This is a genomic window from Neisseria sp. P0021.S007 (genome assembly GCF_051956855.1).
On record NZ_JBQCXA010000005.1, the window covers coordinates 1 to 56,931 of the forward strand.

Here is a 56,931-nt window from a genome sequence, read left to right on the forward strand (position 1 = left end):
TGAAACGACTCAGCGCCGATGATAGTGTGGTTCTTCCATGTGAAAGTAGGTCACCGCCAAACACTCATTCCGAAGCCCCCGACTGATGTCGGGGGCTTTTTACATGCCTGTCGGTTCTGTCGGTTTGGCGGCAGAATTGGGGTAACAGGTGTTGGGGTCAAACATTGGGATAGTGATGTGCCGGTGTTTATGGAGTATTCGTGCATCTTAGTATTGGAATCGGAAATATTTACCCTGTTGTTATTCTTGCACAAAAGTACCGAAAGTTACGGTTAACCGTTTGGAATGTTTGAAATCGAACGGTATTTGCGTTAATATGTCGTATGCATTTATATGGAATAGGGCCGTGTTCTACTGTCGTGTGCAGTGTCGGCGGGGTAGGGAAAACCGTCCTGCAGACGGCCCGGTTGATTCAATCTGACACGTTATAGGAAAACCCTGATGAAGAAATTTTTATTTGGTGTAGTTGCCGCCGTGTGTACGGCATTCTCTTTGGCCGCCGTGAACGTCAATACGGCCTCTTCTGCGGAACTGGAGGCATTGCCGGGTATCGGTCCGGCTAAGGCGAAGGCGATTGTGGAATACCGTCAGAAGAACGGTGCGTTCAAATCGGTGGAGGAGCTGAAAAACGTGAAGGGCATCGGTGATGCGGTGCTGAACAAGTTGAAGGCGGAGGCGACGGTTTCTTCTGCCGCGCCTAAGGCCGCCCAGCCTGCCGTGAAAAAATAAGCCGGACTCTGTCTGTATGCCGCCCTGCGGCCGAACCGTTTGCCGGTTGGGCCCGGGGCGGCTTTGTTTGGGGATGGGGATGAAGCTTGAACCAATGGGAGGATTCCATTGGGTAAAGGGATAACGGCTAAGGTGTTTCCTGTCGGATAGAGATATAACAGATAAAGGGAATAAGGATATGTATTTAAAGGCATTTGACGGAAAACGGAATGGGGCAACTGTGCAGAGGGGGTATTCTTTGGTACAGCTGTTGGTGGTGATGCTGCTGGTTTCGATCTTGGCGGCGGCGGCCTTTACAGCCTATCGGGAATCGGTCCGTTCGGCCAACCTGCGTGCGGCGCATGCCGCGCTGCTGGAAAATGCGCGCTTTATGGAGCAGTTCTATGCGAAAAAGGGCAGCTTTAAGCTGACGTCGACGAAGTGGCCGGAATTGCCGGTGAAGGAGGCGGGAGGTTTCTGTATCAGGATGAGCGGTCAGGCTAAAGGTATCCTGGAGGGTAAGTTTACCTTGAAGGCGGTGGCGCTGGACAGGGAGGCGGAGCCGAGGGTGCTGCGCTTGAACGAGTCGCTGACGGCGGTGGTGTGCGGGAAGATGAAGGGGAAGGGCAGCTGTACGGACGGTGAGGAGATATTTAGGGGCAATGATGCGGAGTGTCGGCCTTTTACGGGGTAGAAACCTGATCTAAAGGGAGGAAGCGAATAAAGAAAAAGGACGTGGGGTACACGTCCTGGGAGAGGGTAGTTTAATTGTTCCAGCTAACACAACCAACCTCAGTTAGTTAAGGAAGGAGATGAAATATTTAGTCTTATCAGATTGGCACACTATCAATTTTCAGACGGCCCTTTGTTATAATTCTCTCTTTACCTGAACATAAAACAGGCCGTCTTATGGAAGTCATCCAATATCCCAATTCTCCGTTTAAACTCCATCAGCCGTTTCCTCCTGCCGGTGACCAGCCCACCGCCATTGCCGGCCTGCTCGAAGGGCTTTCAGACGGCCTTGCCTATCAAACCCTGCTCGGTGTAACCGGTTCGGGCAAAACCTATACAATGGCGAACGTCATCGCCCAAAGCGGCCGCCCCGCCATCATCATGGCGCACAACAAGACCCTTGCCGCCCAGCTCTACGCCGAAATGCGCGAGTTTTTCCCCGAAAACGCGGTGGAATATTTCGTCTCCTACTACGACTATTACCAACCCGAAGCCTATGTACCCAGCCGCGATTTGTTCATCGAAAAAGACAGCGCGATCAATGAACACATCGAGCAAATGCGCCTTTCCGCCACCAAAAATCTAATGACGCGCGACGATGTGATTATCGTCGCCACCGTGTCTGCCATTTACGGTATCGGCGATCCGACCGAATATCAACAAATGGTGTTGTCCGTCAAAGAAGGCGACACCATCGAGCAGCGCGACATCATCGCCACGCTCGTTTCCATGCAATACGAACGCGGCGATTTGGACTTCAAACGCGGCAGCTTCCGCGTACGCGGCGACGTGATTGACGTGTACCCCGCCGAAAGCTCCGAAAACGCCTTGCGCATCAGCCTGTTCGACGACGAAATCGACCGCCTCGATATGTTCGACCCGCTTTCAGGCAGCCTTATCCAACGAGTCGGCCGCTACACCGTCTTCCCGTCCAGCCACTACGTTACCCCGCGCGACACCGTCTTGCGCGCCTGCGAGTCCATCAAAGAAGAACTGCGCGAACGCATCGAATTTTTCGCCCGCGAACAACGCCCCGTCGAGCAACAACGCATCGAGCAGCGCACCCGCTTCGACCTCGAAATGCTCTACGAAATGGGCTTCTGCAAAGGCATCGAAAACTACTCCCGCCACTTCTCCGGCAAAAAAGAAGGTGAACCGCCGCCCACGCTGATGGACTATCTGCCCGACAACGCCATCATGTTCATCGACGAAAGCCACGTTACCGTTACCCAAATCGGCGGCATGTACAAAGGCGACGCATCGCGCAAACAAAATCTCGTGGACTACGGCTTCCGCCTGCCTTCCGCTCGCGACAACCGCCCGCTCAAATTCCACGAATTTGAAAAAGTCATGCCGCAAACCGTCTTCGTTTCCGCCACTCCCGCCAAATACGAAGAAGAACATGCCGGACAGGTGGTCGAACAAGTTGTCCGCCCCACAGGGCTGGTCGACCCCCAAATCATCATCCGCCCCGTCGCCACCCAAGTCGACGATTTAATGAGTGAAATCAACGACCGCATCCAAAAAGGCGAGCGCGTGCTCGTTACCACCCTCACCAAACGCATGGCGGAGCAACTCACCGACTATTACAGCGAACTCGGCATCAAAGTGCGCTACCTGCACAGCGACATCGACACCGTCGAGCGCGTTGAAATCATTAGAGATTTGCGGCTCGGACTGTTTGACGTACTCGTCGGCATCAACCTCTTGCGCGAAGGCTTGGACATTCCCGAAGTCTCCCTCGTCGCCATCCTCGACGCCGACAAAGAAGGCTTCCTGCGCTCCCACCGCAGCCTGATTCAAACTATAGGCCGCGCCGCGCGCAACGTGAACGGCGTCGCCATCCTGTACGCCGACAAAATCACCGACTCCATGAAAGCCGCCATCGACGAAACCGAACGCCGCCGCGAAAAACAAATTAAATTCAACGAAGAACACGGCATCGTGCCGCAGCAGATTAAAAAACAGGTCAAAGACATCATCGACGGCGTGTACCACGAAGAAGACAGCGGCAAAGGTCGTCTGAAAGGCAAAAACAAGGTTAAAGTTGGCGAGATTCACAATGAAGAAGACGCAATTAAAGAAATCGCCAAACTGGAAAAAGCCATGCAGCAGGCGGCTAGGGATTTGCAGTTTGAAGAGGCTGCTGTACTTCGTGATAGAATACGGAATATTAAGGAAAGTTTGCTGTTTTAAATAAATATATACAGCGCAATAAATAAGGTAAATAGATATGTTATTTTATGGATATCAAGTTAAATCCGATCATAGAGATAATTCACATAGAAAAAGTCAATGGAAAATTTGTGAAATTGATGAATTAAAAATTTTTACATTTGGATTTTGTAATAATTGGTGCAGTAAAGAGAACGATGTATTATGGTCTTGTTCAGAAAATTTCCAAGCTATTGGAGTGGAAAGCCAAGAAAACAAAAATGCGGGTAGCCCATATGATAAATTATATTTTGCAAGATTTACTAAAGATGCACAACATATTTGGCACGGATTCCCTATTTCCCAATATAATCAAAATGATGAAGTGCCAAAAAGTATAAAACTTGAAGTAGGAAAATATTTTTCTACCACGGAGTTTAAAGATAAATTTAATAAATGGATGAAAGGAAAGTTGTGATGATTGAGTTAAAAATAGAAGGAAATTATATTGATTCATTTATTTATTCGGGATCATTTTTCTTACTGGATTCAGAGATGAGATTAACATCATTTCCTTGGAAAGATGTTATAAATTGCATTGAAGAAAAAAGTCAAGAAAAAAAACAACTAATTTATAATTATTTTTCAGGGGAAAAATACGATGTTTCTTTAATTAAAGAAGAATCTTTTAACTACATTATTAATAAGGAGAAAATGGATAAAATTTCACAGAAAGAAAGTAATAAACATTGTGTAATAGATTTTGATTACTGGGTAACTGATATTGATATTTATAAGAATACTCTTTTTATATCTAGTCATGAGGGAATAGATAATTTTGCTACAAATCGGCAAGAATTACGAAAAGGGGAACCTAAATTTGAATTTTTTCCTCAGCAAAAAAATAAGCTTACTGAGCAAAAAGTTTTTGATATAACTGTTGGAAATTATTCCAGATTAATTGCTACCTGCGGTAAAGATGGTGCATTGCAAATTAATATGAAAAGCAAGGATGAGAAAGGAGGATTATTTGAATTATCAACAGATATATACCAACTTAGTGATGATATTTGGATAAACTGTGATTGGGATAGTGAAATTGGTATTGCTGTTATTAAGAATAAATTGAAACAAGAATTTTTTAAATTTAATACTATAAATAAAGATGAAATTATTTCTGATGAAAGTGGAAAAATTCTATTTGAAAAACTAAACAAAGAAAATAAAAGAAAAGTAATACAAGAAAAGCATCCTGAAAAAATGATAAAAAAAGATGATGTTATAAATAGTTGGATTGTAGAAGAAAATGGAAATAAAAAAATTGTTTTTCTTGATATAGATCTTAATTTCCATCAATTAAACTTAGATAACTTTGTTGAAGAGCAATCTAATATACAAGCGGAATTTGAAATGACGGACTTTTCTAATTTACATAGAGATTTAATTTTAGAAACTCAAAAGACTGATTTTGGGATTGTTATTGAAACTCTAGATAAATTATTTTTTATTCCTAATTTGTATAGTGGAAATAAAATTAATAAACCTTTTTCTCTTAATTGTGTAACTAATTGGAGAACTTTTCCAAAATCAAAAAATTATAGAAATCAGTTGCATATAGTTCAAAATGATCATGTATCAATAATCGGTGTTAACCTTGAATAACAAAACAAGCAAGCCGTAGCCTGTGTAGATAGCAAGCGTAGCAAGCGTAGGTTGGGTCAAGACCCAACAAAACTGTTCAATTTCGCAAAATGTTGGATTTGCAACCCAACCTACATTTTGCTCAAGTGGCACATAATAAAAAGGTCGTCTGAAAACCGATTTAACGTTTTCAGACGACCTTTGTTTCATTCCAAACAACAAATATAATCGCTTAAAGACTGGTTTCTTCCTGTTGGTTCAACACCCAACAAAATCCATTTTAAAAAGACCCCTCCCATCATGACCTATCCGCAAGCCCTGCAACAACTTCAATACTGGCTGACAAGCAGCCAAGCATCTCAAGCTAACCATCTGAATTTCAATGTACATCCCCTTTCAACCGATGAATTGCAGGCGATACGCGAATATACGCAAAATAGGCTACCTGAAAGCTATTATTTATTTTTACAGCAATGCGGCACGGGAGATTTTTTCTATTCATGGTACACCAGCGTGATCGATCAAACCGTATCGCAAACGCCCAAAATAGAAATCTACAACCTCGCCCAACTGCAAGAACAAAATCTCTATTACCAACAACTATTACGCGAAGAACTCGACGACCTACCGCCCGACGAACACCCCGACATAGGCGAAATCTTTATCATCGGCGCGCATGACAGCATGGGAGATTGGTTCGGCTTCGATTTGTCCCGTGCCGAACCCAACTTCGATATTTTTATCCACGATGCTGCCAATCCCGCCACCTATGCCGAAGAGGCCCAATGGCGACAGTTTGAAGATTGGATCATCCGTTGCGTGGAAAGTGAGGGAGAAGATACGCTTTAAATGGTGGCATAAGTAAAACACAGTGAGGTAAAGTGGGTACTCATTAGCCATGTATTTCTGCTAACCATGCTTGAGTGGCTACGCCAAACAATAAGGCCGTCTGAAAACCATTTAAAGTTTTCAGACGGCCTTATTGTTTATTCACTCAAAACCTAACAGTCAAACTCGGCAATCACTGGCGCGTGGTCGCTGGGGCGTTCTTGGGCGCGGGTTTCTAGGTCGACGGTGACGTCGGTAAGGGTGGCGGCGAGTTCGGGGCTGCTGAGGATGTGGTCGATGCGCAGGCCGAGTTTGCGTTGGAACATGGCGCCGCGGTAGTCGAACCATGTGTAGAACGTGCCTTCGGGGTGGATTTTGCGCAGGCTATCGGTCAGGCCGAGGTCGAGCAGGTTTTTAAACCATTGTCTTTCGATGGAGGAGCAATGGATTTTTTCGTGCCATTTTTCGGGGTCGTAGCAGTCGGCATCGGCAGGGGCGATGTTGAAGTCGCCGAGCAGGACGAGTTTGGGGTGTGCGGCCATTTCGGCGCGGACGAACTCAGTCAATGCGGCAAACCATTGTTCTTTGTATTGGAATTTTGGGCTGTCCAGGGCTTCGCCGTTGACGCAATAGACGTTGATGATGCGCACGCCGTTGATGGTGGCGGCGATGACGCGGCGTTGCGGGTCGTCGGGGAGGGCGGGCAGGCCGCAATGTACGTCTTGCGGCTCGTGGCGGCTGATGATGGCGACGCCGTTGTAGGTTTTTTGGCCGCTCCAGACGCAATGCCAGCCCATCATTTGCAGGGCGGCAGCCGGGAATTTGTCTTGGTCGAGTTTGAGTTCTTGTAAGGCGAGTATGTCGGCTTGGTGGTCGGCCAGCCAGTTTTGTACTTGGGGCAGGCGGACGTTGAGGGAATTGACGTTCCAAGTGGCGATTTTCATGATGTTTCCGTGTGTGCTATTGGGTGGGAAGGCGGCGGATTGCGCCTGTGGACATGGGCGGTATTGTATAGTGGATTGGTTTATTTTTCGATATGGGCTGAAAGTGGCAGGCCGTCTGAAAGCTGATGTTTCAGACGGCCTTGATGTTGTGATGTGGAATAATTTGTTTATTCGGCTTGGTCTTTGAGTGTGCGCAGGGTATTGAGGATGGTGGTGGCTTCTTCGGAGATGATGCGGTATTCGATGATGCGGTGGTAGCGTGTGAAATCGATGATGCCTTCGGTGCGCAGGCGTGCGAGATGGTTGGCGATGCCGGTCGGGGAGGAGTCGAGCGCTTGTGCCAGTTCGGTAATGCTGCGGTCGCCGTTAAGCAGCAGAAAAAGGATGGCCATGCGTTCGGGGTTGGCAATCAGTTTGAGAATGGTAGAGAGACGCTTGATTTCCATATTATTGTTCCTTTTGTCTGTTATATGAATGCTTGATTTGGGTTAAATTTGGATGATTGTAGTTTTTATTAAGATTAACCTTATAATTCAAACTCTTACCTTGCAGTGTACACGGTTTTGTAAAATTTGAGGGCATTGTTTTGCAATTTTTTGTTCATTTTCGATATTTTGCTTCGGTTGCAAAAATGGATTGAAAAGAGACGAAAAGGCCGTCTGAAATGTTCCGTTGCAGATGATTTTGCTGACGGATGTTTCAGACGGCCTTTGATTTGGCTTTAAGTTGTTTTTTCTTTTATGTTTGTTTTGAATCAGCCGATTGATTGTTTTTAAACAAACAACTAGGTTTTATGATTCTATGCTTAGGACTACACGCCAAAGGCTTGTCAGATGCTTGGATGTGTTGTCGAAATGCGACTACTTTTTCTTCCAGCCTGCGGTCATGGCGAAGGTGATGGGGTCGTAGTATTTCGGCAGCTTGGACGGAATGCCCACATCGTTACGGTACACGACGCGGTAGCGGTCTGCGAACCAGTTTGGAACGATGGTGTATTGGTGGCGGATCAGTCGGTCGAGCGCGCGCGAGGTGGTTTGCAGCTCTTGGCGGTTGGTAAAGCTGTTGAAATGGGTCAACAGTTTTTCAACCGCAGGATGACAGACACCGGATAGATTGCGGCTGCCTTCGGTTTTGGCGGCGGCGCAGCTGAAGTAGTCGTATTGCTCGTTGCCGGGGCTTTCGCTGTTGCCGTAGTAGCCTGTGGTCACGTCAAAATCGAAGTCGTTCATGCGTTTTTGGTACACGGCGGAATCGGCGGTGCGCACGTTCATGGTAATGCCGATTTTGGCGAGGTCGCTCTGCCATTTGGAGGTAATGCGTTCGTAGTTTTTGCTTGGTGCGAGGAATTCAAAGGTCAGCGGTTTGCCTTGTTTGTCGACTGCTTTGCCGTTTTTGTATTGATAGCCGCCTTTTTCAAGCAGGGCGCGTGCTTTGAGCAGGTTCGGGCGCACGCCCAGTTTGGGGTCGGTAACCGGCGGCATAGGGACGTCTTGATCCAATACGCCGTCGGGCAGCTTGGTGCCCAATGATTTGAGCAATGCGGTTTCCGCGCTGTCCGGCTTGCCGGTTGCGGCCATGGTGCTGTTGGTGAAGAAGCTGTCGGTGCGGCGGTATGCGCCGTAGAAGATGCGGCGGTTGACGCTTTCGTAGTCGAAGCTTTCAATCAAGGCGCGGCGGACGTAAATATTGTCCAAGGGCTTGTGGCGCATATTGATGACGAAGCCTTGCATGCCGGCCGTGCTGTTTTGTATCCATTCGTGTTTGGACAGATTGCGTTTTTTGAGGACTTCGTCGGAGTAGGCGCGCGCCCAGTTGCGGGCGACGTTTTCTTGTACGAAGTCATATTGGCCGCCTTTCAGCCCTTCGATGCGGACAACTTCGTCTTTGACGTATTTGATGCGGATGTGGTCGTAGTTGTAGCGGCCTTTGCGCACGGGCAGATTTTGCGCCCAGTAGTTTTTGTCGCGGACAAACTCGCTGATGCGGCCGTTTTCGGCTTTGGCAAAACGGTAGGGGCCGGAGCCGATCGGCAGGCTGTTGGGAGCGGCTGCCAGGCCTTTGGGATAACTTTTATGCGAGAAGACGGGCAGGCTGCCGAGAATCATGTGCAATTCTGAGTTGCGCTGCTTGAAGCGGAACACGACGGTGCGATCGCTGGGCGTTTCCACCTTGGCTACGTCGCTCCAGTAGAAGTGGTACATGGGGGCGGCGGCTTTGTCTTTGGTCAGGATGTTAAATGAAGCGGCAACGTCTTTGGCCAAAACGGGATCGCCGTTGTGGAATTTGGCTTTGGGGTTGATTTTGAAGGTAACGGAAAGGCCGTCCGGCGCCAGGGCGATGTCTTCGGCAATCAGGCCGTAAACGGCGTAAGGTTCGTCCATGCTTTGCTCGGTCAGAGTGTCGAGCGTCAGCATGCTGATGCCGTATTCGTGGTTGCCTTTGAGGGTAAAGGGATTGAGCGTGTCAAAAGCACCGAGGAAAGGCGTGGTAAACGTGCCACCTTTCGGGGCGTTGGGATTGACGTATTCGAAAGCGGTGAAGTTGGCCGGATATTTCGGTGGTTGGCCAAGGCTTACGCCGTGGGCGGCAAAAGCGGCAGATGGAATCAGACCGAGCAGCGAGAGTAGGGCTGGTGTTTTCATCTATTTTTCCTTGTAGGTTGAATGTAGTATTCAGTAGTGTGCTGATTATAGCAAAGGCCGTCTGAAACTTGATATTTTTGCTTTCAGACGGCGTCAGGTTTAAGAGGATTGTTTTTTCGTATGGGCACTGAACTCGGCCAGCGTCATGTTCAAGGTTTCCAAGCAGGGTTGCATAATGTGGTCAACCGTTTGATTGACCTTGTCTTTATTAAGCGTTTGCGGACGGTAGACAAAGAGTTTGAACAGCTCCGCCAAGTCGATGGACTCCGCCCCCATTTTCAAGACCCAGCCCTGACGGCCGGAATAGACATAACCGTGTCGCGCCAGCTTTTCTAAAAGCTCGCCCAATTCGTCAAAGCCCATATTGATATGCCGTCTGAACTCCTGCACCGGCAATGCCTTGCCGCTTTGTTGGGCAGAATCGAGCAGCAGCAGGATTTTCAATACATCGTCAAAGCGGCCGCGCGCATCCAGACTGCGGCGGAACGCTTCGCCGCGCCAGTAGGACAGGGACGAGGTCAAAACCGCGCCACCCAATACCAGCGTCCATAACAGGTTGAGCCACAACAGGAAAAACGGTACCGCGGCAAATGCGCCGTAAATCGATTTGTAGCCGTCAAAGTTGCCCATATACCAAGCGAACAAAAAGCGTGCCGTTTCCAAGCAAAACGCCGTTACGGCCGCGCCGACCAAAGCATGGCTGGCAGGCACGAAACGGTTGGGCACAAAGCGGTATAAACCCCACAGCAGCAGCGTAATAAATGAAACCGTAGTGATGACCCTCAGCCATTCCGAACCGCCCACTACTTGCACCTGACCGATCACGACCGACAAGCCCACGCCCAAAGACAAAGGCCCAAACGTCAGCAACGCCCAATACACCAAAAACTGCATCATCCAAGGCCGTTGCGAATTGACGCGCCAAATCCGGTTGAACGCATTGTCTATCGTCCGAATCAACATCAGCGAGGTTACGACCAACATCACACTGCCGATCGCCGTCAGATTGGTAGCCTTATCGCGGAATGCATTGATGTAGTCAAACACCATGTCCGCGCCCTGCGGAACGATGGTGCGGTTGATAAAAGAGATAAATTCCCCCGACCATTGGTCGAAAACAGGGAAGGCAGAAGCGATGACGACCATCACCGTCAACACGGGTACTAAAGCCAAAAGCGTTGTAAACGTCATGCTTGCCGCCACCTGCGGCACGCGCTCCTCATCAAAACGGCGCACGACAAACCAAGCGAACGCCACGCCTTTACTCTTTAAAAAACCTTGCCACCATTGCGAAAACGGCATAACCTTTTCCCTCTTTTAAATTGAAATTTCTTCTTTTCAGACGGCCCGAGTATTTAAAAGGCCGTCTGAAACCTGATAGCATTGTAACGGAAACCCCAAATGAACCCAAATCCTCTGAAAATCCTCGTTCTCTTTTATTCCCAAAATGGCAGCACGCGCAACCTTGCCCGCCAAATCGCACGCGGTATCGAAAGCGTGGACGGTTGCGAAGCCGTGTTGCGTACCGTTCCCAAAGTTTCCACCGTTTGCGAAGCCGTTGAAAAAGCCATTCCCGACGAAGGCGCGCCCTACGCGACTGCCGACGACCTCAAAAACTGCGCCGGCCTTGCGCTCGGCAGCCCAACACGTTTCGGCAATATGGCCGCCGCAATGAAATACTTTATTGACGGCACCATTCCCCTTTGGCTCGGCGCAGAACTCGTCGGCAAGCCTGCCACCGTATTCACCAGCACATCTTCTCTGCACGGAGGCCAAGAAAGCACCCTGCTGACCATGATGCTGCCCCTGTTGCACCACGGCATGGTCATCAGCGGCATTCCATATACCGAGTCTGCGCTCAGCAATACCCAAAGCGGCGGCACGCCTTATGGCGCAAGTCATGTTTCCGGCCATGACAGCAAGCCGGCATTGACTGCCGAAGAAAACGATATTGCCTTTGCACAAGGTAAACGTTTGGCAGAATTGGCACGAAAATTGGCAGACTGATTACCTTGTAATAAAAAGATTAAGGCCGTCTGAAAACCTGATGATGCGGGTTTTCAGACGGCCTTTTTAGTTAATTAGGACTAGCTTAAAAATAAATATTTTGAATTAAACGAACTACTTAGAAAATAGTGATTAGAACATAGTTTCATCGGACTACATCTTTTTGATAGAATCTGCCACCAAATTGAAACATCAGCTAATTGGAGAGGCTATGTCACTACCTGTATTTCCCTATGGCAAATTAAGCTTTGCCGTCAGTCTGGCGCTGTGTTCGGCGTATTCTTTCGCAACCGAAGTAGAAAATACCCAGCCGCAAGAACGTGTCGATTTACCGACAGTTACCGTCCAAGGTGTCGGAAAACAGACTACTTCCAACTACACTATTCCTGCTTCCTCTGCCGCAACAGGCATCCGCCTGACCCAGCGCGAAACGCCGCAGTCCTTGTCTGTCGTTACCGAAAAACAAATGGACGACCAAGGTTTGGATACCTTACAGGACGTGTTGAAACAAACGCCGGGCGTGTTCCACAGCAAAATGGGCAACAACGTATCCGGCCACAGCCAGTTTATTTCGCGCAGTCAGGCGATTGACAGCATTTCCGTGGACGGCGCGCCCAAATTCCTTTACGACGGTAAAGCCATCCGCCGCGGCACCAACAATCTGGACAGCGCATTGTACGAACAAGTCGTCGTCGTACGCGGCGCAAGCGGTTTGTCCAACGGCGGTATGGGCGAGCCGGGCGGTACGGTTGCGTTGGAACGCAAAAAACCGACTGCCAAGCCTGCCGTCAGCGTAGAAGCCGGTGTCGGTTCGTGGAACCACTACCGCTTCGTCCTTGATGCCAATCAGCCTTTGAATGCAGACAATACCTTGCGCGGCCGCGCTATTTTGGTCAGCGACCACGGAGGCGATTACCTGCCGAACACTTCGCGCCACAATCACACTTTCTACGGTACGTTGTCTTACGATATCACGCCGCAAACCCAATGGCGCATCGGTACGGAAATACACCGTTTCCGCAATACCGGCAGCTCGCGTTTCAGCTACCTGACCGCAGCAGGTTCGCGCCGTACTGGATTCATACCATTTGAGTCTTCGCCACGCAGCAATTCTTCCGCACGCTGGGCATACGGCAAAGACACCAGTGCCGAAGTATTCACTTCCCTCAGCCATGAGTTTGATAACGGCTGGAAACTGACAGGCGATTACAGCCATGTTTCGGGTAAAAACGACATCGTTTCAGGCATTGCCGGTACATTTGAAATCAATCCCGATTACTCTGCACTTTTCACTTCAGACCGCGACCGCAGCAAATACCGTGATCAGAATTTTGCGCTGGCCTTGGACGGCCATTATCCAGCGCTGGGCCGCTCGCACGAGTTCAATGTCGGCATCAGCTATCAGGACAACAAAGAAAACCTGTCTTTCTATGAAGAAGGCGAGTCGATGATTCCCGATTTGCGTAAATTTGACGGCAACATCGCCAAACCCGATATGCCGTATCTGCGCGATGGTTTTTCACGCATGAAAAACCTGTCGGTTTACGGCTCGACCCGTTTCAAACTGACCGACAAGCTCGCCTTTATCGGCGGCGGCCGTTTTGTGGATTGGCGTTACCGTTACAGCACCAGCCGTAACAAATTCGCACACAGCAGCCACAAACAAAACGTTTTCATTCCTTATTTGGGCGTAACCTACGACATCGGCGACAATCTGACCGCCTATGCGTCTTACACCACCATCTTCCGTCCGCAAGTGCGTTACCTGACCAAAGACGGCGCAGCGCTCAAACCGCAGCGCGGCAAAACCTACGAGACCGGTTTGAAAGCCTCATGGTTTGAAGGCCGTCTGAATGCTTCCGCCTCCGTCTTTATGAACAAACGCGACCATTTGGGCGTGGTTGCAGGCAAATTTGCGAATGGCGAGGAATACTACCGCGCAGCCGACAACACCACGACAAAAGGCGTGGAGCTCTCTGTCGGCGGCCGCCTGAGTGACAAATGGCTGCTGAATGCGTCTTATGCACGTTCCAAAATCAAAGACAGCGAAGGGGTTCAACTGCATCCGTCTTATCCCGTTCATTTGTTCAAACTCTTTACCGCGTATGACGTAACCGACCGTTTGAACCTGGGGGGCAACGTCAACTGGCAAAGCCGCAGCCATACGCTGGACGAATACCCCGCAGACATCAATCCGGCTGCCGCCGCTGCATTGACCCAACGCCCATACGCCACGCTGGACTTGACCGTACATTACAAAATCGGCAAATCCACCCGCATCGGTTTAGACTTTGAAAACGTGTTCAACAAACGCTACCGCACCATGCCGGATATTCACGTCTACGGCACGCCGCGTAGTGTGACTGCAACGGTTAAACATACGTTTTAATTGAAAAGAAAAGTAGGAGAGGTCGTCTGAAAACCTGAGTGATCGGGGTTTTCAGACGGCCTGAATTTTTTCGGACATATTGTTTTAATGTCAAACCTGACTAAAAATTGCTCGGGATCTTGAGCAAAGAAATCAAAATGACAGACACAAAAAAGACCGGAACATATCCGGTCTTTTTAATGATGTCGCACTTACGCTTTATGACCTTTCGCTTCGGCAAGCAGGGCCAGCAATTCTTCAGTCGTATCCCAACCGATGCAGGCATCCGTAATACTTTGACCGTAAACTTCAGGCTTGTCCTGACGTCCTTCAACCAAGTGGCTTTCCACCATCACGCCCATGATGTTTTCTTCACCGGCTTTCAGCTGCGCCGCAACATCGCGCGCTACATCCATTTGTTTGCGGAAGTCTTTACGGCTGTTGGCATGGCTGCAGTCCACCATCAGTTTGCTGCTCACGCCGGCTTTTTGAAGCTGCGCAACCGCGTCTTTAACGTGCTCCGCGCTGTAATTAGGCTCTTTACCGCCACGCAAAATCGCATGGCAGTCAGGATTGCCGCTGGTGTGGACAATCGCGGAATGACCGGCTTTGGTTACAGACAGGAAGTGGTGCGGATGATTGGCGGCACCGATGGCGTCGATGGCGATTTTCAGATTGCCGTCCGTACCGTTTTTAAAACCGACAGGGCAGGAGAGGCCGCTGGCCAATTCGCGGTGTACCTGGCTTTCAGTCGTACGCGCCCCAATCGCGCCCCAAGAAATCAGGTCGGCGTAGTATTGCGGCGTAATCATGTCCAAGAATTCAGTCGAAGCAGGCATGCCCATTTCGTTCAAAGTCAGCAACAACTGACGTGCTTGGCGCAGGCCGTAGTTGATGTCAAACGTACCGTCCAAGTGCGGATCGTTAATCAGACCTTTCCAGCCAACGGTTGTACGCGGTTTTTCAAAATACACGCGCATTACAATCAGTAGCTCTTTCTCATATTTTTTGCGCAAGGGCAGCAATTTTTGCGCATATTCTACCGCCGCCTTAGTATCGTGAATCGAGCATGGGCCGATGATGACCAGCAAACGGTTGTCGCGGCCGTGAACTAAATCTGAAATCTCATGACGTGTTTTATAAACCAAATTGGCAACCTGAGGCGTAACAGGCAGCTCATACAAATGCGCGATTGGAGGGAGTAACTCTTTGACTTCTTTGATCTTAATGTCATCGGTAGGGTGGTGTTGGGACATGATGGACTCTCTTGTTTATTTTTGATACAGATTACAGGTTTTAGCAGAATTAAACAAGGCTTAGTTTTTTGTTTTAGCAATTTTATTCTAAAATTTCTTTATTTTAATTATTTTATAGAATTTAAAATTAGTTTATTTGTAAAAATTAATATTTAATTCTATTAAAAAATTTCATTTATATAATAAAGGGCTTTGGGTTTTTATCAAAATACAGGCCGTCTGAAAATGTTCAGACGGCCTGAAGTCTTACATAGACCAAAAATTGAGAAGCGTGAAGGCTATCGGTATTGTTCCAGCAAGGGCGAAGAGAAAGGAGTCCAATACACACCTTTAAGGCCGCTTTCAACCAATTTGTCATTCAACCAAGTGTTACAAGTATTGAATAAATGATAGCGTCCTTTGGCTTCGTAAAAAGCATCGTTAGACTGATGATGGATTCCTTTTAGCAAGATGGGTTGCCCATTTTCTTGTTGAAAACCGGCCAAGAGCGATTTTGTTAAATTCCTGTATTGCTCAGCCGTGACCAAAAATTTGACGACGTGGCTATTTTCTCGTGGTTCAAAAGGATAATAAGTAACATGAATCAGCGTACGGTTCAGCCCGCTTAATGCACCTAAAGCATTGGAGAAAGTCAAATCTTTCCACTCAGGCGTGTATAAATAAAAATTGCGCTCCCCCCAGCCTAAACCGATATGCGTTATCTGAGGATCAGCAGTGAGCGTGTCTTTTGGATTGACGACATCCGACCAATCAAAAATATCATTCTTCAGCGGCATGACTACATCAGTATGCACACCGTTACTGACTAAAAATAAAGTAATTTCCCCTTTAGGCTGCTCTTCATTAAGCGGCAACGAAGCCATCATCCAAGCAGATAAAAAATACAATAGGGCAAAAATAGGGATAATCAGCGCTATTTTGCCGATTTTCTTGAGGATGTGGAGAAAGGAGCGCATTCGTTTTTTTAAAGGCAATTAAGTTTGAAGGTGTGTATTTTCCATTAAATTTGTACTTTTTTCATTAGAAATGAGTGGGTGGTAGGTATCTTGCGATTAATGATAAAAATGGTTGTTTAATTTAAATAAAAGAAAGGCCGTCTGAAAAAGTTTAGACGGCCTTTCTTTAATTAAAACGGGATACTAAATCTCATCTCAATCTATGTTGCGAACGATTATTTTGTAGAGCTGCTGACTTGCTTCATCCAGGTAAACAGGTCGTCTAAGTCATAATCACCGCCGTGGCCGACATCCCAAGGCAGGGCGTAATCGACGGTTTGGCCGTTGTTTTGCAGTTTGGCGGCTAAGACGGCGGAGACTGCCAGTGAGGTGTCGCGGTCGTTGGTGCCGACGCGGATGCGCCAGTTTTGCGGCAGGTTCACGCCCGGTTTGCCGATGTAGTTGAGCGGGTTCATGATTTTGATGGTTTCTTCATCTGCGATTTCGGCGTTGGAGGCGGTGTTGTGTTGCATGGAGAACGCGGTGAAGTGGCGTTTATCGACGGTATTGGTGCCGAAGAGTTGGTTTTCGCCTGTGCTTAAATCTACGCCGTCAAAGGCCGGCGGTGTTTTTTGGCGGCCGGCGGCTTTGGCGTAAGCATCGAAATCGACGGAGATAACTTTGCCTTTGCGGATGGTCAGCCAAGTGCGGTCGCTCAGGTCTTTGCCTGCATCAAGTTGGGCTTGTGCGGATTTGGCAAGTAAACCGGCAATATGGTTTTTAAAGCTGCCGTTGCCTTGGGCGTCCAGTGTCAGGGGTTTGCCTTCGGGGGATTTCAGGTTCAGGCTGTTGAGGTATGCGGGGTATAGGGGTTTGAGGAGGTCGGACAGTTTTTTCTCGTCATCGGTCAGCGTGCCTGCGACCAGCTCGCGTTTGACGCGGTAGTCGAGCATGGAAATGTTCATTTTTCTGTAGTCATTGATACCGTTGAACTGCCATTCGTAAGCCATATCGGCATGGTCCAAATCGGTAATCGGGCAGTATGCGGATACGGCGAAAACTTTGTCGCTGCCGTCTGCCGCGCCTAAGGCTTTGAGGTGGTTTTCGTAATCTTTTTGGTCGGCTGTTGCGCCTAAGAGGGCGGACATCGCTCCGCCTGCGCTTGTGCCGTTGGAAATGATTTTTTCGGCATCGCCGGGCATGACTTTGTCGTTGGCTTTCAGGTAACGGACGGCGGCTTTCAAATCGACAATAGCGGCAGGTACTTTGCCGGTGGGTTCTGTTCGGCCGCGTGCGCCAGGGGAGGCGACGACGTAGCCTTTGGAGAGGGCAACCAGGGCGGCGTTAGGAGATTTTTGGCTGTCTTCAGGCTCGCCGCGTTTGCCTTCTAAAGCGGGTTTGCCCGGTTCAGCCGGCATATAGCCGCCGATTTGGTTGGGCAGGAAAATCGGTGCGGTTTCGGCATTGAAACCGTCTATCTCGCCGCCGTTGTAATAGGCTTCGGGTACATAAATATTGATGATTTCGTAACGAGTATCGACAGGATTGCGGACGTAAACCACGCCTTCGTAAGCGCGGAATTTAACCGCCTGACCGTTCACTTCGATGCTTTGTTCGGTGTATTTTTGTTTGGAGAAGTCTAGGTCGTAGGTATCTGCGGTTTTGACGGAAGCGCAGGCGCTCAATCCCAGCGCGACAGAAACGGATAAGAGGGTTTTGTTTAGGGCGTTCATCATCATACTTTCTGAAGAGGTAAGCGGATATGATAATGAATACTAAGGCCGTCTGAAACGCCAAGTTGGGTTTCAGACGGCCTGCTTTTTTTGTAGCGTTATGTAGTGTTGTACGTTACGTTGTAAAGTAATATGGGCTTAAATTTCATCTATTTGATAAATATGAATTTAATAAGAAATTATACCTTAAAAAATCTATTTATCCGGTATCTGTAAAAGTTTGAATCTGTCTTGTAAATAAGTATGCAGGACAGGCATTTTTGCTTTATCTACAGATTGATTCTACTTGTCAGAACGTTTTGCTCAATTCGACAAACATTTTGGTTTTGCCGTATTCGTAGAACTTGTCGTTGCTCCATGTTTTGTTGTGGGCAATGGTCAGGCGCGGGGTGATGCCTTTGAAATGGAGGGCGCGGTGCCATACGCTCAGGGAGGCGGAGGCTTCTTTGTCGCGGCGGTTTTGTTCGTTGCTGAAAACCCCGGGGGCTTGGTAACGGCGTTGGGCGGCGCTGAGGCGTAGGACGGTGGAGAGGCCTTTGGGCCATTCTTGTCCCCATGTGGTGCGCAGGGCGTAGCGGTTGAAGCTGTCGCCTTTGTCGTCGCGGTTGCGTTCGCGGTAGAGGTCGATACCGGCTACCCAGTATTGGCGTGCGTTGCGGTAGTACACGATGGAGTTGCTGAGCAGTTGGCTGGTATTGTTGGAATGCTCGCGGCGGCTGTTTTTCAGACGGCCTGCTTCAAATGCGCTGAGGGTTTGCAGCTTGGGTTGCCACCAATGGTTGTAGTGGAGGCGTGCGCCGCTGGTGTAGGTGTAGGGGTCGTTGCCGTAGAAGCGGCGCTCGTGGAACGGGGTCATGCCGACGTCGTTGCGCTGGTCGGCATAGCCGATGCCTGCTGAGAAGCGTGTGGTGAGGTCGTTGTAGTTGGTGTGTTTGGGGTAGATTTTGCCGTAATGGTCTGCGCCTACCGTGGCATAGAAGCCGCGTGGCAGCGACCATTTTTTTTCTGCGCCGATTTGATAGTGGATGGCGGTGGCATCGATGGGTTCGGGGAATGTCCAACCTCGGAAGCAGTCGTCGTCGGGATAGACAAGGCGCACGGCGCGGCATTGTTCGTCGCTCAGGTGGTTGCCCAGACGGCGTTGGCTGGGGGCTTGGTTGATGTTTTGTTCGCGCGTGATGTTCAAGCCGGCGTTGAATTGCCATGAGTCGCGTTCGCGCAGGGCTTTGCGGTAGGTTTCGAGGCGTTCTTGCAAGGCAGGCGGGAGGGATTCGGTTTGCAGTTTGTTGAACTGGTCGGCCGCGGCTTCGTTTTGTTTGTCTTCAAACAAGGCGGTCGCAAGCTGCCAGCGGACGGCGGAAGCGTCGGGTTGCTCGGCGATAAAGCGGCGGTAATGGCCGACGGCTTCGGCGGCGCGCCCTTCGGATTGGGCAAGCAAACCTTTGGCATAGCGTGCCATGGCACGGTCGTGTTCGGGCCATTGTTCGTAAATGGGCAAAACGGCTTTGATGCCGGGGATATTGTGGGCGACGACGGCGGAATACATGGCGCGTGCCAGTAATTCGGTGTTGGCAAGCAGGGTGTCGGCATCGACGTCGATGATTTTTTCAGACGGCCTGTTTGTCTGTTCGGCAGGGATATTGTGCGCTTCGGGCTGTTGGGGTTCGGCAGTGTTGACTTGAAGCTCGGGTTTTACGTTGGGCGGCACATCGGCGGCGTAAAGGGAAAGGGGCAGGATGGCGAGGAGGAGCAGACGTTTTTTCATGGCAATGTTGGGGATGTTATCGGTATAAGTGGGCAGATTGTACAATGTTTTGAGTCGGAAATTTTGCAAACCGAGTGCCATTTTATCTGATAAAGACGACAAAAGGCCGTCTGAAAACCGATGGGATTTCAGACGGCCTTTGTTTGCGAGTCGGATTTAGTTTTTGTCCAAATCTAAATCGGCTTTATATTCGATACGGCCTTGGCCTTTGTCTTCGATGGAAACGTCCAGCTCTTGTTTGCCGCGTTTGAATTTCAGATCGGCATCGTCGTGTTTGATTTCAGACTCAACCACATGGAAACCTTTGCTGCGCGCGTGGGCGATCACTTTTTTGGCCAAGGAAGGAATGGAATTGCGTTGGCCGGAAAGTTCGGCTTCGTATTCAAATTCGCCGTCGCCTTGATGATCGGCTTTGATGGTGTGCGCGCCATCCGGACGGTAGATTTCGGAAGGCAGTGGGGAGGCGAATGCCGTGGCGGAGAAAAGAGCCAAAATGCCGGTGGCCAGTAACGATTTTGCTTTGGTCATCGGTTTTCCTTTCTGAAAAGGGTTTTGAGAACGAAATCATCTTATCGGCATGCCTGAGGGGGCGGCAAGCGGATAAACCTGATTTTACGCGCGGCTACATGATTTGTTTGGAGGACGTTGATTCTTTGCTTTGGGCTGGTGTTTGCTTGCAGAAAAATGCTGCTGGAAAGACTTAGCCGAGGTGGAATAATTCGCCGCCGTGCGCCTTCAGCCATTGTTCGGCTTGGTCGACATGCGGCGTGAGCGAGTGGGTTAGAGCCCAAAATGCAGGGCTGTGGTTGGGATGGCGCAGGTGGGAGAGTTCGTGCAGGCAGACGTAGTCGGCGACATATTCGGGCGTGCCGATGAGCCGCCAGTTGAGGCGGATGCCGGTGGTGTGGCGGCAAACGCCCCAGAAGGTTTTGGCGTTGGAAAGGGAAATGGCGCTCGGGGTCAGGTGGGTGGTTCGGATATGGCCTTCGAGGCGCGGTAGCAGATATTCGTGCGCACGCTCGTGCAGGAAGCGGCGCAAATGGGTAAGTTGGGCGGCGGTTTCTTTTTCGGGCAACAGAATTTCAGACGGCCTGATTTGGATGTGGTTTGCTGCGTGGACGGACAAGGCCGTCTGAACGCCTTGATACCAAATCCATTCGGGAAGCGTGTCTGTAGGTGTTTGCCGAGCCGGTGTTTTGTTTAGGGTACGGCGCAGGATGGCTTCGTTGTCGTTCAGCCATTGGGTAAAGGTGCGCTGGGTAACAAACGGAGGGATATTGATGCTGACGGTATCGGCGGAAACGGGGCGCAAGATGAGGTTTTTCTTGGCACTGCGTTTGAGCTGGATATGAATGGTGAGGCCGTCTGAAAGGGTATGGGTATGGAGGTGGGGCATGATGTTGAGAAAAATATTGGACGGCATGGAAAGGGCGGGTATAGCGGCCCACCCGATGGAATGATTTATTTGGTTTTGGGCGCGAACGGGCCTTGTCCGGTAATCAGGGGCTGTTGGCTTTCGATCCATTGCTCGCATTGAGCCATGAGTTCGGCTTCATTGCCGTTGTTGTGGGCAATGGGTTTGCCGATGATGACGCTGACCGTGCCGGGGTATTTGAGGAAGGAATTGCGCGGCCAAAACTCGCCGCTGTTGAGCGCGACGGGGACGATGTCCATCTCAAACATTTTTGCCATGCGCGCGCCGCCGAGCTTATAGCGGCCTTTTTCGCCGGGCGGCAGGCGTGTGCCTTCGGGGAAAATGGTAATCCAATAGCCTTCGTTTTTACGCGCAAGGCCTTGTTCTAAAAGTTGTTTGTTGGCTTCGCGGCTGTTGCTGCGGTCGATGCCGATGGTTTTAACCAGTTTCAAGCCCCAGCCGAAGAAAGGGATTTTGAAGAGTTCGCGTTTGGCAACATAGACTTGAGGCGGAAAAATCTCTTGCAGGGCGAGGGTTTCCCAGCCGCTTTGGTGTTTGGCGCAAATGATGGCAGGGCGGTCGGGAATGTTTTCCGCACCGTTTAAGGTGTAGTTCAAACCGATGACGTGCTTGAGCGACCAGTTGAGGATGCGCACCCAAACTTGCGCCATTTTGTGCGCGCCGCCTTGGAAGGGCAGGGCAAGCAGCATAAAGGGGAACAGTAAAATAATGCTAGAGGAAAGGATGAACCAGTAAATCAGGTTGCGGATAATCAGCATATCGGGGAAAAGTCAGTCGTTTGAAGGCCGTCTGAACACCGTTGTCGGCAGTTTTCAGACGGCCTTGTCGTTTATAGGATGGCTTGCGCGGCTTCTTCGATTTGTGTGTTTTCACGCATGATGTATTGCGAGAAAGCGAGCAGGTTGTCGAAGACTTGGGTGTGTTCGGGCAGGTCTTGTTCGTGTTTGGCCAGCGTTTTTTTGCCTTTGCCAGTCAGGACGAGCGCGGATTTGCCTCCTGCAGCATCAATGGCTTGCAGGTCGCGCAGGCTGTCGCCGACCAGCCAGGTTTCGGCGGCATTGGCCTTGAAGCGTTCGATGATGTCGATAATCATGCCGGGCTTGGGTTTGCGGCATTCGCAGTTGTCGGCGGCGGTGTGCGGGCAAAACCAAATGCCGTCGATGGTACCGCCTGCTTGAACGGCAAGACGGTGCATTTTTGCGTGCATTTCGGTCAGGTCTTGCACGGTAAAGTATTTGCGGCCGATACCGGATTGGTTGGTGGCCACGGCGATGGTGTAGCCTGCCTGCGTTAAAAAGGCGATGGCATCCATGCTGCCTTCGATGGGAATCCATTCGTCAACGGATTTGACGAAATCGTCGCGGTCTTGGTTGATGACGCCGTCGCGGTCGAGGATGATGAGTTTCATGGTGGTGGCTCTTATTTTTCTGCTTTCAAACTGCTTTTCCATTTTTCAAAGGCCGTCTGAAAAACGGGTATCAGTTTGGCGAAGGTTTCCGGGGTATTTTTGACGTGGTAGAAGCCGCCGAGCGAGGGCGTGTCGAGGGCGAGGATGTAGTCTTCCATAAATGCGCCGTAGCCGTCTTCTTCGTCGGTGTAGTAGAACTCGGTAAACCGTTGGCCGAGTTCGGTAAAGTCGTCTGCCGTCAATGCGCCGTCCATGTGTTTGAGCAGGAAGTGCCGTCCGCTGATTTTGCCCGAGGTCATGGCGGCGAAGTCGGCTGCGGTTTCGGGGGCGGTTTGCCAGACGGGGTTGACGAGGCCTGCCTGCGCCGCCCACTGCCAGTACATGCCGATGTGGGTGGCAGCGTTTTCGGGTGGGAGTTGGTCGGGATAGTCTTCGTCGAGATGGAAACGGATATTGTCGTACATGGACGGTGTTCGTTGGGGGAAAGGGGGTATTGTAGCGGAAAATAATGAATTAGGCCGTCTGAAAGAGGGTGTTTCAGACGGCCTTAAGGGAATTTAACCTTTAAATACGGGAACAAGCTCCAGTTGGCTCAATATCTGGGCGGCAATGTTGATGATGCCGAAGAGGAAGACCCAAACCATCAGCCAGAATCCGCCGTAAACTTTGTAGTTTTTGCCGGCACCGAATTTATGGCGCGAGCGGTAGAGCAGCATGGCGGGGATGATGCCTGTCCAGATGGTGGCGGCCAGGCCGACGTAGCCGATGGCGGTAACGAAGCCGGTAGGGAAGAGCAGGCAGGAAATCAGGGGCGGCAGGAAGGTCAGCGCGGCAGTTTTGGTACGGCCGGAAATGCTGTCGTTCCATTTGAAGATGTCGGCAATGTAGTCAAACAGGCCGAGCGTTACGCCGAGGAAGGACGTTGCGATCGCCATGTAGGAGAACAGGGTCAACACTTTGTCCATATTGCCGGTTTGGGCGAACTTGGACAGCGTTTCGATCAGGACGGAAACTTGGCCTTCGGCAGCGATAACCGGTGCGAACTCGCTGCGCGGCAGGTTGCCTTGGATGGCGATTTGCCAGAGGATGTAAATCACAAGCGCAATCAGCGTTCCTGCCCATAGGGATTTGGCCACTTTGGGCGCGTCGCCTTTAAAGTATTTGAGCAGGCTGGAAACGTTGCCGTGGAAGCCGAATGACGCAAGGCAAACGGGCAGGGCGGTGGCGACATAAATCCAGTAGTTGGTGCCGGCAGGGGCTTGGGTATCAAACAAAACAGGCATTTTGGCATCGGCAATCAGGCCGCCGGTTGCCCAGATGAAGGTCAATACCATGCCGCCGATGAGGATGCTGGTGAAACGGTCAACCAAGCGTGCGGATGCCCAAACGCAAAAGGCGAGAATGCCGAAGAAGACGAGTTGGCCGACGGTGAGCGAGATTTCGCCGCCTACCGCGCTGCCGATGCCTTTGGCGGTCAGGTCGCCGCCGACGAAGATGTAGGCGTAGGTGAGCAGGTATAAAACGAAAGCGACGGCAACGCCGTTGATGATGTTCCAAGCCGGGCCGAGCAGGTCTTTGACCATGGTGTCGAAGCTGGCGCCGTGCGGATAATGGGTATTGACTTCCAAAATCATCAGGCCGCTGGAGAGCATGGAAAACCAGGTGTACAGCAACACGGCCAGCGAGCCGGTAAACCATACGCCGGAGGTGGCGGTCGGGTTGGCAAGCATGCCTGCGCCGATAACCGTACCGGCGATAATCATCGCGCCGCCGAATAGGGAAGGGGTTTTGGTTGACATTATTTATCTTTCTTCTAGAAATGCGTGGCTGCCATTATGCCGTAAAGTGTAAGAAAAGGTAAAGCAAAGGCCGTCTGAAAACCCGATTGTCGTTTTCAGACGGCCTTTTGTGTGTATAAACGCAACTGATTAAATCAATTTTCGCAGTTTCAATTCGTTTTTCAAATAGGCGTAATAAACCGGCGCGACGATGATGCCGCCGATGCCGAAAATGCGTTCAAAGACGACCATCGCCACCAGCAATTCCCACGCGCTGGATTCGATTTCCGAGCCGATGATTTTGGCGTTGAGGAAATATTCGAGCTTGTGGATGACAACGAGGAACACCAGCGAGGCGAGTGCGACGTAAAGCGATGCGCCGAGGCTCAAAATAATGATGATGGTGTTGGAAATCAGGTTGCCCGCTACCGGAATCAGGCCGACGATAAAGGCGACGATCAGGACGGTCATTTTAAACGGCAGCTCAACGCCGAACAGCGGTAAAACCAAGTAAAGGTACAGGCCGGTCAGGAAAGTGTCGATCAGCGAGATTTTGACTTGGGCGAGGAACACGCGTTCAAAGCTGGTTTCAAAAGTGACGATGCGTTGCACCAATTCGGCTTTAAACAATGGCATTTTGCGGCGGTTTTTACGCATTTTCAGGCGGTGGAAGCTGAGCATGGCGCCGATGATGATGCCGATGAGGATGTACACGAAGGACGTGATGCTGTTTTTACTGATGCGGGTCAGCGCGGCGCGGTATTCGTCAATCAGCTTGATCGCCGAGGCTTTGATTTCGGCCATATTGTTGGGCAGCATATTGAGAATGGCCGCAGGCAGGTCTTGGCTGTTTTTGGTGTCTTCCAAAATCGCCGCCAGCTTGGCCAGCATAAAGCCGACATGGCCGCCGTGTATCAGGTGGTAAATGCCCAAAGACATCATCGCAATGATGCTGAACACGATGGCCAGCGTCAGCGTGGTGGAAATCAGGTTGATGTTGTGCGCATTGAGCGATTTATGCAGCCGCGTGTTGCGCGGTAAAACACGGCGGCGGAGTTTGAGGATGACGCCGTTGGTGCGCGTAATAAAGATATAGGTCAGGATAACCGACAGCAGCAGCGGCAGCAGATGGTAGTGCAAGACAATCAGCAAGGCCAAACCCATCAGGATATAGGAAGCGTTGCGGAAAGTCGGGTTGTCGGTGTGGGAAGCGAGTAAGGACATGTGAAGCCGATAAGGTAAAAAAACAAAAAACAGGTCAGGCCGTCTGAAAAACCATGTTCAGACGGCCTAATTTAATGACGGCGGTTAGTCGTGCAATGAGGCCGCGTGTAGCGTGTTTTCCAACAAAGTGGCAATCGTCATCGGGCCGACGCCGCCGGGAACGGGCGTAATCATGGACGCACGTTCTTTGGCGACATCAAACTCCACGTCGCCGCACAGGCTGCCGTCTTCCAAGCGGTTGATGCCCACATCGATAACGACGGCGCCGGGTTTGACCCATTCGCCTTTAACAAAATTCGGAATGCCCACGCCGACCACCAAAATATCGGCGGCGGCAACTTCATCGGCAAGGTTTTGCGTGGCGCTGTGGCAGATGGTTACCGTCGCGCGGGACAGCAGCAATTCCAACGCCTGCGGGCGGCCGACAATATTGGACGCGCCGACAATCACGGCTTTTTTGCCTTTCGGGTCGATGCCGTAGGCTTCCAACAAAGTCATCACGCCTTTGGGCGTGCACGGGCGCATCAGCGGCATTTTGACGACCAGGCGGCCGACGTTGTAAGGGTGGAAGCCGTCCACATCTTTATGCGGCATGATACGTTCCAAAACTGCCTGGCTGTCGATGTGGGCCGGTAGCGGCAGTTGCACCAAAATACCGTCGACGGCAGGGTCGCCGTTCAATTCGTCCACCAGTTTCAACAAATCGTCTTGCGTGGTTTCAGACGGCAGCTCGTAAGAGCGCGATTCAATGCCGCTTTTTTGGCAGGCCAGTTTTTTATTGCGTACATAAACCGCGCTGGCAGGGTCGTCGCCGACCAATACCACCGCCAAACAAGGCGTGTGCAAACCTTTTTCCTGACGCGCTTTTACCGCCTGTGCGACCGCCTCGATGCGTTGCTGGGAGATTTTTTTTCCGTCTATAAGTTGTGCAGCCATGATTTTTCCTCCTCAATAGGGATAAATATTGCGTTTAAATTATCGCATTTTTCAGACGGCCTGACACAAAAGAGTAGCCCTGATTGTGAAACATAAAAATAAATAACGATTAAAAATAATAAGATAATCAAAAAATGAAAAAATAAAGCAAAGTAGATGTTGACCGGGTTAAAAAGGGTCTGTATAGTTCAGGTCTTCAGTCGGGGCGTAGCGCAGCCCGGTTAGCGCATCTGCTTTGGGAGCAGAGGGTCGTGAGTTCGAATCCCACCGCCCCGACCACAAAATTCTTAGCACGAATCGGCATGAGCGCCCGTAGCTCAACCGGATAGAGCACCGACCTTCTAAGTCGGGGGTTACAGGTTCGATTCCTGTCGGGCGTGCCAATTTTTACGGTGGCTGTAGCTCAGTTGGTAGAGCCCTGGATTGTGATTCCAGTTGTCGTGGGTTCGAGCCCCATCAGCCACCCCAGATGAAAGCCTGCATATTGTATGCAGGCTTTTTTCCATTTATACCCGAATTTTACTTCAGATTTAATTGGGTTTCAAAAAAGTATTTATCAAACCGTTTCATCATGGCATCGGCAAAAATAGCATTTGCTGTGTTATCAAATATCAATGAATACGCAGTCAAGCCCGAATATTGTACCGTTCGGTATCTTTTTATGGCGTTTCGCCGTTATCCTTTATAATACCCCGATTATTTTCTGTTTCATTCCCAAAGGAACCGCATCATGTCCGAATGGCCAGCTCCAGAATTTGAATCCAAAATCTGTCCGCCCGAAAAGCTGGCGGAGCGTTTGGCGGCATTGCCCCGTCCGCTGGTGTTTACCAACGGCTGTTTCGATATTCTCCATAGGGGCCATGTAACGTATCTGGCGCAGGCGCGATCGGCCGGTGCGGCTTTGGTGTTGGCATTGAATACCGATGCTTCGGTGCGCCGTCAGGGCAAAGGGGACGATCGTCCGATTAATCCTTTGGAAAACCGCGCGGCAGTGGCAGCGGCATTGGCGAGCGTGGATTTGGTCACATGGTTTGATGACGATACGCCGGCTGCGTTGATTGAAATGGTCAAACCTGATGTATTGATTAAAGGCGGCGACTGGCCTGTGGATAAGATTGTCGGTGCGGCTGAGACGTTTGCGCGTGGCGGCAAAGTATTTTCGATTCCGTTTTTACACCAGACTTCGACCACCAAAACGTTGGCGAAAATTCGCGAAGCCGGAGGAGGCGAATGACGGATTTGAACAGCCGCCATTGGGCCTTGCTCGCCGCACTTTCAGACGGCCTGCCGCAACACGTTTCTCAGTTGGCGCGCGTGGTCGGTATGAAGCCGCAACAATTAAACGGATTCTGGCAGCAGATGCCGGGCCATATCCGCGGTTTGCTGCGCCAGCACGACGGGCAATGGCGTTTGGTGCGCCCTTTGGCTGTGTTTGCCGAAGAATCTCTGCAACAAATGGCCGGAAAACAGGGTTTTCGTGCGCAGTTGAAACACGAATGTTCGTCCAGCAATGATGAAATCATGGCATTGGCGCGCCAGTCGGCAGATTTGGCGCATAAGGCCTTGTGCGTGGCGCATTTCCAAACCAAAGGACGCGGACGGCAAGGGCGAAGCTGGGTCAACCGACAGGGTGAATGTCTGATGTTCAGCTTGGGCTGGGCGTTTGACAAGCCGCAGTATGAGCTGGGTTCGCTGGCGTTGGTGGCGGCATTGGCTTGCCGACGCGCGCTTGCCGATATCGGTTTGGACGTAAATATCAAGTGGCCGAACGATTTGGTCGTGGCCAACGATAAATTGGCCGGTATTTTGATTGAAACGGCGCGGGTAGAGAATAGGACTGTCGCCGTCATCGGCATCGGTATCAATTTTGTATTGCCGAAAGAAGTTGAAAACGCCACTTCCATACAGGCATTGTTTCAGACGGCCTCTAAGCAGGGCGTAAGCGTCAAAACCTTATTGAATGCGGTATTGGCGCAACTCGATGCGCTGTTGAACGAATACGCGCAAAACGGATTCGCGTCATGTGTCGGCGAATACGATGCCGCCAACCGCGACACAGGCAGGCCGGTCTTGCTGCTTCAAGAAGGGCGCATTGTTCATGAAGGCGTAGTCAAAGGCGTGGATGCGCAAGGCGCGTTGCGTTTGTTGACCGACAATGGCGAGAAAACCATTGTCAGCGGCGAGATCAGCTTGCGTCCGGATAATCGTCCGGCGCAACCTGCCGCGACTAAGCCGGAACGCTTTTTGCTGCTGGACGGCGGCAACAGTCAGTTGAAATGGGCGTGGGTAGAGAACGGCACATTTTCCGAAGTCGGCCGCGCGCCGTATCGTGATTTGACCCAGCTGGGCGAAGAATGGCTGCAATTTGCCGATGATGATGTGAAGATTGTCGGTTGCGCCGTGTGCGGTTCGGTAAAAAAAGCGATGGTGGAAGAACAATTAACCCGTCCGGTCGAATGGCTGTCTTCCATGCCGCAGGCTTTGGGTATCCGCAACCATTACCGCCGTCCTGAAGAACATGGCTCCGACCGTTGGTTTAATGCGCTGGGCAGCCGTCGCTTTACGCAAAATGCCTGCGTCGTCGTCAGCTGCGGCACCGCCGTAACCACCGACGCGCTGACGGAAGACAATCATTATCTCGGCGGCACCATCATGCCCGGTTTCCACTTGATGAAAGAGGCGATGGCGCTCAAGACCGCCAACCTCAACCGCCCCATCGGCAAGGTATATCCGTTCCCAACCACAACGCCGAACGCCATTGCCAGCGGCATGATGGATGCCGTTTGCGGCGCGTTGATGATGATGCATGGCCGTCTGAAAGACAAAACGGGCGAAGGCAAACCGGTCGATATTATTATCACGGGCGGCGGCGCGGCCAGAGTCGTGCAGGCGCTGCCGGAGTCATTCGTTCATGACAATCAAGTGAAAATCGTCGATAATCTCGTGATTCACGGGCTCTTGCATTGGATTGCCCATCGCAACGGACAATAAAAAGGAAAACGCATCATGAAATGGCTGTTTGCGGTCTTGGTCGCACTCAACATCATTGTTTTTGGCAGCATGGTTGCCTATCGGACACAACATAAAACCGCGAAACCCGAATCTGCCTTGGAAGGCGGCACGCACGAATTATTGCGCCCGTCTTCTTTGGACGCGCCCAAAGCCGAGCCTCAGCAGGCATCGCAACCCGATTGGGTGGCGGATGAATCAGACGGCCTGATTATGGCAGAACCTGAATCCGAAGAAGCAGAAGCCTTGCGTAAAAAGCAAGAAGCGCAGCAGTTGAAAGAGAAAAAAGAAAAAATGCGCCGCGAGAAAGAAGCGCAAGAGCGTCGCGCAGCCGAAGAAGAGATGGACGCGGCCGGCGTGGAACGCTTGTGTACCAGCAGCGCCACCGTAGTGATGGATGAAGACGATTACCACCGCATCAAAGGCTTGTTGGGCAAATGGCCTCATGCGGCCAGCCGCAGTATCGAAAAACGTAACGGCGCATCCGGTGGCGAAACTTCTTCCAAAACCTTCCGCGTGGTCTTGCCTGCCGACGGCGACACTTCCGCCCAGCTTGATGCCTTGGGCAGCCGCGGCTTTAGCGGCAGTATTCACAACGGCGAAATCAGCATTGACGTAACACGCAGCCGCTCTTCCGCCCAAGTTTTGATTTCACGCTTGTCCAGCGCAGGTTTTGGCGGTGCGCGCATTGTCGAACAGGAAGACAGAAGCGCACCCGATACCGGTTTGAGCGTAGCACGCATGACCGTGGTCTTTATGGCGGTCGACGAGCGCGATGCCCAAGACATCAGAAACATTGTCGGCCGTTATGGCAAGTTGAACATGAAAACCTGCCGATAATCAGGCCTATTCGGTTTCAGACGGCCTGATAAGCAGCCGGCCAAGCCTGATAAACCGAACGCCAAAAAACACGAAACCCACTGTATCGGCAGTGGGTTTCATGTTTTTCGGTTTTGAGTATCTGATATAAAGGGGAACAGGTATGTTTCGTATATGCGCACTCCGAGTATCAAGAGATAATGGGAAAGAGGGGGATAAAATCTGTCGTTTAATGGCTCGGATTAGGACGTCTTCCGAGTGGTTTTGATTATACGCTAATAATAACTATTATCAATAGCAAAATTGAAAAAATAATGGTTTTTGTTGTAATGCTTTGTTTTGTATGGAAATTAAATTGTGGCATTGGCTTTGCCGTGATTGAAAAGGCCGTCTGAACGTCAAACGAACAGGCCGGTTGAAATAGGGTAAGGCAAACATTTCAACCCTATATTTCAGACGGCCTTTTGATTTGTTTCAATCACTCATAAATCCAAGCAATCAACATATCCAAAGCCATATAAAATACCGTATAATCAAGGCCAAATTAACTTTGCCTGCTCGTCGGGCCGTCTGAAAAATTATGCAACAAACCTACGCCGCGGTACAGCGAGATTTGCTCGAAGCCAACCACCTTTCCCCCGATTTGCTCGCCCAAAGCCTGAGTATTATCGGCGCCAACCATGTCGATTATGCCGACATCTATTGCCAGCGTACTGCCTATGAAAGTTGGCATTTGGAAGAAGGCATCGTCAAATCGGGCAGCTTCCAAATCGATCAGGGTGTGGGCGTGCGTGCCGTTTCGGGCGATAAGACTGCTTTTGCCTACGCTGACAGCCTGTGTATCGATTCGATCAACCGCTCTGCCAAAGCCGTGCGCGTGATTGGTGCGGCTGGCGGCGAAGCCAGCGTCAAAGTGCCGACACCTGCCTACGGCAAGCCTGTCCATATGGCGATTGACCCTATTGCCAGTCTTGATTCTGCTGCCAAAGTCGCGCTGTTGAACAAAGTTGAAACGCTGGCCAAAGCCGCCGATCCGCGTATCGTGCAAGTGATGGCCGGTTTGACCTGCGAATACGACATGGTGTACATCGCCCGTCTGGACGGCAAACACGCTGCCGATATCCGTCCGATGGTGCGCATGAACGTAACCGTCATTGCCAAGCAGGGCGAGCGTCGCGAGCAGGGCAGCGCAGGCGGTGGCGGGCGTTATGATTTGGCGTATTTCGATGAAAACTTGGTGCATCGGTTTGTCGATTCCGCCGTCAAACAAGCCCTGACCAATCTTGAATCCCGTCCTGCGCCTGCCGGCGAGATGACCGTTGTTTTGGGCAACGGCTGGCCGGGCGTGTTGTTGCACGAAGCGGTTGGACATGGTTTGGAAGGCGATTTCAACCGTAAAGAAACCAGCGTTTTCTCCGGCCGAATCGGCGAGCGCGTGGCTGCCAAAGGCGTTACCGTTGTGGATCAAGGCGATATTGCCGACAGACGCGGCTCGCTCAATATCGACGACGAAGGCAACGAAACCCGCCGTACTGTATTGATTGAAGACGGTATTTTGGTCGGCTATATGCAGGACGAAACCAACGCCCGCCTGATGGGTATGCAATCGACCGGCAACGGCCGCCGCGAAAGTTACGCTTCCGCTCCTATGCCGCGCATGACCAATACCTTTATGGAAAACGGCGGCTATGAGCCGGAAGAAATCATCGCGTCCATCGACAAGGGCATTTACGCCGTCAACTTTGGCGGCGGACAAGTGGACATTACCAGCGGCAAGTTCGTGTTCAGCGCATCCGAAGCGTGGTGGGTGGAAGGCGGCAAACTGCAATATCCTGTCAAAGGCGCGACCATCATCGGCAACGGTCCCGAAGTGCTGAAACACGTTTCCATGATAGGCAACGACACTGCGCTCGACAGCGGCATCGGTGTCTGCGGCAAAGAAGGGCAGAGCGTTCCTGTCGGCGTCGGACAACCGACACTGAGGATTGATGCCGGACTGACCGTCGGCGGTAGCGAAATTTAAACGGCAGGCCGTCTGAAAGGTTTTCAGACGGCCTTTTGCATTAGGATAAAACCATGCAGGAACAGAATCGGAAATCAAGTTTTCCCATAGTGATGTTGCTGGTGTCGGTTGCACTGTGGATAGCATCTTTGTCCAATGTTGCATTTTATTTGGGCAATCATGAAAGCATGAAGGGTTTGACCGTTTTGATTTTGGGGTCGATATTTGCTTCTTTGGATATCAGATATTGTGCGGCCTATGCGAATTATGTTTGGTTGGCGGCCATTGTGTTGCTGGTGTTGCGGAAGAAGGTTGTGCCTGTCCATACGGCACTTTGGGGCTTGGCGCTGGTGGCTTTCAGTGTGAAAGCCGTACACGTCGATGAAGCAGGGAATACATCGGATATTGTGCGCTACGGCGCGGGATTTTATTTGTGGTATGCCGCATTTGCGGTTGCCACCATCGGCACGTTTGCCGGAAAGATTAAGGAAAGAAAAGCCACAACGCTGGCAGATGGGACGAGAAATGACGCTTGATGAATGGTTGCGCCAATCGGCACTGCCCAAAAATGAAGCGCGGATGTTGTTGCAATATGCGCTGGGTTACACGCGTGCGCAGTTGGTTACACGCGGTACGGACGATTTGGCGGAATCTGACCTGCAAATCTTGGAGGCTTTGGCGCAACGCCGTCTGAAAGGCGAGCCGATGGCCTATCTGTTGGGCGAGCGCGAGTTCTACGGACGACGCTTTACCGTCAATCCCCATGTGCTGATTCCACGCCATGAAACTGAGCATTTGGTGGAAGCCGTGCTCAAACGCTTGCCGTCGCAAGGCCGTGTGTGGGACTTGGGGACGGGAAGCGGCGCCATTGCCGTAACCATCGCGCTTGAACGCGGTGATGCCGATGTTCGTGCATCCGACATCAGCGTCGGTGCTTTGGATACTGCCCGTCAAAATGCGGCCGAATTGGGCGCAAAAGTGGAGTTTGCGCAGGGTTCGTGGTTTGATACCGACAAGCCGTCTGAAGGCCGATACGATGTGATTGTTTCCAATCCGCCGTATATCGAGGATGGCGATGAACATTTATCGCAAGGTGATTTGAGGTTTGAACCGCAAAATGCGCTGACCGACTTTTCAGATGGCCTCAGCCATATCCGCCACATTACCCAAGAAGCCCCTAAATACCTGAAAGCCAACGGCTGGCTGCTGTTTGAACACGGCTATGACCAAGGCAAAGCAGTGCGGAACATTATGCTGGAGAACGGTTTTGCAGAAGTGGCAACCGAACAGGATTTGGCTGGATTGGATAGGGTAACGCTGGGGCGTTTGCCTGCTTAATGGGCATGGTTTGTCGAAATATAAAAAAGGGCGTGTCGATCACGCCCTTTTGGTTTTTTGGTTTAGCTGTTCAGACGGCCTGATTTAACGCCAAGCAGCGACGAACTCCGCCCAGTGTTGTTTTTCTTCGGCTTGTGCGGCCAGATAATGTTTGATGCGTTTGATTTCGACTTCGTATTCGTCGGCATCGAGCGCGCCGCTCATCATGCGAAAGCGCATATACATCAGGTAGGTATTGGCGGCATCGGTTTCACAATAATCGCGGATGTCTTTCAGACGGCCTGCATGATAAGCGTCCCAGACCTTGCTACCGTCCATGCCCAGTTTGCCGGGGAAGCCGCAGAGTTTGGCCATATCGTCCAAAGGCACGCTGGCACGCGGTTGGTAGAGGGCGAGCAAATCCATCAGGTCGCAATGGCGGGAGTGGTAGCGGCTGATGTAGTTGTTCCACTTAAAGTCGCGGCTGTCGCCAAAGTCGCCGTCGCCCATGTCCCAATAACGGGCGGCGCTGATGCCGTGTATCAGGGCGCGGTAGTGGAGGACGGGCAGGTCGAAACCGCCGCCGTTCCAGCTGACGAGTTGCGGCGTATAGTTTTCGATGACCTCGAAGAATTTGGCAATCATGACTTCTTCGCTGTCTTCGGGATCGCCGATGGTACTGACGCGGATTTTGTCCTGACCCCAGCGCATACAGCAGGAGATGGCGACGACTTGGTGCAGATGGTGTTGCATAAAGTCGCTGCCGGTTTTGGTGCGGCGTTGCTGCTGGGCAAACAGGACGACTTCGTTGTCGGGCAAATCGGCAGGCAAATCGTAAAGCTGGCGGATGCCGTTTACGTCGGGAATGGTTTCGATGTCGAAGGCAAGTATCGGAGTCATGGCGTGATCGGGTTGGATAAGGGATGATGTCATTGTGGCATGACGGCGCAGATAAAAAAAGAGGCAATCCCCCACAGGATTGCCCCAATACCTCAAATCAGAGATTTACGCTTCACAAACAATACAGGCTTTCACCTGCGGCTTTACAGATGCAGCTCAACTCTGCATCGGTAAACTTTCATTTCGGGCATTGCACCGAAATCCTCTAAAATACCGCAATTTCTTGCAATATCAGAAAATTGCTTACAAAAGTATCTAAAACCAGCGAGGCCGTCTGAACGTTTTGTAATTTGATGTAGTGAAATTTACGCGAATTTTTACAGTTTGCCAAGTATTTTTTTCTGAAGGCTAGTTTCGGTATAAATTTCAGGTATTGTCATATTTTTGCAATTATATTTCATAATTGTTTTAAATTTAGATATTTATTTTGTTTTTTTAAATTTTAATTTAATTTTATTTCATATTTTGAATGATTAAAATGTATTTTTTCAGATGGACTGTTTTTTAATATATTGTTTTTAAAAGAAATTAAATTTAATATGTAAATGAAAAAAGTGTATTGGCCTGATGTTTTTCATTTGAGAAAAAATATAGGGTTGTTTGAAAGTTTCAATCACGATGAAAAAAGTTGTTTTTAAAGCATTTAAAGCAGAATATTATTTGATTGTTTAAAACCAAACATGAGTTTCGGTTTGATTCAATTAAAATGAAAAAGCGGCGAAAGAAGGATTTCGTCGCTTTTTGCATATTCAAATTGTAATTCAATGTAGTCAATAAAAGCTGCTTTCGCCTTCGGGACGGGTTTTGAAGCGTTTATGCAGCCAGAAATATTGTTCGGGATGCTCGCGTACCCGCTCTTCGATGAAGTCATTCATGCGCTGGGTATCGGCTTCGACATCTTCGGTCGGGAAATTGTCCCAAGCCGGATAGAAGCGCAGGGTTACGGTATTGTCGGCTTCGCGCGTGGGAATGGCGGGAATGATTTTGGCTTTGGTCATGCCGGCGATACGGCTGAGGCCGGTAATCGTGGCCGTCTGAATGCCGAAGAAATTGACGAAAATGGAATCGTTGCGGCCGAAGTCTTGGTCGGGCAGATAAAGAAAGGGCGCATCGCTTTTGCGCAGGTGTTTGATGATGGCGCGCAGGCCTTCTGTGCGGCCGATCAGGAAAACATTGTTGTAGCGGTGGCGGCCTTTCAGGATCTGCTCGTCCAGGGCTTTGTTTTTTTGGTGCGAATACATGCTGGTCAGCGGCACATCCTGATTGAGCGTGTAAACCGCCATTTCAAATGCGGTAAAGTGCGGATAGAGGATGATGACTTTTTCGCCGGCGGCGAGGGCTTCGTCAAGATGGTGTTTGTCTTGATAGCGTACCAACGAGCGCAGCTTATCCGCAGGCGCGTACCAGTAGAGGCCGTATTCGAGCATCAGCTTCGCCATGTGTTGGAAATGGCGTTTGAGCAGGGCAGTGCGCTGGCTGTCGTTTAGCTCGGGAAAGCATTTTTTGAGGTTTACCTCGCCGACTTTGCGGCGTGGTTTGACTGCGTAATAGGCGAGAATACCGATCGCGTCGGCAATCTTGTGCAACACGCAAAAAGGCAGCAGGCGGATGAGATAGAGAAAAAGGAAGGCGGCTTTCATGAAGGCTCGCTGTATGTGGGCAAAGGGCTATTATAACCGAAAGGCCGTCTGAAAACGGGCTGGAACATATTTCAGACGGCCTGAATGTCGGCCTACCATTGAAAACGGCCGCGCTTGACCTGCAAGCCGTCGGGGTTGAGTTGCGAAGCCAATCCGTGATTGCGCAGGGCGTGGGTGAGGGCGACGGCGAGTCCGTCGGCGGCATCGGCTTGCGGTGTACCTGAAAGTGCAAGCATTTGGACCACCATATGCTGCACCTGCTCTTTGGCGGCCTTACCCTTGCCAACCACCGCCTGCTTGACCTGAAGCGCGGTGTATTCAAACACGGGCAAATCGTGCATGACCAAAGCGGCAATCGCGGCACCGCGCGCCTGACCGAGCATTAACGTCGCGGCTGGGTTGACGTTGACGAACACTTGTTCGATGGCTGCCTGATGCGGCTGATAGTGGCGGATGATTTCATCGATATGGCGGACAATCACGGCGATGCGTTCGGAAAGCGACGCGCCGGTCGGCGTTTTGATACAGCCGGAAGCAACATAATGATGTTCGCGGCCGTGGACATCAATAACGCCGAAGCCGGTTACGCGACTGCCGGGGTCGATGCCGAGAATGCGTGTAGGTTGGAACTGGGACATAGTGCGTGTTTAAAGTAATCGGTGTTTCAGGGCAGGCAGGCGCGTGCGCACGCTTTGCAGTCGCGCGGTATCCAAATCGGCACAAATTACGCCTTCGCCTTCCGACAACGTCGCCAACACATCGCCCCAAGGGTCGATAATCATACTGTGGCCGAATGTGCGGCGGCCGCTTTCATGCAGTCCACCTTGTGCCGACGCGATGACGTAGCATTGGTTTTCCACTGCGCGGGCGCGCAGCAGCAATTCCCAATGCGCCTTGCCGGTCGTGTAGGTAAACGCGGCCGGCAACAGCAAAACATCAAACGGCTGCTGGGCGCGGAAAAACTCAGGAAAGCGCAAATCGTAGCAGACGCCGGCCGCCAGCGGAACATCGTCCACGCTCAATTTCGGCACATCGCTGCCTGCCAGTATCGTATCGGCTTCGGCGTAGCGTTCGCCCAAACCGGAAAAGCCGAAAAGGTGCATTTTGTGGTAAAGCCCGACTCGGTTGCCGTCGCGGTCATACACCAGCATCGTGTTCATCACCTTGCCCGCGTCTGGGCTTTGCAGCGGAACCGTACCGCCAAACAACACCACGCCGCATTCCCTTGCCGTTTCGCTTAAGGCCGTCTGAAAACGGGTGTCGCAGGTTTCGCCGACGCGTCCATCGTCCAAAGGCTCGGCAAATGCCAGCTTGTCCGTATCGTTTTTGCCCATCAGCGGCCAATATTCGGGCAGCAACACCCAATCCGCCCCTTGTTCGGCCGCCTCGCGGACAAGGCGTTTCATCGTGGCAATATTGGTTTCGGGGTTGGTGGACGACACCATTTGCACCGCGGCAGCGCGTAAAGAGTGCATCATCAAAACTCCTGTCAGATTTTGCAAGAATTGTAACTTGTTTACGCACAAGGCCGATACAATCGCCTCACAATTCCTCTCCAAAAAAGGATAAACCATGAACTTGAAACTTCTCCTCACTGCCGCACTTTCCACCGCCGCACTGGCCGCACATGCCGACGTACAGCTTTACGGCAGCATCAAAAGCGGCATCGAAACCTCGCAAACCCGTTTTGGCGGCCAAACATACAGCCGAACTGCCGTTGCCGACCAAGGCAGCCACATCGGTTTACGCGGCTCGCATCCGATTGGCGGCGGAACGAATTTTATTTGGGAAGTCGAACAAGACACACCGGTCGGCAAAAGCGGCTCCATCCGCCAAGACTGGCGCGAACGCCGAGATAATTTTGGCCGTTAAAGGAAAGATTGGATAGTAAAGGCCGTCTGAAAGATTTTCAGACGGCCTGTTTTTTATAGTGAGGTCGATTGATTTAAAGAATACACGTAAAAGGCGGTAATCAATAATATCTTAATATTTTCAAAATTTAACAATTTTATATAACTTATTGATTATTTATAAAATTAATAAAATATTGGGTAGCTGATTAAAAAATCAGCATTGGCATTGCTTGCAAATTAAAAAATTATCAAGTAAGGTTAAATGCAAGCGGTTTTATCAGTGAATTAAATATTAATCAATAAGATAGGATTATATAACTATGAATGAAGATATTATCAAAGGAAAATGGGAGCAACTTAAAGGTAAAGCCAAAGAAAAATGGGGCGAGCTGACAAACGACGATTTGGACATCATCGAAGGCAAGCGCGATCAGTTGGCTGGTAAAATCCAAGAGCGTTACGGTCGCACTAAAGATGAAGCTGAAAAAGAAATTGATGATTGGTTGAACAGCTAAGACCGTTGAATTTCATAATAAACGGTCGTATCCCCCTCGACCGTTTTATATTAAACCGAAAGGAAAAAATCATGCTTCATTATTCGATCGTTTTCTTTATAATCGCTATTATTGCAGCTGTATTAGGTTTCGGTGGTATTGCAGGTAGTGCGGCAGGCATAGCCAAAATTTTATTTGCCGGTTTCTTGATCTTGTCGGTGATATCACTGATTTTTGGCAGGAAGAAATAATACCTGTAAACCAATAAGGTTGTATCAAGCCACCATTCCGTCAAATAGGCCGTCTGAACAATCAGGATAACTGGTTTTCAGACGGCCTTTGTTCTTATAATAGCGGTTTATTGTTTCCACACACACCTAGCAACGGAGTTTCCATGCAGTTTTCAGCATTCGGTGAAAAATTCACACAACACAGTGGCATTTTGCAATTGATGGACGATTTGGGCGATGCGCTCAAAAGTGACAAGCCCGTCAACATGCTTGGCGGCGGCAATCCGGCGAAGATTGCTGAAGTCAATGCGGTGTTCGCCGATGTGTTTTCTAAACTGGCGGCGGAACACGCTGTTGAGAATATCGGCAATTATTCCAATCCGCAGGGCGATGCGGCGCTGATTGCGGCTTTGACTGAGTTTCTCAACCGCGAATACGGCTGGAACCTGACGGCGGACAATATCGCGCTGACCAATGGTTCGCAAAACGCGTTTTTCTATTTGTTCAACCTGTTTGGCGGTAAATTCAATCTTTCAGACGGCCAAACGGCTGAAAAAGCCATTTTGTTGCCGCTGGCGCCTGAATATATCGGTTATGCCGACGTGCATGTCGAGGGGCAGCATTTTATTTCGGTAAAACCGAAAATCGAAAATGTCGAACACGAAGGCGAAGCGGGATTTTTCAAATACCGCGTGGACTTTGACGCGCTGGAGAGCCTGTCTGAATTGAAAGAGGGCAAAATCGGTGCGATTTGCTGTTCGCGCCCGACCAACCCGACCGGCAATGTGTTGACCGACGGCGAGATGGCGCGTTTGGACGCGTTGGCGCAGGAACACGGGATTCCGCTGATTATCGACAACGCTTACGGAATGCCGTTTCCGAATATTATTTACAGCGATGTGACGCTCAACTGGCACGAAAACATCATCCTCTGCTTCAGCCTTTCTAAAATCGGCCTGCCCGGCGTGCGTACCGGCATTATTGTCGCCGCGCCGGAAGTGGTCAAAGCCGTCAGCAGTTTGAATGCGATTGTGAATTTGTCGCCAACCCGTTTTGGCGCGGCGATTGCGGCTCCGCTGTTAAACGACGGCCGTCTGAAACAGCTGTCCGACCAAGTGATTCAGCCGTTTTACCGTCGGCAGGCGCAAACTGCCGTCTCGCTGCTCAAACGCGAATTGGGTGCGTATCCGTTGAAAATCCACAAGCCTGAAGGTGCGATTTTCTTGTGGCTTTGGTTTGAAAACCTGCCTGTTTCGTCGCAAACCTTGTACGAAATGCTCAAGGCCGAAGGCACGCTGATTATTCCGGGAGAGCATTTCTTTGTCAGCATCGATAGGCAAGACTATCCGCACGCCCACGAGTGCATCCGCATGAGCATTGCGCAGGACGCGGAAACGCTGGAAAAAGGCATTGCCGCAATCGGTCGCGTGGTGCGCGGTTTGTACGATAAAAAATAAACGCTTTGAATAGACAAAGGCCGTCTGAAACCTGAACAATCGGGTTTCAGACGGCCTTTTTGTCGGATTTAGATATGGTGGATAACCAGTTTTTTGCCTTCGTAATCGAGGACGTTGACGTCCATATCGAATAGGGTTTTGATGTTTTCGGCGGTGAAAATATCGTTGGGCTTGCCCTGCATGGCGACTTGGCCGTTTTTCATGGCGACGACGTAATCGGCATAGGCGGCGGCCTGGTTGATGTCGTGCAGGACGACGACGGTGGTGCGCTTGTGTTCGTCGGTCAGTCGGCGCAGGATTTGCATGAGGGAACGGGCATGATACATGTCGAGGTTGTTCAGCGGTTCGTCCAGCAAAACGTAGTCGGTGCGCTGGCAGAACACCATGGCAATCATGGCGCGTTGGCGTTGGCCGCCGGAAAGCTCGGTCAGGTAGCGGTCGGCAAAGTCTTGCAGGTGGAACTCTGCAAGTGCTTCTTCGACGATGGTTTTATCTGTTTCAGACGGCCTGCCTTGGTGGTAGGGATAGCGGCCGAACATGAGCAGGTCGCGCACGGTAATGCGGCTCATGATGCTGTTTTCTTGGGTGAGGATAGAGAGCGTACGGGCAAGTTCGGCGGTGGGGGTAGTTTTGATGTCTTTGCCTGCGTAGCTGATGTCGCCATGTACCAAGGGCTGCAGGCGCGCCATAAAGGAGAGGAGGGTGGATTTGCCTGCGCCGTTCGGGCCGATTAGCGCGGTAATGCCGCCTTCGGGAATGTCGAGGCTGACGTCGTTGAGGATGGGGTTGCTGCCGATGGTGTGGCTGACGTTGCGGATGGTAATCATAGGCGGGTCCGAAAATGGGAAGTTGGGGTTTCAGACGGCCTTTCAGCATGAGGCCGTCTGAATTTTATTCCTGTATGGTGTTTTTAGATTTCGCTGACGGTGACAAATTCGGGATTGTCGGCTTGGTCAATCAGGAAGGCGCGGACGCGTTCTTGCCAAAGCTCGCCGAATTGTTTGAGTTCATCGGCACTTGCGCTGCCGCTGACGGCTTTGGGCATAATGTCGCGCATTTGCGGGGCAAAGAGTTGGAGAGCGGCGTTGAGGCTGACGGCAACGGTTTTGCCGGTATCGCGGCGGCGGAGCGCGAGTGTGCCGTTGATTTCGCCTGCACCAAAGGACAAGAGGTGGCGGCGGGCAAAGCGTCCGGCAGGGCCTACGCCGCCAAAGCCGGTTTCGGGTGCAGCGCCGGTAAGGAGTTGGACGACGGAAGCGGTAACGCCGGTCGTGCCCTCGTCACGCTCGCCCTGCATAAAGGCTTCAATGTCGCCGCGTTGCGGCAGCTCTGTGCCGTAAAGGGCTTTCAGGCCTTTAATGACCATCAGGTAGGCGCCGGCGACGGTCGGGCAGGAATGGCCGCACAAGCGCACGGCATCGGCGTAGTGGTAAGTGAGGATGCCGTTTTCGGCCGCGCCGAGGAAGTCGGCCAATGCGTCTTGGACGGTAATGGTCGGGGCGTCATCGAAGAATGAAGGGAGGCGTTCTTGTGTCATGAGGGTTGTCCTTTATGGGTTTGCTTAGGCCGTCTGAAGGTTTCAGACGGCCTGAAACCTTTGCGGCATACTGTTTGTTGTGCTTTGAGCGGCATTTGCATTCAGTATTGCGGCAAAGGTTTCGGACTGAAACTGCGGTGTTATTTTAGGAGTATTTTTTTGTCCTGTATAAATTTTTCCGCCAGTTTTGTCACACCGTGGGTATTGAGGTGGTTGGTGTCAAAATATATCGGCAGGCCGTCTATGGTTTTATCTGCCGGAATCGGCCCCATGATGTTGACCCAATGCACGGCAGGCCGCTGTTTGACGATGTTTTCTATGGTTTTGTCCGCTTCTGCGGAGCGGGCAATTTCCGCTTTTTTATGTTCGGAAACGTATTGCATATCGATGCCGAGACGCTGTTTCAGGTAGTAATGGCGCAGGGGCAGTTGCGCGTTCATCGGCGTGTCGGCAAAGACGTAAACCTGCTTGCCCTGTTGGATCAGGGTATCGAGCATTTTGCCGAAATGCTCCGTAAAACCGGGCTTGTCGGTATGCAGGAACCAACGTTGCGAGATAAAGACCACCGGATAGTTTTCGACCTTTTGTGCGATAAAGCGGTTGTAAGGGTTGCAACGGTTGGCACGGCGGTCGCTTTGAGGCAGGAGGAAGCCGAAGGCAACGCCGCAACTGTTGGACGAGATAATGTCGGCGGCAAAGCCTTCCTGTTTGCCCACTATATCGATAAATGGCGTCAGGTGGGCGGCGTGTGAGTCGCCCATCAGCAGGACTTTGCTGCTTTGGTTTTCCGCACCGACAGCGCAGTCGGTTTTGGTTAAGGTATCTGCGCAGATTTTACTTTCGTCAACCGTATATAGGTTTGCCTCGTATGCGGCCGGTTTGGCAGTCAGCAGGTAGCCGGCGGCAGGAATCAGCAGGGCGAAATAAGCGGCGATTACTCCAATGAATTTCTTGGTGGTGAAATTCTTTATCCGTCGCGCCGGTGTTTCGACGAAGTAATAGGACAAAACAGACAAGCCGGACATCAGCACCACTGCCAATACAATCGCGGACATCGGCAAAGCGTTGTCCATGTAAACATAGCGCATGACGGCCAAGACCACCCAATGCCAGAGATACAGCGAATAGGAAATCAAACCGATAAACACAACGGGCTTGAGGCTCAACAGTTTGGCGGTATTGAAGCCGTTTTGCGTTTGCAGGGTTTTGCCCGAGTAAATCAAGCTGCCAACCGCCGTACAGCACAGCAGCCGTTCGATATTGCCTTCGCCGGGCAACACGCCGTAAGGAAGCAGCAGCATGGCGGCAATCACCGCCATCATCGCCCAGCCGACCAGAGGCGTGCTGAAACGGTCGTTGGTTTGGGAGGGCGGAATAAAGGCAAAAAGTGCGCCGATCAGCAGCTCATATGCGCGCACATAAGGCAGGAAATAAGGATCCATGCCGAAGGTGGGCAAAAAGACGGACAACAGGCTCAATACAATCAGCAAAAGAATGAATTGGCGGATGTTTCGCCCTTTGCCGAATCGGAAAAAGGCAATCAGCAAAACTGGAAAAACAAAGTAAAACTGCTCTTCTAGAGATAAAGACCAAATGTGTTGCAAAGGTTTTTCCGCCGCGTCGGCATCGAAATAGCCGCCGCGCCGTGCAAAAAACAGGTTGGCCGAAAACAGCAACGCAAACACTGCGGATTTGACGTATTGGCGCAGGTCAAACGACAAGAAAAAGATTGCGGCGGCCAAGCTCGTACACAGCAATACGCAGGAAAAAACAGGCAAAATGCGCTTCGCGCGGCGTTTGTAAAACTCTAAAAACGAAAAACTGCCGTTTTGCATTTCGCGGCTGATGATGGTGGTGATCAGGTAGCCGGACAGGACGAAAAACATATCCACGCCGAGAAAGCCGCCGGGCAGCCAAGCGGCGTCAATGTGGAAAATAATGACAGCCAAGACTGCCAAAGCCCGTATGCCGTCCAAGTCGGGACGGTATTTTAATGTCGTGCTCATTTTTTGTAATTCTAGTAAATCCAGTAATGTTTACTATGAGTACATGTCAGAAATTTAGTTTCATTTCAAGGATTAAATATTTTTTAAACATGGATTTCAGACGGCCTGAATTTATTTTTGCGAACGTTTGGGCACGTTTAATTTATTTCTTTTTCAACACCAAATATAAAAATACCAATCCGCCTGCAAATTCGACGACCACGCTCAATACTGCCTGCATACCGAGGAAGTGTTCGAAGATGGTTTGCCCACCGACCAATAGGATGCCGCCGACACAAAAAGTCATGGGCAGGCGGACGGAATGTTTGACCGACGGGGAAAAATGGTTGGCCAGCGCGGCAACCAGCAGGCCGAAAAAGCTTACCGGGCCGACAACGGCGGTCGCAGTTGCAACCAGCGCGGCGATCCACAACAGCAGCCATAAGGTATTGCGCGTGTAGTTGATGCCCAAATTGATGGCTTGATTGCGGCCGAGCAGGTAAACATCGAGGCGGTGGCGTTCGCGCCAGATCACGGCGGCGCTGATGAGCAACACGACTGCGCCGATGCCCAACAATTCCGAGTGGACGGTATTGAAGGTGGCAAACATATTCGCCTGCGCCGCGGTAAATTCTTCGGGATCGATCATGCGCGAAAGCAACGATGACAGGCTGCGGAACAAAATCCCGAAAATCACGCCGATTAAAATCATACGCGACAAATCGCGTCCGCCCTGTTTGATGAGCGTGTAGAACAGCAGCAGCGAGCCGCCCATCATGATGACCAGTTCAAAGCCGAATTTACCCGTCAACGGCAGGGAAGCATAGCCCACGCCACCGAGCGTAAACACCAGCAAGGTCTGTAAAAACACATACAGCGAATCGAAACCCAAAATCGAAGGGGTCAGAATCGGATTATTGGTCAGCGTTTGGAAGAGTTGCGTGGACACGCCGACCGCATAGGCGACCATCAGCAGCGCGGCAAGTTTGGTCAGACGCAGGTGCAAGACAAAGTCCCAATCGCCTTTGACGTTGAGCGTCATAAACAGAACGCAGGAAACCAGCAACAGTGCAAAGGCGACCCACAACGGACGGCTGCTTCCTGCCATAAAACCGATATTTTTTTCAGACGGCATGAGCAGGTTTCCTTAATAAAAGCCACAAAAACAAAGCCGTCCCCATTACGCCAAAAACCGTAGAGACCGGAATTTCAAACGGAAACACAATCACGCGTCCGACAATATCGCACAGCAACACCAAAGATGCGCCCAGCAAGGCCACCGCCGGCAGGCTTTGACGCAGCTTGTCGCCCATCAGGCGGCTGATGATGTTCGGCACGACTAGGCCGATAAACGGAATATTGCCGACCGTCACGACCACCAAAGACGTAATCAGCGCCACAATAATCAGCCCCGACCACAGAATCGCCGTCCGGTTCAGCCCCAAGTTCACGCTTACCGTTTCGCCCAAACCCAAAATTGTCAGCTGGTCGGCAATCAAATAGGCAAACAAAGCCAAAATCCCCGTTGCCCACAACAGCTCATACCGCCCGAGCAACACGCCGGAAAAATCGCCCTGTTGCCACACGCCGAGCATTTGCAGCATTTCGTTTTCATACGCGATAAAGGTGGCCACCGCCTCAATCACCCCGCCGAAAATAATCCCGACCAAAGGCACCATCAGTTGCGCGGTCGGTGGCAGGCGGCGGATCAGCAGCATAAAGACCAACATCCCGATCAGTGCGGAAACGGCGGCAACCGACATTTTTGCCAGCAGCGGCGCGGCCGGTAGCAGCAGGGTCATCAACAGCAAACCCAAAGCCGCGCTTTGGCTTGCGCCCACCATCGACGGTTCGACAAAACGATTGCGCATCAAAATCTGCATAATCATGCCGGCTACCGCCATCGACGCACCTGTCAGCACAATCGCAAACGTGCGCGGCAGGCGGCTGATGAACATGACTTGCTGGCTGTCGGATAGCGAAAACAGGGCGGACCATTTGAATTCGGCCACGCCGACCGACAGGCTGACGACAAACAATATCAGCAGCGCCACACCGTTGATCGCATTTAAAAATGAAGGTTTGTGAAACATAAAATGGTTCGGAAAAAAATAAGGCCGTCTGAAAGAGGGGTTAAGGTGTTTGGCAAAAAAGGCAGGTTTGCCCATCATAAAAACAGATGCAAACAGGCAAAACTTGTCCATTTGCACCATGTATTTTCAGACGGCCTAAATCCAATGACTTCAGATCAAGCAACTTGACCATGTGAGTCATCAAATCCTTCAGGCCGTCTGAAAGAAACGGGCGGCTATGCCCGCGCCGAATTACTTGGCGGCATTAAACGCATCGCTTACCTGTTTGGAAGCATTCAGCAATTCTTGCGCGCCGCCGGCCGCCAGATAGGTTTCCGGCACGAGGTACACGACTTGGCCTTTTTTCCAGGCGGTCGTTTCGGCAACCAGTGGATTGTTCAACACATCTTTCGCAGCCTGACCTTCTTCACCGATGGCCGCGCCGCGGTCCAAAACAAACAGCCAATCAGGGTTTTTCTCTTTCAGGTATTCAAAGCTGATAGGCTGGCCGTGGCTGCCTTCCTTAATCGATTCATCAACAGCGGGAACGCCAATATCTTTATGCAACCAACCGCCCAAACGTGAGGAAGGGCCGAAAGCCGACATCTTACCGCCGTTGACCAATACCACCAAACCCTTGCCTTTGCCTTGCGCAGCAGTTTTCGCTGCTTCAAACGAAGCATCGATTTCCGCTTTCAGCTTGTCCGCTTCGGCCTGTTTGCCGAAGATTTGACCCAGTGCGTCGATGCGCTCTTTTGAGCTTTCTTTCAGATTGGCGGTTTCGGCGGTCATCTCGATGGTCGGCGCAATCTCGTTCAACTTGTCAAATGCTTTAGCTGCACGGCTGCCAATAATGATGAGCTGCGGTTTGTAAGCGTTTAAGGCTTCGTAGTCAGGCTCAAACAGCGTGCCGGCAGGTTTCGTGGTTTTGAAATATTCGTCCAAGTAGGGCAGGCGGTTTTTGTCGACGGACAAACCGGTTTTCACGCCCAGTTTGTTTAAAGTGTCGAGCATGCCCAAATCGTAAACGGCGATACGCTCCGGATTTTGCGGCACTTTTGCTTCACCGCGCGCCGTTTTAACGGTCAGGCTTGCACCTTCGGTTTGGGCGGCAGAAGCGGAAGCAGTTTGGGCTTGGTTGGACGCAGAATCTTTCGGTGAACACGCACCCAAAGCGAGGGTGCAGCATACGGCTAAAGCGGTCAAACGTAACATAGGGTTTCTCCGTGGTCGGAAATAAAGTAAATAGAAATGATAACTTGTATCGGATTATAAAGCTAGATGCCGTCTGAAAACTTTTGTTTTCAGACGGCTTTTTCAAGCTGATTGCTTAGAAGCGGTAGTTCACGCTTAGGCGGACATCGCGGCCTGGTTCAGGCAGGGAATTGGCACCTGCGCGTTGGCTGTGCGGCTTGTAGTTTTTATCAAAGACATTGTTGACGGAGAAGTTGACGTTCAAGTCGTCTTTGCCTGTCGGTTTCCAGTTGGCGAAGATATCGTTGACGCCGTAGCCTGCACGGACGACATTCAGAGCCACATCAGAGCCGCGCGAGGTCGGGGCATAGCCTGCATTTTGGACATAACGTCCGCGCCAGCCGATTTCCAGATTCGGATTGTCGAATTGGTAAGAGAGACCGGTTGTCCATGTGCGTCCCATCGGGATGGCGGTCGTTACTTTGTCAGCGGTATCGCCATTCAGCTTCGGTTTGCTGTAGGCTACGCCTGCACGTGCGGTCAGACCTTTCCAGCGGTAGGCTGCATTCAGTTCGTAACCTGTGTTTTTCAGCTTGCCGCCGTTATACCAGACGTTGTTTCGTCCTTCTTGACGGATGGCCTGTACATCTTTGATTTGCTGATGGAAATAGCTGCCGGAGAGCGTCAGGGCAGAATTCCAGTGGTAGTTAAAGCCGATTTCTGCATTTCGCGAGCGTTCTGCTTTCAAGTCAGGTGATGAAATAATCGGCCTGTTGTTTGCTAAAGCTGCTTCGTACAGGCGGGGGCTGCGGGTTGCATAGTTCAGGCTGGTGTTGATGGAAAAATCAGGGGTAATGTCATAAACCAACCCGATGCTTGGATTGAGGTTGCCGTCTGAATTTTCTGTATTACTGCTGGTTTTCATTTTCCAGCGGTCATAGCGCAAACCTGTGGTCAGCGTAACCGGTGAGAAATCCCAAATGCCTTCTACATATACGCCGGCATCGCTTTTCTTCTCGCTGTTTTCTCCTTTTGAGCTGCTTTTTTGAGTGCGCCAGTTTACTCCGTATTTCAAGGTATGGCGGTCAAATAGACGGCTGTCGAGATTGAGGTTGGCTCCGTATGTCCGTACTTCGCCGTCCAATTCATAATCTGGACTGGGGGCTTCATCACGTTTGGTATTCAAACGGTAAACATTGGCTTTGATTTTGTCAATAAAGCCCAAGTTTCCGCCTTTGAATTCCAAGTTGGTGGTGTCTTGGGTCAGTGTGCGGTAACGCGGCGAGTTGGTGGCGACATTCGGAATACGGTTGCCGTTGGCATCCAAAACGTATTGACCCGTACGGCGGTCGGTTTGGAATACTTGCGAGAAATCGAACTCTTCGCGCAGGGCGCGTTCCCCATATTGCTTCTCTTGGCGGTGGCTTAATTCAATACGGTTGTCCTCGTTGAAACGATAGCCGATTTTGCCCAGCAAACCGCGTGAACCCAATCCACTGTTTAAAACCTTATCGCTTCCGAGCAGATTACGGTAGCCTTTGCCTGCCGTGTATTCTTTGTCGCGTACGAAATTGCCTGAAACCAAAGCGTCAAAACTGCCTGCCTGACCATAAAAGCTTGCGCCGCGTGAATAGCCTTTATTGCTGCTGATGCCGGCATTGACTTTGAAACCGACGTTTTGACCCTCTCTCAGCAAATCTTTGGCTTCAACCGTTTCGGCAACAATCGCGCCGCTGGTTGCACCGATACCTGCGGAGGCCGAACCCGTACCTTTTTGCACGGCAACGACTTTTACCAATGCGGGGTCAAGCATAAAGCGGCCGTTGTGGTGGAAAATCTGGCTGTCGGTGTAAGTATCGTCAACTTTATAGTCTATTTGGTCTTGTCCCATACCGCGGATGGTTACCCACTGCGACTGACCGTTGCCGCCGCCGAAACTGATAGAGGGTTCGTTGAACAATACGTCTTTTAAATCAGTGGAAGTCGTTTCTTCCATACGTTTTGTCGTTACGCGATGTGTGGCGCTTGTGGCCTGACCTTTGACGGTAACGGTATCAAGCACAACATTGTCTTTGGCTTCATTTTCTGCATGGGCAAAACCGGCTGCCAGTGTCAGTGACAGCAGGCTCAGTCGGAACAGGGGCGTATTCATTGAGAAATGTCCTTAATAAAATGACAGTAATAAAAAAATAAAAGCAAATAAAGAGAAATTATCTTTAAAAATATGCAATTAAGAATAATCATCATTTATAATAATGCATATGAAAGAAACAGTTGTAAAGAGTTGTATTGAATTTGTTAAGGAAGTGGGTTGTTTTTAAACGAACTTTGCAGTTGGTATATCAGGCCGTCTGAAAAATATGTGATCGGGCATTTTTGCGTATGAAAATATTTGGAAAGACTGCATAGAAATTTTTACTTTTTCCCTTGAATTTGTCGCAAACAACCCAAATCTACCCGCCATTACGGCAGGCTTTCTACTAAGTGTGCCGCTATTTTCAAGCAAACCGTGTCTGTCATGTCCGACAGACAATTGTTTTCAATCTATTTATTTATCGGAGCATTAAGACATGACCATCCGCCCTTTACACGACCGCGTAGTCGTCAAACGCTTAGAAGCTGAAGAAAAAACCGCCTCCGGCATCGTTTTGCCGGGTGCGGCTGCTGAAAAACCCGACATGGGCGAAGTAGTCGCCGTGGGTGCGGGCAAAATCGGTAAAGACGGCGCGCGCCGTCCGCTGGATGTCAAAGTCGGCGACAAAGTGATCTTCGGCAAATACAGCGGCCAAACTGTAAAAGCCGACGGCGAAGAGCTGTTGGTAATGCGTGAAGAAGACATCTTCGGTATCGTTGAATAATTGTTGAATTAAGTTTCAGAACCAAAGGCCGTCTGAATCAAACATGAAGTTTTCAGACGGCCTCGAACAGATTTTTAATATTGATTTGGAGAATTTAAATGGCAGCAAAAGACGTACAATTCGGCAATGAAGTTCGCCAAAAAATGGTAAACGGCGTCAATGTATTGGCAAACGCCGTACGCGTAACTTTGGGCCCTAAAGGCCGCAACGTGGTACTTGACCGCGCTTTCGGCGGCCCGCACATCACTAAAGACGGTGTGTCTGTTGCAAAAGAAATCGAATTGAAAGACAAATTCGAAAACATGGGCGCGCAAATGGTGAAAGAAGTTGCTTCTAAAACCAACGACGTAGCCGGCGACGGTACCACTACTGCAACCGTATTGGCGCAATCCATCGTTGCCGAAGGCATGAAATACGTTACCGCCGGCATGAACCCGACCGACCTGAAACGCGGTATCGATAAAGCCGTTGCCGCTTTGGTTGACGAGCTGAAAAACATCGCCAAGCCTTGCGATACTTCTAAAGAAATCGCCCAAGTCGGCTCTATTTCCGCCAACTCTGACGAACAAGTCGGCGCGATTATCGCCGAAGCGATGGAAAAAGTCGGCAAAGAAGGCGTGATTACCGTTGAAGACGGCAAATCTTTGGAAAACGAGCTGGACGTGGTTGAAGGTATGCAGTTCGACCGCGGCTACCTGTCTCCTTACTTCATCAACGACGCGGAAAAACAAATCGCAGCTTTGGACAATCCTTTTGTATTGTTGTTCGACAAAAAAATCAGCAACATCCGCGACTTGTTGCCTGTTTTGGAACAAGTAGCCAAAGCCAGCCGTCCGTTGTTGATTATCGCTGAAGACGTAGAAGGCGAAGCCTTGGCGACTTTGGTGGTGAACAACATCCGCGGCATTCTGAAAACCGTTGCCGTTAAAGCCCCTGGCTTCGGCGACCGCCGCAAAGCTATGTTGCAAGACATCGCCATCCTGACCGGCGGCGTGGTGATTTCCGAAGAAGTCGGCCTGTCTCTGGAAAAAGCGACTTTGGACGACTTGGGTCAAGCCAAACGCATCGAAATCGGTAAAGAAAACACCACCATCATCGACGGCTTCGGCGACGCAGCCCAAATCGAAGCGCGTGTTGCCGAAATCCGCCAACAAATCGAAACCGCAACCAGCGAATACGACAAAGAAAAACTGCAAGAGCGCGTGGCTAAATTGGCAGGCGGCGTGGCAGTAATCAAAGTCGGTGCCGCTACCGAAGTCGAAATGAAAGAGAAAAAAGACCGCGTGGAAGACGCGTTGCACGCTACCCGCGCAGCCGTTGAAGAAGGCGTGGTTGCAGGTGGCGGCGTAGCCCTGTTGCGTGCCCGTGCTGCTTTGGAAAACCTGCACACCGGCAATGCCGACCAAGACGCAGGCGTACAAATCGTATTGCGCGCCGTTGAGTCTCCACTGCGCCAAATCGTTGCCAACGCAGGCGGCGAACCTAGCGTGGTTGTGAACAAAGTATTGGAAGGCAAAGGTAACTACGGCTACAACGCAGGCTCCGGCGAATACGGCGACATGATCGAAATGGGCGTACTCGACCCTGCCAAAGTAACCCGTTCTGCACTGCAACACGCCGCATCTATCGCCGGCCTGATGCTGACCACAGACTGCATGATCGCTGAAATCCCTGAAGAAAAACCTGCTATGCCTGATATGGGCGGCATGGGTGGTATGGGCGGCATGATGTAAGGCCGTCTGAAACCTTCAGACAAAAAGCAAAACCGCACGGCAAGCAGCCGTGCGGTTTTTTATTTGCCAGAAAGAAGCGTAAGATGGTGAGGGGTATGTCATGATTTACGGAGAAATAAGGGCAGCCAGTTCCATTGAATCTGAAGCAATCAAATAAACTTCATCATCAAAAAAAAGCCGTCTAAAACTTTATTTTACGTTTCAGACGGCCTGATTTTTAGTCAAAACAAGGGATTATTTATCCAGTTTGGCTTTGCGTTCTTCCAACCAATGTTCCAAGTAGTGGATGCTGACACCACCTTTTTGGAAACCCGGATCGCTGAACAAGTCGCGGTGCAGCGGCGTATTGGTTTTGATGCCGGTAATCGCCAGCTCATCGAGGGCAACACGCATTTTGGCCATGGCTTGGTCGCGGTCTTTACCGACGACACAGACTTTGCCGATCAGGCTGTCGTAGTAAGGAGGGATGCGGTAGCCTTGGTAAATATGGCTGTCGACGCGGACGCCGAAGCCACCGGGCAAGTGGCAGCTTTCAATCAGGCCCGGGCTTGGAATGAAGTTGTACGGGTCTTCAGCGTTGATACGGCACTCAAACGCGTGGCCTTCGACTTGAATGTCTTCCTGTTTGTATTGCAAAGGCAGGCCGGATGCGATGCGTAATTGCTCTTGAACGATGTCTACGCCGGTGATGAGCTCGGTAACCGGATGCTCAACCTGAACGCGTGTGTTCATCTCGATAAAGAAGAATTCGCCGTCTTCGTACAGGAATTCAAACGTACCTGCGCCGCGATAGCCGATGCGTTTGCAAGCGTCGGCACAGGCTTTGCCGATTTTGGCGCGTTCTTCTTCAGTGATGAACGGGGCCGGTGCTTCCTCAATGACTTTTTGGTGGCGGCGCTGCATGGAGCAGTCGCGCTCGGCGAGGTAGATGGCGTTGCCGTGTTCGTCGGCAATCACTTGGATTTCGACGTGGCGCGGACGTTGCAGATAGCGTTCCATGTAAACCATCGGGTTGCCGAATGCCGCGCCTGCTTCGGCTTTGGTCATTTCGACAGACTGGAGGAGGTCTTCTTTTTTCTCGACGACGCGCATACCGCGGCCGCCGCCGCCGCCGGAGGCTTTAATAATGACGGGATAACCGACTTTATCGGCGATTTTGAGGATTTCTTCGCCGTCGTCTGGCAATGCGCCATCAGAACCGGGAACGCAAGGTACGCCGGCTTCGATCATGGCGTGTTTGGCAGATACTTTGTCGCCCATCAGACGGATGGTGTCGGCTTTAGGGCCGATGAAGACAAAGCCAGATTGTTCGACTTGTTCGGCAAAATTGGCGTTTTCGGCGAGAAAGCCGTAGCCGGGGTGGATGCCGTCGGCTTCGGTTACTTCGGCGGCAGCAATGATGGCCGGGATGTTGAGGTAGCTTTGTGCGGATGCGGCAGGGCCGATGCACACGGATTCGTCGGCAAGTTTGACGTGCAGGCTGTCTTTGTCGGCTTCGGAATGGACGGCGACGGTGGCGATGCCCATTTCACGGCAGGCACGCAGGACGCGCAGGGCGATTTCGCCCCGGTTGGCGATCAATACTTTTTTCAGCATGATAATCTTTCCGGATGGTTCAGACGGCCTATTGTCGGCCGCCTAATGCGTTGCGGATTTTTTGGTCGGTTTTGTATTGGCTCAAGGCATAAACCGACCACATGGCTGCCGGTATCCAGCCAACCAGCGTACATTGCAGAATCAGACAGATAATGCCTGCAAACGGACGGCCGATGGTGAAAAACTGAAGCCATGGCAAGAAAATAGCCAAAATCAGACGCATGGTTTGTCCTTAATGAACAGAAAAGGAATTTCAGACGGCCTTAAAGCTAAAGGCCGTCTGAAAAAGCGGATTATTCAATGATGAAGAGCGGCTCGCCGTATTCGACCGGAGTACCGTTTTCAACCAGAATTTCTTTAACGACACCGGATTTCTCGGCTTCGATTTCGTTCATCAGCTTCATGGCTTCGATGATGCACAAAGTATCGCCGGCTTTGACTTGTTGGCCGACTTCGACGAAAGCGGCGGCGTTCGGGCCGGGGGCGCGGTAGAACGTACCGACCATAGGCGATTTTTGCGCGTTGGACAAATCGCGAGCGGCAGGGGCGGCGGCCGGAGCGGCTGCAGCCGGAGCAGCTGCAGGGGCGGCAACCGGAGCGGCTGCGGCAGGTGCCGGAGCAGCATAAATAGGAGCTGCGGCGGCAGTGGTACGCGTAATGCGGACTTTTTCTTCGCCTTCGGTAACTTCAATTTCTGCAATGCCTGATTCTTCGACCAAATCAATCAGTTTTTTTAATTTACGCAAATCCATTGCTTTTCCTTTTTTGCGCGGCATATAAAGTGCATATTAGGTATGCGCCGCAGTGGTTTTAGATGATTTCCTGATACGTCGGAAGGCTGGTTTGCCATCCGGCGTTTAAATAATGTCGGAACAGGGCGGAGCCTGAAAAATGAATCCGGCTATTTTCCCGAACTTGTCGGTAAATGTCCAGTAAAAGATAGAAAAAAGGCGTTTTTCGGCGAAAAAAGAAAGGAACGCTGATTTTCGTTAAAAAGTGATTTCCCCAAGAGCGTTTATTCTAATTTATTGGTTTTTCGACAAAACATGCCGTCTGAAAACCCACTTTGCGCGTATAATGGCGCCTGTTTTTTTAAATTATGCACGACAATGGATATTTCCGATTTTGATTTTGAATTGCCCGAAAAACTGATTGCCCAGCATCCGCCGGAAGTACGCGGCAGCAGCAGGCTTCTGGTTGCCTTGCCTACATTGCCGATTGAAGACAAACATTTCGGCGATTTACCCGATTATGTCGCACCGGGCGATGTGCTGGTGTTTAACAATACCAAAGTGATGAAGGCACGCCTGTTCGGCCAAAAAGCCAGCGGCGGCAAAATCGAAGCCCTAATTGAACGGGTATTGGACGCGCATACCGCATTGGCGCATATCCGCTCGTCCAAATCGCCGAAACCGGGTACAGAATTGATTTTTGAAGGCGATATCCGTGCCGTCATGATGGAGCGTGCGGAAGAATTGTTTTGCCTGAAATTTGAAGGCGAGCAAACCGTTTACGAACTTTTAGAGCAAAACGGCCATCTGCCCTTGCCACCTTATATCGAACGCGTGGCCGATGATGAAGACGACAGCCGCTATCAGACCGTGTACGCCAAGTACCAAGGCGCAGTGGCCGCACCGACGGCAGGCTTGCACTTTACCGATGAATTATTGGGCCGTCTGAAAGCCAAAGGTGTAGAAACCGCGGAAGTAACCCTGCACGTCGGTGCCGGCACATTCCAACCCGTGCGCGTCGATAAAATTGAGGAACACAAAATGCACAGCGAGTGGTTTGACGTACCGGCCGAGACTGTTGCCGCCATTGAAGCCGCCAAAGCGCGCGGCAATAAAGTGTGGGCGGTGGGCACAACCTCCATGCGCGCCTTGGAATCTGCCGCACGCGAGACAGGCCGTCTGAAAGCCGGTCGCGGCGATACCGATATTTTCATTACGCCGGGCTACCGCTTCAATGTTGCCGATCGATTGATTACCAACTTCCACCTGCCCAAATCAACCTTGCTGATGCTCGTCAGCGCGTTTTCGGGCATGGAGCATATCCGCAGCGTTTACCGTCATGCGGTGGAACAGGAATACCGCTTTTTCAGCTATGGCGATGCGATGATTTTGGGGAAAGCGGAATAAATTTGAAGCGGATTGGAGCATTTCAAACTGGTTATTTGGGTTGTCCCGAATCCGAATCAGTTGGAACGCTCTAAAATACGCGAATTAAAATAAATTATTGAAGTAAACACGCGAAGTTATTGGAATTTGAGTTGTAAGAAATAAAGCACAAAACAAAAAGGCCGTCTGAAAATCGTTTTTCAGACGGCCTTTTATCTTTCCATGCTTAGGCGTCGATGTTTTGCGCCAGCAGGGCGTTGTTTTCGATGAAGGCGCGGCGCGGTTCAACTTCGTCGCCCATCAGGGTAACGAACACTTCGTCGGCGGCGATGGCGTCTTCGATGCGGACTTTCAGGAGGCGGCGGACGGTAGGATCCATCGTGGTTTCCCAAAGTTGTTCCGGGTTCATCTCGCCCAAGCCTTTGTATCGTTGGATGGACATGCCTTTTTGAGCAACGCTCATCAAGATGTCCAAAGCGCCTTCAAAGCTGTCGATATCGTATTCGTTGTCGCCTTTGTAGAGCTTCGCCTCTTTTCCGACTATGCCTTTGAGTGCGGCGGCGGTTTGGGTAAGGGTTTGGTAGGCTTTGCTGTTGAGGAACTTAGGCTCAAGGTAGCTCACCATCACATTGCCGTGCAACTTGCGTGTGATTTTGATGAACTGGTGTCCTTCGTGGCCTTCGATACGTTCGAGCGCGACTTCTTTTTCGTCCAAGAGGCCGCTCAATTCGGCAACGGCCCGGTCTGCGCTTTCTGCGGTGCTGAGATCGACTGGCGAAGCGTGCAGCATGGCATGCAGGACGAGTTCGTCAATGATGCGGCTTTCTTGCTCGATGACGGTTTTTGCCAACAGGAATTGTTTGGCGGTATTGGCAAGCTCTTCGCCTTCGATGGTGCGGCCGTCTGAAACGATTTTGGCTTTTTCCAAGGCCAAGCCGAGCAGCCATTGGTCTTTTTCCAATTCGTCTTTGAGATAGCGCTCTTGTTTGCCGTATTTGGCTTTGTACAAAGGCGGCTGGGCAATGTAGATGTAGCCGCGTTCGACCAGCTCGGGCATTTGGCGGTAGAAGAAGGTCAGGAGCAGGGTGCGGATGTGCGCGCCGTCCACGTCGGCATCGGTCATGATGATGATGCGGTGGTAGCGCAGTTTTTCGGCATTGAATTCTTCTTTGCCGATGCCTGCGCCCAAAGCGGTAATCAGCGTGGCGACTTCTTGGCTGGCCAGCATTTTTTCAAAACGTGCTTTTTCGACGTTCAAAATCTTACCTTTGAGCGGCAAAATTGCTTGGAATTTGCGGTCGCGGCCCTGCATGGCGGAACCGCCTGCGGAGTCGCCCTCGACGAGGTAGAGTTCGGACAGGGCAGGGTCTTTTTCTTGGCAGTCGGCCAGTTTGCCCGGCAGACCCAAGCCGTCCATCACGCCTTTGCGGCGGGTAATTTCGCGGGCTTTGCGGGCGGCTTCGCGCGCGCGCGCGGCATCGACGATTTTGCTGGTGATAATTTTGGCTTCGGTCGGGTTTTCTTCAAGGAAGTCGGTCAAGGCTTGGTTGATGACTTCGTTAACGACGGGGCCGATTTCGCTGGAAACCAGTTTGTCTTTGGTTTGCGATGAGAATTTCGGGTC

General features: G+C 51.0%; 52 protein-coding genes and 3 tRNA genes (1 of these 55 only partly in view). 24 read left to right on the forward strand and 31 right to left on the reverse strand.

The window, feature by feature from the left end:
* The first annotated feature begins 441 nt into the window (after positions 1-441).
* The 6 genes from ACTHUR_RS07365 (at position 442) to ACTHUR_RS07390 (ending at position 6,084) form a co-directional block, all read left to right on the forward strand.
* Positions 442-729: a ComEA family DNA-binding protein gene (locus tag ACTHUR_RS07365; RefSeq protein WP_049323884.1), complete on the forward strand. Its 288-nt coding sequence runs from the start codon at positions 442-444 to the stop codon at positions 727-729.
* A gap of 259 nt (positions 730-988) precedes the next feature.
* Positions 989-1,402: a type IV pilin protein gene (locus ACTHUR_RS07370; protein WP_440398545.1), complete on the forward strand. Its 414-nt coding sequence runs from the start codon at positions 989-991 to the stop codon at positions 1,400-1,402.
* Positions 1,403-1,617: 215 nt separating this feature from the next.
* On the forward strand, positions 1,618-3,636 hold the full coding sequence (gene uvrB / locus ACTHUR_RS07375; protein WP_440360751.1) for an excinuclease ABC subunit UvrB: 2,019 nt from the start codon (positions 1,618-1,620) through the stop codon (positions 3,634-3,636).
* Positions 3,637-3,673: 37 nt separating this feature from the next.
* On the forward strand, positions 3,674-4,072 hold the full coding sequence (locus ACTHUR_RS07380; protein ID WP_070584554.1) for a hypothetical protein: 399 nt from the start codon (positions 3,674-3,676) through the stop codon (positions 4,070-4,072).
* Entirely contained in the window at positions 4,072-5,256 is a 1,185-nt protein-coding gene (locus ACTHUR_RS07385) for a hypothetical protein (RefSeq protein ID WP_070584556.1), read from the forward strand. The genes ACTHUR_RS07380 and ACTHUR_RS07385 overlap by 1 nt, the downstream gene beginning before the upstream one ends.
* A gap of 279 nt (positions 5,257-5,535) precedes the next feature.
* On the forward strand, positions 5,536-6,084 hold the full coding sequence (locus ACTHUR_RS07390; protein WP_070584557.1) for an SMI1/KNR4 family protein: 549 nt from the start codon (positions 5,536-5,538) through the stop codon (positions 6,082-6,084).
* Between the two features lie 152 nt (positions 6,085-6,236).
* Here ACTHUR_RS07390 and xth read toward each other — a convergent pair whose 3' ends face one another.
* From xth to ACTHUR_RS07410, 4 genes are all read right to left on the reverse strand, one after another.
* Positions 6,237-7,007: an exodeoxyribonuclease III gene (gene xth / locus ACTHUR_RS07395; protein WP_440361215.1), complete on the reverse strand. Its 771-nt coding sequence runs from the start codon at positions 7,005-7,007 to the stop codon at positions 6,237-6,239.
* A gap of 167 nt (positions 7,008-7,174) precedes the next feature.
* Positions 7,175-7,453, reverse strand: coding sequence for an ArsR/SmtB family transcription factor (locus ACTHUR_RS07400; protein ID WP_070460616.1), 279 nt, complete (start codon positions 7,451-7,453; stop codon positions 7,175-7,177).
* A 414-nt stretch (positions 7,454-7,867) separates the two neighbouring features.
* Positions 7,868-9,649 (reverse strand): extracellular solute-binding protein, encoded by a 1,782-nt coding sequence (locus ACTHUR_RS07405; RefSeq protein WP_107867892.1) that lies wholly within the window; start codon positions 9,647-9,649, stop codon positions 7,868-7,870.
* Between the two features lie 99 nt (positions 9,650-9,748).
* Positions 9,749-10,951: a YihY family inner membrane protein gene (locus ACTHUR_RS07410; RefSeq protein ID WP_107867891.1), complete on the reverse strand. Its 1,203-nt coding sequence runs from the start codon at positions 10,949-10,951 to the stop codon at positions 9,749-9,751.
* A 99-nt stretch (positions 10,952-11,050) separates the two neighbouring features.
* On the opposite strand from ACTHUR_RS07410, the gene wrbA reads away from it, so the two are divergent.
* Both wrbA and ACTHUR_RS07420 read left to right on the forward strand, forming a co-directional pair.
* Positions 11,051-11,656 (forward strand): NAD(P)H:quinone oxidoreductase, encoded by a 606-nt coding sequence (wrbA, locus tag ACTHUR_RS07415; RefSeq protein WP_004520937.1) that lies wholly within the window; start codon positions 11,051-11,053, stop codon positions 11,654-11,656.
* Between the two features lie 211 nt (positions 11,657-11,867).
* Positions 11,868-14,045 (forward strand): TonB-dependent siderophore receptor, encoded by a 2,178-nt coding sequence (locus ACTHUR_RS07420; protein ID WP_440361214.1) that lies wholly within the window; start codon positions 11,868-11,870, stop codon positions 14,043-14,045.
* Positions 14,046-14,236: 191 nt separating this feature from the next.
* Here ACTHUR_RS07420 and aroG read toward each other — a convergent pair whose 3' ends face one another.
* The 12 genes from aroG to folD form a co-directional block, all read right to left on the reverse strand.
* Positions 14,237-15,280 carry a 3-deoxy-7-phosphoheptulonate synthase AroG gene (aroG, locus tag ACTHUR_RS07425; RefSeq protein ID WP_004520940.1) on the reverse strand — a complete coding sequence of 348 codons (1,044 nt, stop codon included), beginning with the start codon at positions 15,278-15,280 and terminating at the stop codon, positions 14,237-14,239.
* A gap of 278 nt (positions 15,281-15,558) precedes the next feature.
* The gene (locus ACTHUR_RS07430) at positions 15,559-16,236 is read right to left on the reverse strand and encodes a TIGR02117 family protein (RefSeq protein WP_004520941.1); all 678 of its coding nucleotides are present in this window, start codon (positions 16,234-16,236) and stop codon (positions 15,559-15,561) included.
* Between the two features lie 215 nt (positions 16,237-16,451).
* Complete coding sequence (locus ACTHUR_RS07435) at positions 16,452-17,948, reverse strand: subtype B tannase (RefSeq protein ID WP_191620598.1); 1,497 nt, start codon at positions 17,946-17,948, stop codon at positions 16,452-16,454.
* Positions 17,949-18,237: 289 nt separating this feature from the next.
* On the reverse strand, positions 18,238-19,713 hold the full coding sequence (locus tag ACTHUR_RS07440) for a surface lipoprotein assembly modifier (RefSeq protein ID WP_283120690.1): 1,476 nt from the start codon (positions 19,711-19,713) through the stop codon (positions 18,238-18,240).
* Positions 19,714-19,869: 156 nt separating this feature from the next.
* The gene (locus tag ACTHUR_RS07445; protein WP_004520945.1) at positions 19,870-20,241 is read right to left on the reverse strand and encodes a hypothetical protein; all 372 of its coding nucleotides are present in this window, start codon (positions 20,239-20,241) and stop codon (positions 19,870-19,872) included.
* Between the two features lie 172 nt (positions 20,242-20,413).
* Positions 20,414-21,109 (reverse strand): M48 family metallopeptidase, encoded by a 696-nt coding sequence (locus tag ACTHUR_RS07450; protein ID WP_039862552.1) that lies wholly within the window; start codon positions 21,107-21,109, stop codon positions 20,414-20,416.
* 65 nt (positions 21,110-21,174) lie between these two features.
* Positions 21,175-21,906 carry a lysophospholipid acyltransferase family protein gene (locus tag ACTHUR_RS07455; protein WP_070695146.1) on the reverse strand — a complete coding sequence of 244 codons (732 nt, stop codon included), beginning with the start codon at positions 21,904-21,906 and terminating at the stop codon, positions 21,175-21,177.
* Positions 21,907-21,977: 71 nt separating this feature from the next.
* Positions 21,978-22,556 (reverse strand): D-glycero-beta-D-manno-heptose 1,7-bisphosphate 7-phosphatase, encoded by a 579-nt coding sequence (gmhB, locus tag ACTHUR_RS07460; protein WP_039862535.1) that lies wholly within the window; start codon positions 22,554-22,556, stop codon positions 21,978-21,980.
* A gap of 11 nt (positions 22,557-22,567) precedes the next feature.
* Entirely contained in the window at positions 22,568-23,020 is a 453-nt protein-coding gene (locus tag ACTHUR_RS07465) for a DUF7832 domain-containing protein (RefSeq protein ID WP_150540625.1), read from the reverse strand.
* Between the two features lie 93 nt (positions 23,021-23,113).
* Positions 23,114-24,355: an aromatic amino acid transporter gene (locus tag ACTHUR_RS07470; RefSeq protein ID WP_070695148.1), complete on the reverse strand. Its 1,242-nt coding sequence runs from the start codon at positions 24,353-24,355 to the stop codon at positions 23,114-23,116.
* Positions 24,356-24,484: 129 nt separating this feature from the next.
* Positions 24,485-25,558: an AI-2E family transporter gene (locus ACTHUR_RS07475; protein WP_049322947.1), complete on the reverse strand. Its 1,074-nt coding sequence runs from the start codon at positions 25,556-25,558 to the stop codon at positions 24,485-24,487.
* An 84-nt stretch (positions 25,559-25,642) separates the two neighbouring features.
* Positions 25,643-26,494 (reverse strand): bifunctional methylenetetrahydrofolate dehydrogenase/methenyltetrahydrofolate cyclohydrolase FolD, encoded by an 852-nt coding sequence (gene folD / locus ACTHUR_RS07480; RefSeq protein WP_070695149.1) that lies wholly within the window; start codon positions 26,492-26,494, stop codon positions 25,643-25,645.
* Positions 26,495-26,695: 201 nt separating this feature from the next.
* Between folD and ACTHUR_RS07485 the strand changes: the two genes are divergently transcribed.
* The 9 genes from ACTHUR_RS07485 (at position 26,696) to prmC (ending at position 33,662) form a co-directional block, all read left to right on the forward strand.
* A tRNA-Pro gene (locus ACTHUR_RS07485) sits at positions 26,696-26,773 on the forward strand.
* A gap of 27 nt (positions 26,774-26,800) precedes the next feature.
* A tRNA-Arg gene (locus tag ACTHUR_RS07490) sits at positions 26,801-26,877 on the forward strand.
* 9 nt (positions 26,878-26,886) lie between these two features.
* A tRNA-His gene (locus ACTHUR_RS07495) sits at positions 26,887-26,962 on the forward strand.
* Between the two features lie 262 nt (positions 26,963-27,224).
* Complete coding sequence (locus tag ACTHUR_RS07500) at positions 27,225-27,728, forward strand: adenylyltransferase/cytidyltransferase family protein (protein WP_004520955.1); 504 nt, start codon at positions 27,225-27,227, stop codon at positions 27,726-27,728.
* Positions 27,725-29,485 carry a bifunctional biotin--[acetyl-CoA-carboxylase] ligase/type III pantothenate kinase gene (locus tag ACTHUR_RS07505; RefSeq protein WP_004520956.1) on the forward strand — a complete coding sequence of 587 codons (1,761 nt, stop codon included), beginning with the start codon at positions 27,725-27,727 and terminating at the stop codon, positions 29,483-29,485. Before ACTHUR_RS07500 ends, ACTHUR_RS07505 begins: the two co-directional genes overlap by 4 nt.
* Before the next feature lie 15 nt (positions 29,486-29,500).
* Positions 29,501-30,343: a hypothetical protein gene (locus tag ACTHUR_RS07510; protein WP_004520957.1), complete on the forward strand. Its 843-nt coding sequence runs from the start codon at positions 29,501-29,503 to the stop codon at positions 30,341-30,343.
* Positions 30,344-30,902: 559 nt separating this feature from the next.
* Complete coding sequence (tldD, locus tag ACTHUR_RS07515; RefSeq protein WP_004520959.1) at positions 30,903-32,345, forward strand: metalloprotease TldD; 1,443 nt, start codon at positions 30,903-30,905, stop codon at positions 32,343-32,345.
* Positions 32,346-32,398: 53 nt separating this feature from the next.
* Positions 32,399-32,860 (forward strand): hypothetical protein, encoded by a 462-nt coding sequence (locus ACTHUR_RS07520; protein WP_004520960.1) that lies wholly within the window; start codon positions 32,399-32,401, stop codon positions 32,858-32,860.
* Positions 32,850-33,662, forward strand: coding sequence for a peptide chain release factor N(5)-glutamine methyltransferase (prmC, locus tag ACTHUR_RS07525; protein ID WP_004520961.1), 813 nt, complete (start codon positions 32,850-32,852; stop codon positions 33,660-33,662). The genes ACTHUR_RS07520 and prmC overlap by 11 nt, the downstream gene beginning before the upstream one ends.
* Positions 33,663-33,746: 84 nt before the next feature.
* Here the strand turns inward: prmC and ACTHUR_RS07530 are convergent, their stop codons facing one another.
* The 4 genes from ACTHUR_RS07530 to ACTHUR_RS07545 all read right to left on the reverse strand — a co-directional run bounded on the left by ACTHUR_RS07530 (position 33,747) and on the right by ACTHUR_RS07545 (position 37,659).
* Positions 33,747-34,541: a 3'-5' exonuclease gene (locus ACTHUR_RS07530; protein ID WP_039862538.1), complete on the reverse strand. Its 795-nt coding sequence runs from the start codon at positions 34,539-34,541 to the stop codon at positions 33,747-33,749.
* Positions 34,542-35,311: 770 nt separating this feature from the next.
* Entirely contained in the window at positions 35,312-36,196 is an 885-nt protein-coding gene (locus ACTHUR_RS07535; RefSeq protein ID WP_224783391.1) for a lipid A biosynthesis lauroyl acyltransferase, read from the reverse strand.
* A gap of 77 nt (positions 36,197-36,273) precedes the next feature.
* Positions 36,274-36,819, reverse strand: coding sequence for a crossover junction endodeoxyribonuclease RuvC (gene ruvC, locus ACTHUR_RS07540; RefSeq protein WP_003684216.1), 546 nt, complete (start codon positions 36,817-36,819; stop codon positions 36,274-36,276).
* A 9-nt stretch (positions 36,820-36,828) separates the two neighbouring features.
* Entirely contained in the window at positions 36,829-37,659 is an 831-nt protein-coding gene (locus ACTHUR_RS07545; protein WP_004520969.1) for a carbon-nitrogen hydrolase family protein, read from the reverse strand.
* A 94-nt stretch (positions 37,660-37,753) separates the two neighbouring features.
* Here ACTHUR_RS07545 and ACTHUR_RS07550 point away from each other — a divergent pair, with 94 nt between their 5' ends.
* The 4 genes from ACTHUR_RS07550 (at position 37,754) to ACTHUR_RS07565 (ending at position 40,215) form a co-directional block, all read left to right on the forward strand.
* Positions 37,754-38,053 carry a porin gene (locus ACTHUR_RS07550; protein ID WP_004520970.1) on the forward strand — a complete coding sequence of 100 codons (300 nt, stop codon included), beginning with the start codon at positions 37,754-37,756 and terminating at the stop codon, positions 38,051-38,053.
* Between the two features lie 301 nt (positions 38,054-38,354).
* A complete protein-coding gene (locus tag ACTHUR_RS07555; protein WP_004520971.1) occupies positions 38,355-38,549 on the forward strand; it encodes a CsbD family protein in 195 nt (64 codons plus the stop codon).
* 71 nt (positions 38,550-38,620) lie between these two features.
* Positions 38,621-38,779 (forward strand): DUF1328 domain-containing protein, encoded by a 159-nt coding sequence (locus ACTHUR_RS07560; protein WP_039862543.1) that lies wholly within the window; start codon positions 38,621-38,623, stop codon positions 38,777-38,779.
* 143 nt (positions 38,780-38,922) lie between these two features.
* On the forward strand, positions 38,923-40,215 hold the full coding sequence (locus tag ACTHUR_RS07565) for a valine--pyruvate transaminase (RefSeq protein ID WP_070695154.1): 1,293 nt from the start codon (positions 38,923-38,925) through the stop codon (positions 40,213-40,215).
* Between the two features lie 68 nt (positions 40,216-40,283).
* Here ACTHUR_RS07565 and ACTHUR_RS07570 read toward each other — a convergent pair whose 3' ends face one another.
* The 7 genes from ACTHUR_RS07570 to ACTHUR_RS07600 form a co-directional block, all read right to left on the reverse strand.
* Positions 40,284-41,042, reverse strand: coding sequence for an iron ABC transporter ATP-binding protein (locus ACTHUR_RS07570; protein WP_049328943.1), 759 nt, complete (start codon positions 41,040-41,042; stop codon positions 40,284-40,286).
* Positions 41,043-41,125: 83 nt separating this feature from the next.
* Positions 41,126-41,752: an FmdE family protein gene (locus ACTHUR_RS07575; RefSeq protein WP_070695155.1), complete on the reverse strand. Its 627-nt coding sequence runs from the start codon at positions 41,750-41,752 to the stop codon at positions 41,126-41,128.
* Between the two features lie 140 nt (positions 41,753-41,892).
* Positions 41,893-43,758, reverse strand: a complete 1,866-nt coding sequence (locus ACTHUR_RS07580; protein ID WP_070695156.1) for an acyltransferase family protein — start codon at positions 43,756-43,758, stop codon at positions 41,893-41,895.
* 142 nt (positions 43,759-43,900) lie between these two features.
* Positions 43,901-44,872 carry an iron chelate uptake ABC transporter family permease subunit gene (locus ACTHUR_RS07585; RefSeq protein ID WP_070695157.1) on the reverse strand — a complete coding sequence of 324 codons (972 nt, stop codon included), beginning with the start codon at positions 44,870-44,872 and terminating at the stop codon, positions 43,901-43,903.
* Positions 44,862-45,830 carry an ABC transporter permease gene (locus ACTHUR_RS07590; protein WP_070584836.1) on the reverse strand — a complete coding sequence of 323 codons (969 nt, stop codon included), beginning with the start codon at positions 45,828-45,830 and terminating at the stop codon, positions 44,862-44,864. The genes ACTHUR_RS07585 and ACTHUR_RS07590 overlap by 11 nt, the downstream gene beginning before the upstream one ends.
* A gap of 231 nt (positions 45,831-46,061) precedes the next feature.
* The gene (locus ACTHUR_RS07595; protein ID WP_440361213.1) at positions 46,062-47,024 is read right to left on the reverse strand and encodes a siderophore ABC transporter substrate-binding protein; all 963 of its coding nucleotides are present in this window, start codon (positions 47,022-47,024) and stop codon (positions 46,062-46,064) included.
* 115 nt (positions 47,025-47,139) lie between these two features.
* Complete coding sequence (locus tag ACTHUR_RS07600; RefSeq protein WP_440361212.1) at positions 47,140-49,155, reverse strand: TonB-dependent receptor domain-containing protein; 2,016 nt, start codon at positions 49,153-49,155, stop codon at positions 47,140-47,142.
* 418 nt (positions 49,156-49,573) lie between these two features.
* Here ACTHUR_RS07600 and groES point away from each other — a divergent pair, with 418 nt between their 5' ends.
* Both groES and groL read left to right on the forward strand, forming a co-directional pair.
* Positions 49,574-49,861, forward strand: coding sequence for a co-chaperone GroES (gene groES / locus ACTHUR_RS07605; protein ID WP_004520984.1), 288 nt, complete (start codon positions 49,574-49,576; stop codon positions 49,859-49,861).
* 98 nt (positions 49,862-49,959) lie between these two features.
* Positions 49,960-51,594, forward strand: coding sequence for a chaperonin GroEL (gene groL / locus ACTHUR_RS07610; RefSeq protein WP_049322649.1), 1,635 nt, complete (start codon positions 49,960-49,962; stop codon positions 51,592-51,594).
* A gap of 234 nt (positions 51,595-51,828) precedes the next feature.
* On the opposite strand, the gene accC is transcribed toward groL, so the two are convergent.
* From accC to accB, 3 genes are all read right to left on the reverse strand, one after another.
* A complete protein-coding gene (gene accC / locus ACTHUR_RS07615) occupies positions 51,829-53,190 on the reverse strand; it encodes an acetyl-CoA carboxylase biotin carboxylase subunit (protein ID WP_070625230.1) in 1,362 nt (453 codons plus the stop codon).
* A 28-nt stretch (positions 53,191-53,218) separates the two neighbouring features.
* Entirely contained in the window at positions 53,219-53,413 is a 195-nt protein-coding gene (locus tag ACTHUR_RS07620; RefSeq protein ID WP_039862547.1) for a YqaE/Pmp3 family membrane protein, read from the reverse strand.
* A 70-nt stretch (positions 53,414-53,483) separates the two neighbouring features.
* A complete protein-coding gene (gene accB, locus ACTHUR_RS07625) occupies positions 53,484-53,942 on the reverse strand; it encodes an acetyl-CoA carboxylase biotin carboxyl carrier protein (protein WP_070504010.1) in 459 nt (152 codons plus the stop codon).
* A gap of 357 nt (positions 53,943-54,299) precedes the next feature.
* Between accB and queA the strand changes: the two genes are divergently transcribed.
* Positions 54,300-55,328 (forward strand): tRNA preQ1(34) S-adenosylmethionine ribosyltransferase-isomerase QueA, encoded by a 1,029-nt coding sequence (gene queA, locus ACTHUR_RS07630; protein ID WP_004520993.1) that lies wholly within the window; start codon positions 54,300-54,302, stop codon positions 55,326-55,328.
* A gap of 205 nt (positions 55,329-55,533) precedes the next feature.
* Here the strand turns inward: queA and gyrB are convergent, their stop codons facing one another.
* Positions 55,534-56,931: the 3' portion of a DNA topoisomerase (ATP-hydrolyzing) subunit B gene (gene gyrB, locus ACTHUR_RS07635; protein WP_049336914.1), read on the reverse strand. Its footprint extends 993 nt past the window's final position; the window shows 1,398 of its 2,391 coding nt (coding positions 994-2,391); its start codon lies off the right edge, out of view; it ends in the stop codon at positions 55,534-55,536.

What these genes read in the sequence shown, in the direction of transcription:
- ACTHUR_RS07585 (WP_070695157.1), bottom strand. Translation starts at nt 44,872, where the DNA reads ATGCCGTCTGAAAAAAATATCGGTTTTATGGCAGGAAGCAGCCGTCCG.
- ACTHUR_RS07550 (WP_004520970.1), top strand. Translation starts at nt 37,754, where the DNA reads ATGAACTTGAAACTTCTCCTCACTGCCGCACTTTCCACCGCCGCACTG.
- queA (WP_004520993.1), top strand. Translation starts at nt 54,300, where the DNA reads ATGGATATTTCCGATTTTGATTTTGAATTGCCCGAAAAACTGATTGCC.
- ACTHUR_RS07445 (WP_004520945.1), bottom strand. Translation starts at nt 20,241, where the DNA reads ATGACCAAAGCAAAATCGTTACTGGCCACCGGCATTTTGGCTCTTTTC.
- gmhB (WP_039862535.1), bottom strand. Translation starts at nt 22,556, where the DNA reads ATGAAACTCATCATCCTCGACCGCGACGGCGTCATCAACCAAGACCGC.
- ACTHUR_RS07430 (WP_004520941.1), bottom strand. Translation starts at nt 16,236, where the DNA reads ATGCGCTCCTTTCTCCACATCCTCAAGAAAATCGGCAAAATAGCGCTG.
- ACTHUR_RS07590 (WP_070584836.1), bottom strand. Translation starts at nt 45,830, where the DNA reads ATGTTTCACAAACCTTCATTTTTAAATGCGATCAACGGTGTGGCGCTG.
- ACTHUR_RS07370 (WP_440398545.1), top strand. Translation starts at nt 989, where the DNA reads ATGCTGCTGGTTTCGATCTTGGCGGCGGCGGCCTTTACAGCCTATCGG.
- ACTHUR_RS07570 (WP_049328943.1), bottom strand. Translation starts at nt 41,042, where the DNA reads ATGATTACCATCCGCAACGTCAGCCACACCATCGGCAGCAACCCCATC.
- ruvC (WP_003684216.1), bottom strand. Translation starts at nt 36,819, where the DNA reads ATGTCCCAGTTCCAACCTACACGCATTCTCGGCATCGACCCCGGCAGT.
- accB (WP_070504010.1), bottom strand. Translation starts at nt 53,942, where the DNA reads ATGGATTTGCGTAAATTAAAAAAACTGATTGATTTGGTCGAAGAATCA.
- ACTHUR_RS07450 (WP_039862552.1), bottom strand. Translation starts at nt 21,109, where the DNA reads ATGCCCCACCTCCATACCCATACCCTTTCAGACGGCCTCACCATTCAT.
- ACTHUR_RS07465 (WP_150540625.1), bottom strand. Translation starts at nt 23,020, where the DNA reads ATGTACGACAATATCCGTTTCCATCTCGACGAAGACTATCCCGACCAA.
- tldD (WP_004520959.1), top strand. Translation starts at nt 30,903, where the DNA reads ATGCAACAAACCTACGCCGCGGTACAGCGAGATTTGCTCGAAGCCAAC.
- accC (WP_070625230.1), bottom strand. Translation starts at nt 53,190, where the DNA reads ATGCTGAAAAAAGTATTGATCGCCAACCGGGGCGAAATCGCCCTGCGC.
- ACTHUR_RS07390 (WP_070584557.1), top strand. Translation starts at nt 5,536, where the DNA reads ATGACCTATCCGCAAGCCCTGCAACAACTTCAATACTGGCTGACAAGC.
- ACTHUR_RS07595 (WP_440361213.1), bottom strand. Translation starts at nt 47,024, where the DNA reads ATGTTACGTTTGACCGCTTTAGCCGTATGCTGCACCCTCGCTTTGGGT.
- ACTHUR_RS07520 (WP_004520960.1), top strand. Translation starts at nt 32,399, where the DNA reads ATGCAGGAACAGAATCGGAAATCAAGTTTTCCCATAGTGATGTTGCTG.
- ACTHUR_RS07400 (WP_070460616.1), bottom strand. Translation starts at nt 7,453, where the DNA reads ATGGAAATCAAGCGTCTCTCTACCATTCTCAAACTGATTGCCAACCCC.
- ACTHUR_RS07385 (WP_070584556.1), top strand. Translation starts at nt 4,072, where the DNA reads ATGATTGAGTTAAAAATAGAAGGAAATTATATTGATTCATTTATTTAT.
- ACTHUR_RS07560 (WP_039862543.1), top strand. Translation starts at nt 38,621, where the DNA reads ATGCTTCATTATTCGATCGTTTTCTTTATAATCGCTATTATTGCAGCT.
- wrbA (WP_004520937.1), top strand. Translation starts at nt 11,051, where the DNA reads ATGAACCCAAATCCTCTGAAAATCCTCGTTCTCTTTTATTCCCAAAAT.
- ACTHUR_RS07555 (WP_004520971.1), top strand. Translation starts at nt 38,355, where the DNA reads ATGAATGAAGATATTATCAAAGGAAAATGGGAGCAACTTAAAGGTAAA.
- xth (WP_440361215.1), bottom strand. Translation starts at nt 7,007, where the DNA reads ATGAAAATCGCCACTTGGAACGTCAATTCCCTCAACGTCCGCCTGCCC.
- uvrB (WP_440360751.1), top strand. Translation starts at nt 1,618, where the DNA reads ATGGAAGTCATCCAATATCCCAATTCTCCGTTTAAACTCCATCAGCCG.
- ACTHUR_RS07410 (WP_107867891.1), bottom strand. Translation starts at nt 10,951, where the DNA reads ATGCCGTTTTCGCAATGGTGGCAAGGTTTTTTAAAGAGTAAAGGCGTG.
- ACTHUR_RS07365 (WP_049323884.1), top strand. Translation starts at nt 442, where the DNA reads ATGAAGAAATTTTTATTTGGTGTAGTTGCCGCCGTGTGTACGGCATTC.
- ACTHUR_RS07565 (WP_070695154.1), top strand. Translation starts at nt 38,923, where the DNA reads ATGCAGTTTTCAGCATTCGGTGAAAAATTCACACAACACAGTGGCATT.
- groL (WP_049322649.1), top strand. Translation starts at nt 49,960, where the DNA reads ATGGCAGCAAAAGACGTACAATTCGGCAATGAAGTTCGCCAAAAAATG.
- ACTHUR_RS07510 (WP_004520957.1), top strand. Translation starts at nt 29,501, where the DNA reads ATGAAATGGCTGTTTGCGGTCTTGGTCGCACTCAACATCATTGTTTTT.
- folD (WP_070695149.1), bottom strand. Translation starts at nt 26,494, where the DNA reads ATGGCTGCACAACTTATAGACGGAAAAAAAATCTCCCAGCAACGCATC.
- groES (WP_004520984.1), top strand. Translation starts at nt 49,574, where the DNA reads ATGACCATCCGCCCTTTACACGACCGCGTAGTCGTCAAACGCTTAGAA.
- prmC (WP_004520961.1), top strand. Translation starts at nt 32,850, where the DNA reads ATGACGCTTGATGAATGGTTGCGCCAATCGGCACTGCCCAAAAATGAA.
- ACTHUR_RS07440 (WP_283120690.1), bottom strand. Translation starts at nt 19,713, where the DNA reads ATGAAAAAACGTCTGCTCCTCCTCGCCATCCTGCCCCTTTCCCTTTAC.
- ACTHUR_RS07575 (WP_070695155.1), bottom strand. Translation starts at nt 41,752, where the DNA reads ATGACACAAGAACGCCTCCCTTCATTCTTCGATGACGCCCCGACCATT.
- ACTHUR_RS07580 (WP_070695156.1), bottom strand. Translation starts at nt 43,758, where the DNA reads ATGAGCACGACATTAAAATACCGTCCCGACTTGGACGGCATACGGGCT.
- ACTHUR_RS07545 (WP_004520969.1), bottom strand. Translation starts at nt 37,659, where the DNA reads ATGATGCACTCTTTACGCGCTGCCGCGGTGCAAATGGTGTCGTCCACC.
- ACTHUR_RS07530 (WP_039862538.1), bottom strand. Translation starts at nt 34,541, where the DNA reads ATGACTCCGATACTTGCCTTCGACATCGAAACCATTCCCGACGTAAAC.
- ACTHUR_RS07600 (WP_440361212.1), bottom strand. Translation starts at nt 49,155, where the DNA reads ATGAATACGCCCCTGTTCCGACTGAGCCTGCTGTCACTGACACTGGCA.
- ACTHUR_RS07470 (WP_070695148.1), bottom strand. Translation starts at nt 24,355, where the DNA reads ATGTCAACCAAAACCCCTTCCCTATTCGGCGGCGCGATGATTATCGCC.
- ACTHUR_RS07455 (WP_070695146.1), bottom strand. Translation starts at nt 21,906, where the DNA reads ATGCTGATTATCCGCAACCTGATTTACTGGTTCATCCTTTCCTCTAGC.
- aroG (WP_004520940.1), bottom strand. Translation starts at nt 15,280, where the DNA reads ATGTCCCAACACCACCCTACCGATGACATTAAGATCAAAGAAGTCAAA.
- ACTHUR_RS07380 (WP_070584554.1), top strand. Translation starts at nt 3,674, where the DNA reads ATGTTATTTTATGGATATCAAGTTAAATCCGATCATAGAGATAATTCA.
- ACTHUR_RS07500 (WP_004520955.1), top strand. Translation starts at nt 27,225, where the DNA reads ATGTCCGAATGGCCAGCTCCAGAATTTGAATCCAAAATCTGTCCGCCC.
- ACTHUR_RS07435 (WP_191620598.1), bottom strand. Translation starts at nt 17,948, where the DNA reads ATGAACGCCCTAAACAAAACCCTCTTATCCGTTTCTGTCGCGCTGGGA.
- ACTHUR_RS07405 (WP_107867892.1), bottom strand. Translation starts at nt 9,649, where the DNA reads ATGAAAACACCAGCCCTACTCTCGCTGCTCGGTCTGATTCCATCTGCC.
- ACTHUR_RS07505 (WP_004520956.1), top strand. Translation starts at nt 27,725, where the DNA reads ATGACGGATTTGAACAGCCGCCATTGGGCCTTGCTCGCCGCACTTTCA.
- ACTHUR_RS07620 (WP_039862547.1), bottom strand. Translation starts at nt 53,413, where the DNA reads ATGCGTCTGATTTTGGCTATTTTCTTGCCATGGCTTCAGTTTTTCACC.
- ACTHUR_RS07420 (WP_440361214.1), top strand. Translation starts at nt 11,868, where the DNA reads ATGTCACTACCTGTATTTCCCTATGGCAAATTAAGCTTTGCCGTCAGT.
- ACTHUR_RS07475 (WP_049322947.1), bottom strand. Translation starts at nt 25,558, where the DNA reads ATGTCCTTACTCGCTTCCCACACCGACAACCCGACTTTCCGCAACGCT.